This window comes from Streptomyces sp. NPDC017246 (assembly GCF_044331325.1).
Classification (GTDB): Bacteria; Actinomycetota; Actinomycetes; order Streptomycetales; family Streptomycetaceae; genus Streptomyces.
The window spans coordinates 1-55687 of the sequence record NZ_JBIRMW010000005.1 but is presented as its reverse complement, the minus strand read 5'-3'; the positions used below and the strand labels follow the sequence as shown (position 1 = coordinate 55687).

The window sequence follows — 55687 nt, the reverse complement described above, 5'->3', positions numbered from 1 at the left end:
CCGGCGTAGGTCCCGTCGACGCGGGGCACGAGCAGCACCCGCGGCTTGCCCGCGCCGGGCCGCGCTGCGGCCTGGGCGGCCTCGACGGCGGCGCGCACGTCGTTGTCGGACAGGTCGAGCGGCACCACCATTCCGGGCAGCACGACCTCGTCGTCGAGCGGCAGCACAGGCAGAGTGAGCGGCACGGACGGCTTGGAGTCAGAAGCCATGATCTCCCCTTCGGCAGTCAAGTTGAGCTATGCCGACTCAATGCATGTGAGCCCATGAATGTTCCCGGACGCCTGTTCGCTCTGAGCGATCACTCTTCCACATGCCGCTTCCTCTCGCTGTAATACCTCTATGGACATCGCGGCTATTACATCGGCATGGGTGACCGGCTGGACCGCCTCCCGGGGGACCCCGGCCGCCGTCACCGAGCCCTGGGGCTACCGGATCGACGTGGGCCTGCCCGAGCACGTCGTACGCCATGTCCTGCCCGCACCCGACGCGGCCTCGGTCGGCGCGCTCTGCACCCGGCTGACCGCCCCGTACAGCTGGCTCAAGATCATGGCCGGCCCCGAGGACGCGGGCGCGTGGATCACCGAGGGATGGACCGTCCCCGACGACCCGGGCTTCATGATGGTCAAGCGGCTCGACCCCGGCGCCCGGCCCGCGCCGCCCGAGGGATACGCCCGGACCACCGAGGTCCGGGACGGGGTCGTCCTGGTCCGGATCCTCACCCCCGACGGCGCCCTCGCCGCGCGCGGCCAGATCGCCCCGACCGGCTCCACCGCCGTCGCCGACCAGATCGAGACCGACCCGGCCCACCGGCGGCGCGGCCTCGGCGCGAACGTCATGCGCACCCTGGAGGCCGCCGCCGCCCAGGCGGGCGCGGAGACCGGAGTGCTCGCCGCGACCACGGACGGCCTCGCGCTGTACGACTCGCTCGACTGGCGCTACCGGGCCCCGCTCACCGGAATCGTCCGCACGGAAGGCTGAGCAGTCCGGTCGGGGGCCGGGCCGGAGGCACGGCCGCGTGGACGGGAGGCCGGGTGCCTCCCCGCGGAAGGCCGAGCAGTCCGGTAGGAAATCCTGGCCGTCCGGCTGCGCGCGGTGCCCGTCACCCGGCATGCTCGGTCCATGGTGCGAGGCGTACGGCGGACGTGGTGCGGGGCCCTGCTTCTGGCCGGGGTCCTGATCGGCGGCGTGAGCGGCTGCGGGCCCGAAACCCCGCCCGCGCCCGGCGGACCGCCGTCGGGGGTGAGCGGACCGGCCGTGCCGAGCGCCACTCCGACCACCCCGCCCGTGCCGAGCGCCACGACCACCACGACCACCCCGGGCACTCCGACGGCCGACCCGCGGCCGGACGAGGTCCTCGTCGAGGTGGTCGTCAACGGCGGGCTCGCCGGCGTCCGCAACCGGCTCGTCGTTCACTACGACGGCTCCTGGACCAGCCGCTCCGGCACCAAGCCGCCCCGCACCGGGCACCAGACCCCGGCCGAGGCCGGGGAACTCCGTGCCGCCCTGGAGGACCCCGCCTACGCGCGGGTCCCGGAGCGGCCGACGGGCAGCCCGATCGCCGACGGCTTCCAGTACTACGTGACGTACCGCGACCGTCTCGTCGTCGCCGCCGACGGCGAACGCCCGCCCGCCCTCCAGCGGGTCTTCGCCGCCCTGCCGGACGGCGGCCCGCCGACGAACCCCTGAGGGCGGGGCGCCGGCCCTCTCGGCCGAGCCGCGAACCGGACCACGCCACGCGCGCGTGAAGACCTCCGTGAACCGAACGCGGACCCGCGCGCGAGAGGGGGCGTGAGACTCTTGCGCCCCGCAGGGGGAGGCCCGGCCATGGCGTCGGCCCCACCGCCGCCCAGCCGTACATCGACCGGCTCCGCGCCAGGTCCCCGGCCGCCCAGCGCGACTCCCTGGGGCGCTATCTCGCCGCGAAGGGCTGTGATCCGGACAAGGTTCCGGTCCCGTGAGGCCGTCCCGCTCGGATCCGACCCGGCTCTGTCCGCGCTCCCGCGCCCTGCCCGGCGGAGTCGTGGAGGCGCGGCGCACGGCCCGCGCGGCGCCTTCCGTGGGGCCGTGATCAAGCCAGTCCGTCACCTCGGGGTGTACCCGACGGTTTCGCGGGCATCCGGCCGCGAGAGGGAGGCGGGCCGTGCGGGCCGGTCCCGACGGGCCCGACGGGAGGCACCCGGCTCGTTCCGCCGGCCGGTCCGCTTCCGGGACCCGAAAGGTTTCCGCCAAATGAATCGTTTCCGCTGTCCGCACCCCATCTCCCCTCCCCCGTAACCCATTTGTCCTCGTCGCCGCCGCCCCGCGAGGATGGCCGGGACCGACCGCCGAGACGAGAACGGAGCGACCGACCATGTCAGAACCCGTGACCCTCGACCGCCGCGAAGGACCGTACGGAGAGGTCGTGCTGCGCCGCCGGGACGAGCACTTCGAGATCATCGCCAACGGCACCTTCCTGATGGACACCTCCGACGGGCGCTCGGAGCGGCTCCTGATCGACGCGGCGCAGGCGGCGCTGCCCGAGAAGTCCCGGGCCGGCGCCTCCGTGCTCGTCGGCGGTCTCGGGGTCGGTTTCTCCCTCGCCCACGCCGCCGCCGACCCCCGCTGGGGCCGGATCGCGGTCGTCGAGCGGGAGGAGGCGATCATCGACTGGCACCGGCAGGGACCGCTCGCCTCGGTCTCCGGGGCCGCTCTCGCCGATTCCCGGACCGTGATCCTGCACACGGACCTGGTGGACCACCTCCACGCCTCCCCGGACACCTACGACGCCCTCTGTCTGGACATCGACAACGGGCCCGGCTGGACGGTCACCGAGGACAACGAATCCCTTTACACGGCCGAGGGATTGGCGGCCTGCGCGGCCCGCCTGAACCCCGGTGGAGTACTCGCCGTCTGGTCGGCCAGACCCTCCGCCGATTTCGAAGGGTCCTTGCGGAATGCCGGATTCAGCGGGGTACGGACGGAAGAGATCCCCGTTGCCCGGGGCGTCCCCGACGCGGTCCACCTCGGCGTCCGTCCCGAATAACTCCTGGATAGCCGGGACGCCACCGGTACCTCTAGGCTGCTGAGCCGACATCGGCGACGCGAGGCGGGGCAATGGAGCAGACACACACCACTCACCACGGTGCGGCGGCCACTCCGGGGGCCCAGCGTCGGGTGCTCGTGGTCGAGGACGACGCCACGATCGTGGAGGCGATCGCCGCGCGGCTGCGCGCCGAGGGCTTTCTCGTGCAGACCGCGACCGACGGACCCGCGGCCGTGGACGCGGCCGAGGCCTGGCAGCCGGACCTGATGGTCCTGGACGTGATGCTGCCCGGTTTCGACGGCCTGGAGGTGTGCCGCCGGGTCCAGGCCCAGCGCCCCGTCCCGGTCCTCATGCTGACCGCCCGCGACGACGAGACCGACATGCTGGTCGGCCTCGGCGTGGGCGCGGACGACTACATGACCAAGCCGTTCTCGATGCGCGAGCTGGCCGCCCGGGTGCACGTGCTGCTGCGCCGGGTGGAGCGGGCCGCGCTGGCGGCCGTCACCCCCCGCAGCGGCATCCTGCGGCTGGGCGAGCTGGAGATCGACCACGCGCAGCGCCGGGTCCGCGTGCGCTCCGAGGACGTGCACCTGACCCCGACCGAGTTCGACCTGCTGGTCTGCCTGGCGAGCACGCCCCGGGCGGTGCTCTCCCGCGAGCAGCTGCTCGCCGAGGTGTGGGACTGGGCGGACGCCTCGGGCACCCGGACCGTGGACAGCCACATCAAGGCGCTGCGCCGGAAGATCGGGGCCGAGCGGATCCGCACGGTCCACGGCGTCGGTTACGCGCTGGAGACCCCGGCGCTGTGAGCCGGCGGGAGCCCGGAGGGCAGCGGGTGCGGCGAGGGCCGGGAGGCGGGACGCCCAGGCCGCGCCGGATCTCGATCTCGATCAAGACGAAGCTGGGCACGCTGGTCGTCGGGGCGGTCCTGCTGACCTCCGGTCTCGCGCTGATGGCGATCCGCACCTCCACGGAGTTCCGGTACATCACGATCTTCGCGATGATCGCGACCCTGCTGATCACCCAGTTCGTGGCGCAGTCCCTGACGGCGCCGCTGGACGAGATGACGACGGTGGCCGGGACGATCTCGCGCGGCGACTTCACCCGTCGGGTGCGGGGCGCGGACCGGCGGGACGAGCTGGGCGACCTGGCGTCGACGATCAACCGCATGGCGGACGATCTGGAGGCCGTCGACCGGCATCGCAAGGAGCTGGTGGCCAATGTGTCGCACGAGCTGCGCACTCCGATCGCCGCGCTCAGGGCCGTACTGGAGAACGTCGTGGACGGGGTGTCCGAGGCGGATCCGGAGACCATGCGGTCGGCGCTGAAGCAGACCGAGCGGCTCGGCCGGCTCGTGGAGACGCTGCTCGATCTGTCACGTCTTGACAACGGTGTCGTGGCGCTGAGGGCGAGCCGTTTCGAGGTCTGGCCGTATCTGTCGGGAGTTCTGCGGGAAGCGAACCTGGCCGCCTCGCAGCGCGGGCTCTCGTCCACCTCGGGGCTGCACAACCGCACGGACGTGCATCTGCACCTGGACGTGTCGCCGCCCGAGCTGATGGCGCACGCGGACGCGGAGCGGCTGCACCAGGTGATGGCGAACCTGATCGACAACGCGGTGAAGCACTCGCCGCCGCACGGCCGGGTCACGGTCAGGGCCCGGCGCGGCCCCTACCCGGACTCGCTGGAGCTGGAGGTCGAGGACGAGGGTCCCGGCATCCCCGAGTCGGAGCGGCACAAGGTCTTCGAGCGCTTCAACCGGGGCGCGGCGCCGCTCCGGCAGGGCCCGGGGAGCGACGGCGGCACGGGGCTCGGGCTCGCGATCGCGCGCTGGGCCGTGGATCTGCACGGCGGCGGGATCGGGGTGGCCGAATCATCACGTGGCTGCCGGATCAGAGTCACTCTTCCGGGCAGCCCTCGTCCGCGAGATTGACGTAGGGTTCGAACCGGAAGGGCTCGTTCTGCGTGTACATGAGCAGGACGTGATCAGGGGTGCGGTCGAAGCGGGCCGCACTCGCGCTTTTCCGTACCCTCACACCTGCGGAACCCCGGTTGTTTCCCGCCATTCACGGCGCCGAAACACCTCGTCAAGTGTGACTTGCACGACGTTGGCGCTCCCCGCCTGCACCTCTCGGCCGGACAGGCGTAGCCTTTATTTCCGCTGTCCATCACCTTGTGAAGCGGAAGAGGGCGGTTGCCGCCGTGTCGTCTCAGTCCCCCAGTACCCCGAGCTCCCCGACCGACCAGGACGGGCAGGGCAAGAGCCCCGCAGCCGCCTTCGGTGCCAATGAGTGGCTCGTCGACGAGATCTACCAGCAGTACCTCCAGGACCCGAATTCGGTCGATCGTGCCTGGTGGGACTTCTTCGCCGACTACAAGCCCGGAGCGTCGGAGACCCCGACCGCCCCGGCACCCACCACTCCGAGCGTGCCCGCCACGCCGCAGGCGGGCCCCGCACAGGCCGCGCCTGCCGCTCCCGCGGCCGTTCCGGCTCCCGCGCCCGCTCCGGTCGCGGCGCCTGCCCCGGCTCCCGTGAAGCCCGCCGCGGCCCCTGCCGCGCCGGTCGCCGCGAAGCCCGCCGCCGCCGCTCCCGCCCCGGTCAAGGCCGCTCCGGCTGCCGCGGCCCCCGCCGGCCCCGAGCTGATCACGCTGCGCGGCCCCGCCGCCGCGGTCGCGAAGAACATGAACGCCTCCCTGGAGGTGCCGACGGCCACGTCCGTCCGCGCCGTCCCGGTGAAGCTGCTCTTCGACAACCGGATCGTGATCAACAACCACCTGAAGCGCGCCCGGGGCGGGAAGATCTCCTTCACGCACCTCATCGGCTACGCGATGGTGCAGGCGATCAAGGCCATGCCGTCGATGAACTACTCCTTCGCGGAGAAGGACGGCAAGCCGACCCTGGTCAAGCCGGAGCACGTGAACTTCGGTCTCGCGATCGACCTGGTGAAGCCCAACGGCGACCGCCAGCTCGTCGTCGCGGGCATCAAGAAGGCCGAGACGCTCAACTTCTTCGAGTTCTGGCAGGCGTACGAGGACATCGTCAAGCGGGCCCGGGTGGGCAAGCTGACGATGGAGGACTTCACCGGTGTCACGGTCTCCCTGACCAACCCCGGCGGCCTCGGCACCGTCCACTCCGTGCCGCGTCTGATGCCCGGACAGTCGGTCATCATGGGCGTCGGCTCGATGGACTACCCGGCCGAGTTCCAGGGCACCTCCCAGGACACCCTGAACAAGCTGGGCATCTCGAAGGTCATGACCCTGACCTCGACGTACGACCACCGGGTCATCCAGGGTGCCGCCTCCGGCGAGTTCCTGCGCGTCGTCGCCAACTTCCTCCTCGGCGAGCAGGGCTTCTACGACGACATCTTCAAGGCGCTGCGCATCCCCTACGAGCCGGTCCGCTGGCTCAAGGACATCGACGCGTCGCACGACGACGACGTCACCAAGGCCGCGCGCGTCTTCGAGCTCATCCACTCCTACCGGGTCCGCGGCCACGTCATGGCCGACACCGACCCGCTGGAGTACAAGCAGCGCAAGCACCCCGACCTGGACATCACCGAGCACGGCCTCACCCTGTGGGACCTGGAGCGGGAGTTCGCGGTCGGCGGCTTCGCCGGCAAGTCGATGATGAAGCTCCGCGACATCCTCGGCGTGCTGCGCGACTCGTACTGCCGCACCACCGGCGTCGAGTTCATGCACATCCAGGACCCGAAGCAGCGCAAGTGGATCCAGGACCGCGTCGAGCGCCCGCACTCCCGTGTGGAGCGCGAGGAGCAGCTGCGGATCCTGCGCCGGCTCAACGCCGCGGAGGCCTTCGAGACCTTCCTGCAGACGAAGTACGTCGGCCAGAAGCGCTTCTCCCTGGAGGGCGGCGAGTCCGTCATCCCGCTGCTCGACGCGGTCATCGACTCGGCCGCCGAGTCGCGCCTCGACGAGGTCGTCATCGGCATGGCCCACCGCGGCCGGCTGAACGTCCTGGCGAACATCGTCGGCAAGTCGTACGCGCAGATCTTCCGCGAGTTCGAGGGCAACCTCGACCCGAAGTCGATGCACGGCTCCGGCGACGTCAAGTACCACCTGGGCGCCGAGGGCACCTTCACCGGCCTGGACGGCGAGGAGATCAAGGTCTCCCTGGCCGCCAACCCCTCGCACCTGGAGGCGGTCGACCCGGTCCTGGAAGGCATCGTCCGCGCCAAGCAGGACGTCATCAACAAGGGCGGCACGGACTTCACCGTCCTGCCCGTCGCCCTGCACGGTGACGCGGCCTTCGCCGGCCAGGGTGTCGTCGCCGAGACGCTGAACATGTCGCAGCTGCGCGGCTACCGCACCGGCGGCACGGTCCACATCGTCATCAACAACCAGGTCGGCTTCACCGCCGCCCCGGAGTCCTCGCGTTCCTCGATGTACGCGACCGACGTGGCCCGCATGATCGAGGCGCCGATCTTCCACGTGAACGGCGACGACCCGGAGGCCGTGGTCCGCGTCGCGCGCCTCGCCTTCGAGTTCCGCCAGACGTTCAACAAGGACGTCGTGATCGACCTCATCTGCTACCGCCGCCGCGGTCACAACGAGGGCGACAACCCCTCGTTCACCAACCCGCAGATGTACAACCTGATCGACAAGAAGCGTTCGGTGCGCAAGCTGTACACCGAGTCGCTCATCGGTCGCGGCGACATCACCCTCGAAGAGGCGGAGCAGTCGCTCCAGGACTTCCAGGGCCAGCTGGAGAAGGTGTTCGCGGAGGTCCGCGAGGCCACCACCGCCACCACGTCCTCGGTGCACGTCCCGGACGCCCAGGCCGAGTTCCCGGTCGGCGTCACCACCGCGGTCTCCGCGGAGGTCGTGAAGCGGATCGCCGAGTCGCAGGTCACCATCCCGGAGCGGATCACGGTCCACCCGCGTCTGCTGCCGCAGATGCAGCGCCGTGCCGCCTCCATCGACGACGGCACCATCGACTGGGGCTTCGGCGAGACCCTCGCCGTCGGCTCCCTGCTGATGGAGGGCACCCCGGTCCGTCTCTCGGGCCAGGACTCCCGCCGCGGCACCTTCGGTCAGCGTCACGCGGTCCTGGTGGACCAGGAGACCGGCGAGGACTACACCCCGCTGCTCTACCTGACCGAGGAGCAGGCCCACTACAACGTCTACGACTCGCTGCTCAGCGAGTACGCGGCGATGGGCTTCGAGTACGGCTACTCGCTGGAGCGCCCGGACGCCCTGGTCGTCTGGGAGGCCCAGTTCGGTGACTTCGTCAACGGCGCGCAGACCGTCGTCGACGAGTTCATCTCCTCGGCCGAGCAGAAGTGGGGCCAGACCTCCGGCGTCACGCTGCTCCTGCCGCACGGCTACGAGGGCCAGGGCCCGGACCACTCGTCCGCGCGCCCGGAGCGCTTCCTCCAGATGTGCGCCCAGGACAACATGACGGTCGCCATGCCGACGCTGCCGTCGAACTACTTCCACCTGCTGCGCTGGCAGGTCCACAACCCGCACCACAAGCCGCTCATCGTCTTCACCCCGAAGTCGATGCTGCGTCTGAAGGCCGCGGCGTCCAAGGTGGAGGAGTTCACCACCGGCGGCTTCCGCCCGGTGATCGGTGACGCGACGGCGAACCCGGCCGACGTCCGCAAGGTCGTCTTCTGCGCCGGCAAGGTCTACTACGACCTGGAGGCCGAGCGTCAGAAGCGCGGCGACACGGAGACCGCGATCATCCGCCTCGAGCGCCTGTACCCGCTGCCGGGTGCCGAGCTCCAGGCCGAGATCGCCAAGTACCCGAACGCGGCGAAGTACATCTGGGCGCAGGAGGAGCCGGCGAACCAGGGTGCGTGGCCGTTCATCGCGCTCAACCTGATCGACCACCTGGACCTGGCGGTCGGCGCGGACATCCCGGCGGGCGAGCGCCTGCGCCGGATCTCGCGTCCGCACTCCTCGTCCCCGGCGGTCGGCTCGGCCAAGCGCCACCAGGCGGAGCAGCAGCAGCTGGTCAACGAGGTCTTCGACGCCTGATCGTCGTACCGCGTGAGGAGGCCCGGCACCCCCGAGGGGGTGCCGGGCCTCCGGCGTTCCGTCCCGCCGTACGTCAGAGGTTGGCCTCGAAGTCCCAGTACGGCCGGTTGCGCTGGCGGGCCGAGAGGGTGTGCGGGTGCTGGGCGCCGAGCGTCCTGGTGAGGGTGAGCAGGGCGTCCTCCTCCAGCTTCGAGGCCTCCTCGGTCTCGCGCAGCCCGCGCAGGTCGGTGGCGAGCGAGACCTGGCAGGAGAGGGTCAGCGGGTGCTCGTTGCCCATGACGTGGCGGGCCCGGCGCAGGGTGTCCCTGCTGAGTTCCGCGGCGTCGGACACGCGCCCGTTGAAGTTGCGGGCGGCGGTGGCGTTGAGGGCGCAGCCGAGGACCCAGGGGTGGTCGGGTCCGAGGGCGGCGGTGAGCCCGGCGAGCGCCGCCTCCAGCATGGTCATGGCCTCGGTGCGCTCGCCGGCGGACTGCATCACGAGGGCGGTGTTGGCGAGGACGCCGGTGGAGACGGGGTGGGCGGGGCCGAGCAGGGCGCGGTAGCCGGCCTCGGCCTCGTTGATGAGTTCGCGGGCCCGGTCGAGGTCACCGTGTTCGCGCAGGTAGTTGGCGTAGTTGGTGACCGCGGAGAGCGTGAGGTAGTGGCCGCGTCCCTGGGCCTGTTCGAGGTGGTCGAGGACTCCGGCCATGACGGCGCCGATGTCGTCCTTGAAGCCGCCTTCGCGGCGCCGGCAGAGGGCGAGCTGGCTGCGTGCGTAGAGGGTCTGCAGGTGCTGGGCGCCGAGGATCTTCACATGGAGGCGGACGTTGGCCTCCTGGCGGCCGAGCGCCTCGCGGTAGCGGCCGAGCAGCCGGAGGTCCTGGGCGACGGCGTTGTTGGAGTTGAGGGTGGAGGGGTGGTGGGGGCGCAGGATGTTCTCGCAGCGGGAGAGCGTGTCGGCGTCCTGTTCGTGTGCCTCCCGGTAGCGGCCGAGCATCCGCAGGACGACGCCGATGTTGTGGCGGGCGGCGAGGGTGAGCTGCTGGGTCTCGCCGAGGAGGCTCTGGGCCTCGGCGAGGACCTCGCGCTGGAGGCGTTCGGATTCCTTGTACTGGCCGAGGAACCGCAGGTCGCGGGCGATGCAGATCTTGGACTTGAGGTCGCCGAGCTCGTCGGGGTGGTCGGCCGCGGCGAGCAGGGTGCGGCGGGCGAGGTCGAGTTCGTACGCCTCGCGGAAGCCGCCGCTGCGACGCAGGATGTCGCCTTCGACGGTGGTGAGTTCCTGCATGTGCAGGGAGAGCGGGTCCATGAAGCCGCTCCAGCTGCCGCGGATGCGTTCGGCGAGCCGGGTGCCCGCCTTGTGCTCGCCGCTGCGGTCGCAGTACCGCAGGCAGTTGAGGACGGTGGTCTGGATCCGCGGGTCGGTGCTGCGCAGGGCCCCGGAGGGCTCCAGGTGGGGCAGGAGCTCGGAGTAGCGGGGCCAGTTGCGGCTGTCCGTCGGGTTCCCCGGGTCGGCCTCGGCGAGCAGCGTGCGGACGGCCTTGCGGTGGGCGTCACGGTGCTCGCCGTCGGTGAGCCGGGAGACGATGTCGTGCACCAGCCGGTGCATGTGGATCGACTCCTGCTGCGGCGCGGCCTCCTCGCTGGTGACGGGGCCGCGGGTCTCCCGGGTGAGGACCGAGTAGTTGACGAGGGTGTCGAGGGCCCGGGTCCAGGCGGGCAGGTCGGTGGCCATCCACCGCAGGTCCTCGGGGAGGGAGGCCTGCGGGTGGGCGCGGACGATGCCGAGGGGGATGCGGCCCGGGGCGAAGGAGGCGCAGAGGCTGAGGATGTCGATGGCCTGGGGCTGGGCGCGCCGGAGCCGGTTGATCAGTATCGACCAGGAGGTGAGGGAGGTGTTGGGCATGCCGTCGCCGGTGCTCGGCTCGTCGACGGTGGAGAGCCGTCCCTCGCGGACCATGCGCAGGTACTCGGAGGCCTCCATGCCGGACTCGCCGAGCCAGGCGGCGGCCTGGACGAGGGGCAGGGGCACGTCGCCGAACTCGGCGGCGACCTCGTCGGCCTCGGCGGCGGTGATGTGCGGGGCCCGGCGCATGAGGTAGGCGGTGGATTCCGCGCGGTCGAAGTTGCGGACCGGGAGCACGTCGGTGTGTTCGCGCCAGGCGTGGTTGCGGGAGGTGATGAGGACGTGTCCGGGTCCCTGCGGGATCATGACGTCGACGTCCCTGATGTCGTCCCAGCCGTCGAAGACGACGAGCCAGCGGCCGTGCGGGTCGCCGCGGCGGAGGGCTTCGCGGACGGCGCGGATGCGTTCGCCCGGCTCGTTGCCGGTGGGCAGTTCGAGGGCGACGGCGAGTTCGCCGAGGCGGTCGCGCTGGACGTTCCGGTCGTCGGAGCTGACCCACCAGATGACGTCGTAGTCGGAGCTGAAGCGGTGGGCGTACTCGGCGGCGATCTGCGTCTTGCCGATGCCGGACATGCCGAGGAGGGTGTACGCGGCGTTGCCGCGCTCGGCGTCCATGAGCCGTTCCTGGAGCTCGGTGAGGAGGTCGTCGCGGCCGGTGAAGCGGGGGTTGCGGCGGGGCACCTCGCCCCAGATGTCGGGCGGGGTCTCGGGGTAGCGGACGAGGGCGCCCGGCGCGATCCTGCGGGCGGGGGAACGGCGCGGTTCGATGTCGAGCCTGCTGAGGAGCCGGGCCTCCGCCTCCTCCTCGCCGACGCCCCAGAGGCTGACCGGTTCGAGGACGGCCGTGGAGGGGAGGAGGGTGCGGTTGGTCAGGTTGACGGCGGCGAAGCGGTCGGCCTGGCTCGCGACGAAGCCGCGCAGGACGTCGTTCCACTCGCCGGCCGGCCGGGGGCCCAGTTCGAAGAACCAGTCGTCGAGGACGAGGAGGACCCGGCCGCGGGCGAGGAGCAGGTCGCCGAGGGAGTCCTCCAGGGGGACTTCGCGGGGCGGGTCCCAGCGTTGCAGGGTGGCGCGGACACCGTGGGTGTCGAGCCGCTGGTTGATCCAGGCCGCCCACGGCCGGTGGTAGCCGGGGAAGACGACGAGGACGTGCTCGGGAGCAGCTCTGCCACCGTGGTCCGCCGAAGCGCCGCCCGACCGCTGTTCCGCCATGTGTGCATCTCCCGTCCCGCTCACGCGCAACGCAGTGTCATGTGCCGTGGGCACAGTGTTACGCAAGGGCTCGCCGGCCGGAGCTGAGGCTCGCAAGATGCTTCCTCATTTGCCGGGCGAACTCCCTTCCCTCATTGGTCAGTTCATCGGATTCAAGCAGGATCGCAAGAGCTTCGACCACCTGATCGTGGATGTGGTCGAACTGTCGTACGGAGTGGATCCGCCACGGTCCGGGCACCCCGGAGGCGCGGGTGGCCCGGCCGGCCCGGTGCCACAGGTCGGCGAGCGCCAGATGGGCGTAGGCGCCCTGGAGGACACTGGCGACCGGCCGGAGGTCCCTGCGCCAGCCGACCCGGTAGGTGGGGGGTGCCCGGTCCGGCGGGTGCGTCCGGTGGAGCGGGACCAGCTCGTGGAGCGTGGCGAGCTTGCTGTGGTGCAGCTCGTGGACGAGGGTCTCGACCATGTCGGGGGCGCCCGCGGCGGGCGTCATGAGGATGGCTCCGGGAGCGGCACCCAGGGTGGCCCCGATGGAGCGCGTGCCGAGCGGGACGAGCGGCACGACGGCGTCCACCGAGCGGCCCACCTCGAAGGCCCGGGCGCGGTCGGTCGCGCGCAGCAGCCCGCGGGCGGCGGTCCAGCTGCCCGCCCAGCCGGCGTGGTCGGTGTCGGCGCGGTCGGCCGCGGCACGGGCCGGCATGCCCATGCCCGGCGGCAGCCGGTACGGGTCGAGGTCCTCCAGCCGGGTCACGCCGCCGGGCAGGGCACACAGCCCGTGCCAGCCGGGACCGCTGCCCGTCAGGGTCCGCCCGGAGCCGCGCGCGTGGCGGCGGAGCACGGCCCGGGAGCCCGCGCCGTACCCGCCCCCGATCCGTACCGAGCGGCCGCGCGCGTCGATCCGGACCGGCCCCGGGCCGCCGGCCTCGACCCGGCCGAGACCGGGAAGTGGGATCACCCCGCCGGGGGCCTCGACGACCAGGTCCAGGGGCAGGCCGGCGCGCAGGGCGGCGGTGACGGCGAGCAGTTCGAGATGGGCGAGGTGGCCGTCGAGGCCGGCTCCGGGCGGCTCGGTGAGCGCGGTGGCGAGCCAGGTGCCGGTGGTCGGGTAGTCCAGGGTGGCGCGGACCACGTCCGGGCGGGCGCGTTCGGCCTGTTCGAACAGGAGCCAGCCCGCCTCGAAGCCGCGCAGCACCGCGGGCGCCACCGCCTCACGGTGACGCCGGACCCGCACCAGGAGGGTCTTGAGCAGGAGCAGCCGGCGGGCGTGCAGCCCGGTGCGCAGAAAGGACGCCCCGGCCGGTCCGGGACGTGTGGTGGCGAGACCCGCGAGAACCGCCGGGTCCGGCGGAGCGGTGATCACTCCCGGCTCCGGACGCCCGACCGGCAACCGGTCGTCGATACGGCCGAAAACGATCGCCCCGTACGGACGTCGGGCGAGGCGACCCGGCCGTCAGCCGACGAACTCGTCCTCGGTCCAGGACGCGACGAGATCCGAGGGACGGAGCAGCACTCTCTCCACCGCCGCCCCGAGGGCGGCGTCGTCCATGACCCGCAGGGTCCGCAGGTCGACGGTCGCGAGATCGGACAGATGCGATGACCGGACGGCATCCCGCCGGACACCCGTCGCCCACCCCGTGCGCTGGCACACTCCCGGCTCCTCCTCACCGACGCTGTCCCCCACGGTCGTAGCGGTGCGGCGGTTCTTCCCGACCCCAGGAGACCGGAAACCCATACGATTCAACTGCCCCCATGTGCGCCCCCGTTATCCAGCCGTCCAGGACCACCACGGAGGCATGACGAGACGGCGCTCCTCGGACGTGAGCGGTACCCCTTCCCGCGCCCCGGCGCTCTCCACCCCCGCGAGCAGTGCCCGGGTCCGCTCCACGTCGTCCCAGTCGACCTCCACCAGCTCTCCCGTGAGGCGCCGCCACCGCGCGGTCGCCGCGAGCAGCACCGTACGGGCCCGCGCCGGGCGGCCCATCAGGACGAGCACCGCCCCCTGGGCGTGCAGCGCGCGGGCGCCGGTGACCGTGCCCGGGTCCTCGCCGTGGGCGGTGCGGGAGTCCTCCCCGGCGTTGCGGTACGCGGCGAGGGCTTCGCCGATCACCCCGTCCCGCGCGGTTTCGGCCAACTCCAGCCGGACCCGCCCGAGCTGCAGCCACACCTCGGCGCGCTCGCCCGGGTCGTGGGTGCCCCGGAGCGCCTGTTCGAGGACGTGGCGGCTCTCGAAGAGGTCGGGCAGGAACCCGGCGCGGTGGAAGCGGAGCGCGAGGACGCTGCCGATCAGGGTCCGCGCCCTGGCCCGCTCGGGCGCTCCGGCGGGCATCCGGGTGAGGGCCTCGCGCAGGACGCCTTCGGCGCGGTCGACCGGCGCCGTGCCCGTCCCCGCCGCGGCACGGCGCAGCAGCGATCCGCCCCAGGCGAGCAGGAGCGGGCCGCGCTGCTCGCTGTCGGCGGGGGCGAGCAGGGTGGCCTCCTCGTACGCGGCGTCGGCGGCGGCCCCGTCGCCCTCCCTGTCGTACAGCCGGGCGCGGGCGGTGGTGAACCGCAGCCGGAGGGCGCGCGCGTCGCCCAGGAGGGGTTCGGCGCGGTCGAGGACGAGACCGATCCGGCCCGGGGCGGCCTCGGCGAGGTGGAGGGCGTCGGCGAGGTCGAGGAGGGCGGCGGCGCTCTCGTGGAGGGTGAGCGCGGCGGTGAGCTCACCGGCCGCCTCCTCGCCGTCACCCCGGGCCAGGAGCAGCCGGCCACGGCGCAGATGGAGGGTGTGACGCGCGGTTTCCGGCCAGCGGTCGGCGTCCTCGGCGAGGGCGGTGAGGGCCGCGTCGAGGTGCCCGGTCTCGTCGGTGTCCCGCCACAGCGCGTGGTGGACGACGGCGAGTTCGAGCCTGGCCTCGGCCCATGCCTCCTCGCCGGTCCTGGCGAGTTCCCCGGCCCGTACGAGGGTGTCGGCGGCCCGGCCGAGCAGCTCGGGACGGCGGCCGGTGCGCCGGGCGGCGGCGGTGCCCGCCTCGGCGTACAGGGCGCGGGCGAGGACGATCCGGGCCTCGACCGGTTCGGCCGGGAGGGCCGCCTCGGCCCGCTCGCGCGCACCGGCCAGGAGGGCCGGATCGGACTGGCCGCGGCCCTGTGCGAGGAGACGGCGGGCTTCGGTGAGCGGGTCGGGTGTGACGAGGTCGGGGTGGTAGAAGCGGAGTACGCGCGCGGGGATACGGGCGAAGAGCTCGGTCTCGGCACCGTCGGGCCCCAGGGGCTCGTCGGTCGCCTCGGTCTCCTCGGGGAGGTCGGCGGCCCGGCCGTGCTTCCGGCCCGTCGCCCGGCCGCCTCCGGTCCCGCCGCCGGTCCCGCCGCCGGTCCCGCCGCTCGTCTCGGTCTCGGCGTCGGCTCCCGCGAGGCGAGCGGCGGCGAGCGCCGGGAAGTTGCGCATGCCCTGGCCGAAATTGCGCTCCACGTACGCGGAGCAGTGCTTGAGGACGAGGGCGGCGGCGCTGGGGTCGAGGGAGCCGAGGAAGTGCTGCTGGATGCCGGGCGGATAGCTGAAGCAGGGGTACGGGGTGGGGCCGGGCAGCCGTCGGAGCAGCCCGCTCAGCAGAACCTCGGCGAGCTCCATGGGGCCGGTGTCGGGCAGCATGGCGCGCTGGACGAGCTGCATGACGGGCAGCGTCAGCGGGGCCGCCGCGAGATGGACGGCGAGCCGGAGCGCGCCGGGGGACGCTCCGGCCCGGAAGGCGCGCAGGAGGTCGTCGTCGCTCCGGGGGGCGCGGGGGGTCCTCGGGGCGCGCGGCTCCGCCGGTTCGGGGGTGAGCCAGGCGGCCCAGCCGCGGACGGCGTTGCCGCCGTGCCCGGTGTGGAGCCGGGTCCAGGAGGCGAAGGCCTCGGGGGTGGGGGTGAGCACGGGGACGGCCCGGCGGCCGGGGACGAGGGGGCCCCAGGGTTCGTCGTCGGAGCGGAAGGCGGTGTGGCCGCCGGGGGTCGCGGAGCGCTGGAAGACGCCGGGTTCGGCGGGGAGCGCGGTACGGGGCCAGAGGCGCGGCGGCAGGGGCTGGACGAGGGCGAGCGGGGAGTGGCGGGGCCACTGGCGCAGGAAGCGCTGGGCGGCGCCGCGCTGCCAGAGGGGCCCGACGCAGTCGCTGACGACGAGGGTGAGCCGGCGGCCGGTGGGGTCGTGGAGCTGGTCGACGGGGCGCAGCCGGGGGCGGCCGTCGGCGCCGGAGGTGGTGGTGACGAGCGGGGGGCCTTCGCCGGTGTCGTACAGACGGTGCACCTGGACGTCCCGGAAGGCGCCGGACTGCTGGCAGGCCTGGCGGAGTTCCTCGACCATCCTGCTCCAGACGACCATGGCGGGTCCGGTGTCCATGAGGAGCTGGATGTCGGGGCGGCGGCCGGCGGCGGGGCGCATGACGGGGGTGAGGATGCCGGCGGCGGCGCTGCGTTCGGCGGTGGCCTCCTCGTCGAGGGTCCCCTCGCCGGGGCGGTGCGGTGCGAGGGCGTAGGCCCGGAGGGGACGGAGGGCCTTCTGGAGGCCCAGGAGTCCCGGGAGGGCGTTGGCGCCGGGGGCGCGGACGGGCAGGGTCGCGCCCCGCTCCGTACGCCGTGGGCCGTGTGTGGCGCCGGGCCCGGTGACTCCGGCGGTGCCCGTGGCACCGGCGGCCCCGGTGACTCCGGTGGCCATGTGGAGGGAGACGGACTCGCGCGCGCCCGCGTGCCCGGCGGTCGCTCCCCCGCGTAAGGCGCCGGTCTCGCCCCGGTCGGGGTCCCGCCGGTCGCCCGAACCGTCCCCGGCCGTCCCCGGCCGGCGGTCGGCACCCGGCCGCTCCGCCCCCGCGGATCCCGCGCCCTCGGGCTCCTCCCCTTCCGAGGAAGGGCCGGGGAGCCACCGGGACAGCCACAGGGCGTCCGCGATGTCCTCGGCGGTGGGGTCCTGACCGCCGGCCCGCAGTCTGCGGGTGAGCTCCTCCAGATGCATCCGGTGCATCCGTCCGTCACCTCGGCTGATCGAGCGGTTGCATGAGCATGTCGGCGATGCGTTCCCTGGTGACCCGTTCGGCACGGGAGGCGTGCTGGGTCAGATAGAGGGCGTTGAGGAGCTGGTCGGTGGCGATCACCTCGCCGGGCTCCCGGTTGAGGAAGCGCTGCACCAGCCCCTGCTCCCCCTCCCCCGCGGCGGTCTCGGTCCCGAGGTGGGCCTCGATCATGGCGCGGAGCTGCTCCTCGCCGGGCGCTTCGAGCTCCAGCCGGATGCAGCGGCGCAACAGGGCGGCGGGGAAGTCCCGTTCGCCGTTGGAGGTGAGGACGATGAAGGGGAAGGTCGTGCAGCGGACCCGCCCGCCGATCACCGCCACCTTGCGGCCGTCGTCGCTCAGCACCTCCACGACGGGCTCCCGGTCGGCGAGCCGCTCCAGCTCGGGGATGGCGAACTCGCCCTCCTCCAGCGCGTTCAGGAGGTCGTTCGGCAGATCGAGGTCGCTCTTGTCGAGCTCGTCGATGAGCAGCACCCGGGGCTGGTCGGAGGGGAGCAGCGCGGTGCCGAGGGGGCCGAGCCGGATGTACGAGCCGATGCCGGCCGGGGCCGCCGCGGCGGAGCCCGGCGATCCGGCCTGGGCGCGCTCCAGTTGGACGTCCTGGAGACGTCCGATGGCGTCGTACCGGTAGAGACCGTCCTGGAGGGTCGTCCGGCTGACGATCGGCCAGCGGAGCACCCTGCCGAGCCGCAGCTCGTGGGCGACGGCGTGGGCGAGGGTGGACTTGCCGGTGCCGGGGTTGCCGGTGACGAGGAGCGGGCGCCGCAGGTAGAGGGCGGCGTTGACGGCGTCGGTCTCGGCGGGCCGGGGGTGGTGGTTCTGGACGAGTCTGCGCTTGACGCCGAGCCTGCGGTCGGAGCCGGCCAGGGTGTCGTCGGCGCTGCCGGCCGAGAAGTCGCGCCAGGGCGGCGGGGCGGGCAGCCGCTGTATCTCGTCGTGCGGAAGACCGGCACCACGGTAGATCCGCCAATCGTTCACGATGGACTCCTCCTGGCTGTGGTGTCGATGCCGGGCCCGTCGACCGTACCGCCCGGGGGCGGGGCCTGCCGATGGCCTAATCGGACGGATCGCGGGGCCGTCGTCCCGGTGCCCCCTCCGGTCACTGCTCCCCCTCCCCGAGCAGGGGCGGGGCCTCCAGACGGCCACCGTGCGGCGGCCTGTCCGGCGGGTCGAACAGGAGGGCGATGCTCTCGGCCCACGCGTACGCGGCCCGCGCCTCGGGCCCGGCCGCCCGGTCCGTCGCACGGGTGCGCAGGGAACGGACCGGCCCGCGGACGTCCCAGGCGGCGAGGGCCGCGGAGAGCAGCCGGTCGGCCCGCTCGTGGAACTCCACGCAGTCGGTGTGGTCGTGGGCGCCGGTCCGCCAGAGGGCGAACGGATGCCCGGCGGCGAGGGCCGCGTTCATCGCCATCAGCCCGTCGCCGCTGCCCACATGGCCGCAGTAGACCGGGACGGTGCCGCCCTCGGCCTCCCGCAGCCGGTCGTACGCCTCCGCCCAGGTCTCCCTGCGCACCCGCGGGGTGTGGGCGTCCGGGCCCGCGCCGGGCACCTCGGCGCGCAGCGGGGCCGCGCGGAGCGGCCCGCGCTCCGCCGCCTCCCAGCGCTCGCGCCACTCCGGGGCCGGTTCCCGGTCGTGGCGGCGGGCGTCACGGATGACGACGATGCGGCGCTGGCCGAGGGTGGGCGCCCAGGCGTCGTCGGGGCCCTGGGGCGGTTCGAGCCGCCAGGTGTCGAGGGGTTCGTCGAAGAGCTCGCGCGGCAGCACCGCCTCCACGGCGGCCAGGTGCGGTCCGCTGTCGCCGCGCCGCAGGGCGTCCGCGAGCGGTTCGCGCAGGGTCTCCCTGAGGCGGGCCCGCTCGACGCCCCGGTCGTCGCAGTGGAGCGGGCTCACGGTGTGCCCGTCGAGGAGGAGCTTGACCCGCCAGGGGTAACTCCGGCCCCAGCGGGGGGTGTCGATCTCCAGGAGGACGTCGGCACGCGCGCGGGGTTCGCGTACGGAGAGGGGCGCGGGCCTGCCGGGGCTGACGAGCCGGTCGATCTCGCGCCGGAGGTGCCGGTCGGCGTCCCCCGACTCGTCGACGATCCAGCGGGTGAGTCCCACGGTGTCGGCCCGCTCGCCGTACCGTCCGCCGACGTGCCGGACGACATGCGCCGCGTACAGGAGCACGGCGTCCAGGTCGAGGTCGCGGACACCGTCCCTGCGGGGCGCCCGCAGGCCGCGCAGCAGCCCGGCGCCCTCGCTCCAGGTCCGCGGGTCGTCCTCCAGGGCGTCCGGCAGGTCGTCGTCCCTGATCCAGGCCTTGACCTGGTCGATGAGGTCCATGATCTCGCCGGGCGCGGTGGGCGCGGGCAGCTCGGCGAAGTGCCCGTACAGCTGGGTGCGCGGCCCGGGGCCGACGCCCTGCGTGCCGGTCAGCTGCCGCTGGGCGCGGGTCCAGTCGGGCCGGTCGTCCAGCGAGCGGTAGCGGGCGAGGTGGTACCGGTCGTGGGCGCGCAGTGCCTCGCCCATCGCCTCGCCGCCGGGGAGGTCGTGCAGCGCGCGCAGCGCGGTGACGGGGACGACGGCGCCGCCGTCCCGCCCACGCCCTTTGTTGAGGCCGACGACGGCCCCCTGCTGGTGGTCGACGACGGGGCCGCCGGAGCAGCCTTCGACGGGCATGACCCAGTCGGTGACGAGGGCCTTGCCGTCGCTGCCGATCAGGGTGCCGTGGACGTGCCGGATGCCGAGCTCGCCGGTCTCCCGTGACCAGCCGTGGAGTCCGACGGAGGTCGGCGGGACGGGCGGGCGCTCGCTGAGGCGCACGCAGGACGCCTTCTGCGCGCCGGACACCCGGACGAGCGCGAGGTCGGGGAAGGCCCATCGGTCCGGCGGGTCGTCGGGCCGGTCGGGGCGCGGCAGGGCGAGGACGACGGTGCCGGTGGTCTCCCGGGTGGTCTTGCCGTCCTCCCAGGTGATGCCGACGGCCGGCTCGCTCCTCCACACCGCGCTTCCCCCCTCGGCCACGACATGGGCGCAGGTCAGCACCCAGCCGGGGGCGATGAAGAAGCCGGTGCCCCAGTACCGGTCGCCGTGCGGGTCATACCCGTGCCCGGGGGCCGCGATGCGTACGAGTGCGGGGCGCACGAGAGCGTCGAAGGCGCTCATGCGGTGCCATCGGCCGCCGGGTTCTGTTCCCGGCCTTCGCCGGGGGCCGGATCGGGTGCGGTTCCGGACGTCGGCACCGGTGCGGAACCGGGGGCCGGGCCCGACGCGGGCCCCGACGTCGGCGCCGGTGCGGAATCCGCCGCCGGTGCGGAATCCGCCGCCGGGCCCGGTTCGGTCCAGGTCAGGGAGACGTTGACGGAGGCCTTGCCCGAGCCGTCCGCGAGGACGCCGATCACCTTGCCCGACTGGGCCGCGAGCTCGATGCCGAAGCTGACGGCGACCTCCACCGGGCCCTGCGGGTCGAGACCGGCGCGCAGCGAGCCGACGACCCCGCGCACCACGTCCGTGAGCCCGCCGGCCATCGAGACCACCCGGTCCCTGACGCCGGTGTCCTGGAAGCCGCCGCCCCTGCCGAGTTCCTGCACGTCACCGACCCGGGCCCACACGGGCGTGCCGTCGTCCAGCCGAATCCGAGCGATCCCGTGAGTCACAGCGCCCCCGCTCCCCGAAACGATGATGAGGAAGGCTAGTCGGTGGGGCCGACGGGCGACAGGGGACGTCGGGGGTACGGCCTATCCTGATCGCATGTACTTCACCGACCGTGGCATCGAGGAACTGGAGAAGCGGCGAGGCGAGGAGGAGGTCACCTTCGAGTGGCTCGCCGAGCAGCTGCGGACGTTCGTCGATCTCAACCCCGACTTCGAGGTGCCGGTCGAGCGCCTCGCGACCTGGCTGGCCCGTCTGGACGACGAGGACGACGAGGACGAGTAGGTCGCGTGTGAGGGGGTGATCCCGCGCGCGGGGTCACCCCTCCCGCAGCCGGTCGTAGACGAGACCGAGCGCGCCGTGGGCGGCGAGCAGCGCCCCGGCCGCCGCCCAGCCGCCGCTGCGCCGGCCGATGCCCCAGAGCAGCAGCGGCACCCCTGCCGCGAGCTGCGCGCCGCCCAGTGCGCGTGCGCTGGCACCGTGCAGACAGGGGCCGCGCAGGTACGGGCCCAGAGGGCCGCCCTCCACGACCTCGATCTCCGCCCGTACGGCATCGCGCCAGCCGGACCATTCGAGCTGCTCGGCGCCCTGGGCCAGGGCCACGGAGCGGAGCCGGTCGGCGCTCTCGCCGGGGAGGAGCCCGGTCGGCAGGGCGAGTCCGGCGCGGCCGAGGACGGCGACGACGCCGAGGAGCCGGCTGGGGGCGTCGGCGTCCGGATCGGGCTGGGTGAGGGGTTCCAGGGCCTGGACGTCCAGGACGGGGTCGAGCGCCAGCCGGGCGGCGAAGGTGCGCATGGCCTCGTCCTCGCCGACAGGGGTGCCGTCGGCGAGCCAGGTGTAGCCGACCGTGCGGCGGAAGCCGGCGGCGAGGGTGAGTCCGGCCCGGTCCCGGTCCCACCAGAGCGCGACGACGGGCCAGCCGGCGGCCGAGACGGCGAGGGCGGTGGCCCAGCCGGTGACGACCTGTTCGACGGGCTCCCCGCCGTGGAGCCAGGGCTTCCCCTCCGGTACGAGCACGCTCCAGTCGTCGCCCGCGGGGGCGAGGAGCAGCTGCTCCCTGAGCAGCTGGGCGGGTGGCCGGACCGCCGGGGGATCGGCACGGCAGAGGAGCAGCGCCCCGACGGGGTTCGGTCCGGATGTCGCGTTCATGGCCCCTACGCTAGGCCAATTTGTCCGTGTACGAGGGTAATTGCCCCCACCCTGTCAGGGGAGAGTCAGGGTTGACTTCGCTTCACCGCGATATATCGTGTTCTTCGAGAGACGCGATATGTTGCGTTGCCGAAACGGGAGGTCAGCACCATGACAGAGTGGTCCGTCACCGAGCCGACGAAGCTGTCACCGGCCGACCCCGTGACCCGTCTGCGGGTCCGCATCGTCAACGGCACGGTCAACGTGGTGGGGACGGACGAGAGTTCCGCCCGGGTGGAGATCTCCGAGATCGAGGGCCCGCCGCTTCTCGTGTCGCAGGACGGCTCCACCCTGACCGTGGGATACGAGGACCTCCAGTGGAAGAGCGCCCTCAAGTGGCTCGACCGCAAGGAGTACCGGCGCCGGGCCGTCGTCTCCGTCGCCGTCCCCGCGGGGGTCGACGTCGAGGTGGGCGTGGTCGGCGCCGAGGCCGTGGTCACCGGCATCACCGGCCGTACGGAGGTGCGCGGCCTCTCCGGCGACACCACCCTCCTCCGGCTCTCGGGCCCGGTCCGCGCCGAGAGCGTCTCGGGCGACCTGGAGGCCCAGTCGGTCACGGGAGCGCTCCGGATCAACTCCGTGACCGGCGACGTGACGGTGATCGAGGGCGCGGGCGCCTCCGTCCGGGCCGAGACCGTCAGCGGCGACATGGTCATCGACCTCGACCCCGCCGAGCTCGACGGACCGCCCGCCGACATCCGGCTCGCCAGCCTCTCCGGCGAGGTCGCCATCCGGCTCCCGCACCCGGCCGACGCCCGGGTCGAGGCGAGCACCACGAGCGGCTCCGTGTCGAACGCCTTCGAGGACCTGCGCGTGGCGGGCCAGTGGGGCACCAAGTCCGTCACCGGCACCCTCGGCGCGGGCCGGGGCACGCTCAAGGCGACCACCGTCTCCGGCTCCATCGCACTGCTCCGCCGCCCCGACCCGGCCGAGGACGGCGACTCCACCCCCTCCCCCACCCCCTCCGCGACCGGAAAGGTGCTCTGACATGCCGCCCGTCTTCGCGCACGGCCGCCTCCGCCTCTACCTGCTCAAGCTGCTCGACGAGGCCCCGCGCCACGGCTACGAGGTGATCCGCCTCCTGGAGGAGCGCTTCCAGGGGCTCTACGCCCCCTCGGCCGGCACGGTGTACCCGCGGCTGGCCAAGCTGGAGGCCGAGGGCCTCGTCACCCACGCCAGCGAGGGCGGCCGGAAGGTCTACTCGATCACCGACGCGGGCCGCGCGGAACTGGCCGGACGCGGCGCCGAACTGGACGATCTGGAGCGGGAGATCCGCGAGTCGGTGTCGGAGCTGGCGGCGGAGATCCGCGACGACGTGCGCGGCGCGGCCGGCCGGGTGCGCAACGAGATGCGTGCGGCGGCGGGCCGGACCCGCACGGCGGAGTCCTCCTCGTTCGCCGACGCCAAGGAGGAGCTGCGCCGGGTCGGGCAGGAGTGGAAGGAGCAGGCCCGCCAGGCCCGCGCCGAGGCGAAGTCCGCCCGCAGCCAGGCGAAGGAGTTCCAGCGGATCGCGCAGCAGGTCCAGGAAGAGGTCCAGGACCGGTTCTCGCGGGGCGACTGGCCGAAGGGGGTCTGGGAGGGCCTCTCGGACATCACGGCCCAGCTCGGCGGACTGGTGGCGGGCACGACCCACCCCAAGGCCGCCGGCCAGGACTCACCGTTCACGACGGCCCCGGCGGGCGAGGTGCCGGAGTGGGCGCGGGACACCGAGGGCTCGGGCGACCCGGCCCGCGACCTCGACCGGCTCCTCGACCGTTTCCGCGACGAGATCCGGGACGCGGCCCGTGACCACGGCGTGAGCCGGGAGCAGCTGGCCGAGACCCGCGAGCAGCTGTCGAAGGCGGCCGTCCGGATCACGGGCCTGCTGCGGTCACGGCCCGGAGCATGACCGCGGCCGCCCTGCCGGGGCTCACCCCCGGGTGACGGTCACCGTCACCCGGGCGCCCGGGACGGCGAGGACCCGGGCCCGGCCGGGGGACGTGCGGAAGACCAGCGCCCCTCCCCGGGCGGTCACCCGCCAGTCGCCGGGCGGCAGGGCGAGTTCGGTGACCCGGGAGCCCCGGCGCCCGGCGGAGTCGTACGAGAGGCGGTAGACCCCGGCCGCCGGGTCGTAGGCCGCGGAGCGCACGGTGCCCGCGACCGCCTCCGCGTACGGCTCGGCGGTGAGCTCCTTGTTCGTACGGAACGCTCCGGTGCCGTCCACGGCGCAGTAGCCGCCGCCGTAGCACCACTCCCAGCCGGCGAAGCCGGAGCCGTAGCGGCCGAGCGAGGCCATGGCCTCGCGGTAGAAGCGGTTCATGTTCGGCCGGGAGTTGTCGAGCGGTCCCCATTCGCCCACCACCACGGGGACCTTGTACTCCTTCGGGTACAGGGTGACGGCCTTCTCGTAGTTCTCGATCCAGCCGGCCGTCGGGTCGTAGTCCCCGCCGGCCTCCATCGCTGCGTTGTAGAAGTGCGGGGCGTAGACGATCTTCGGATCGTCGATCCGGCCGAGCCCCGTGGGCACGCCCTCGCCCACGATGGGAGTCGGCTCGACGAAGATCCAGCTGTCCTCGTCGACGGAACGGACCGCGTCCGCGACGCGGTTGTACATCGGGGTGATCTGGTCCCGTTCGATGCGCCGGGCGCCGGTCGCCAGGTCCTCGCCCTCGCGCAGTTCGCCCATCGGCTCGTTGATCAGGTCGTAGCCGAGCACGGCCGGGTGGTCCTCGAAGCGGTCGGCGAGCACCCGCCACATGCGGGCCTGCGCCCGCCGCAGGTCCTCGTCCTCGTACAGATGGGTGAAGGCGCGCTGCACGGCGGGCTCGAAGTACTCGGAGAACCAGTCGTCGGGGTGCGGCGTGAAGGGCAGTCCGTCGGTCCTGGTCGCCCAGGCGGGCACGCCTCGGTGACCGAAGGCCGGCCCGAAGACGTCCTGGTGGGCGTCGAGGACGACCTTGACGTCGTGGCGCTCGGCCCAGTCCAGGACCCGTTCGACCTTCCGCAGGTACGTCTGGCTGTAGCGGCCGGGGCTGGGCTCCAGGTCATCCCAGAAGACGAGCAGTCGGGCGAAGCCGAAGCCCTTGGCCCGCATGTCGCGGAAGTGCTTCTCGGTGACGCCGGAGAGTGCGGCGTCACCGCTGTGCGCCTTGTCCCCGACGTTCCAGCCGCGCAGGGTGAGGGTGCGGCCCCGGGAGTCGGTGAGGGCGGGTATCGCGTCCGCGCCGGTCTCCGTGCGGGCGGCGGTCTCCGCGCCGGTCTCCTCGCGGGCCGCGGCGGTCGGGGCGGTGGGGGCGAGCAGCGAGGCGGCGAGTGCGCCCGCGACAAGGGCGGTTCGCCAGGCATGAGTGGTTCGCGACAAGGTGGACCTCCGGCACGACGAGGTGAGCATTGTTCACGTTTCCCGTGCCGGAGATCCCATCAGTACTACTGACGAGTCATCAAGAGGTCGTCACGAGGTCTTCAGGACGATCTTTCCGAAGAGTTCGCCGGAGGCCATCCGCTCGAAGCCCTCCCGTGCCCGGTCCAGCGGCAGGACCTCGTCGACCACCGGCCGGACACCCGTCGCCGCGCAGAAGGACAGCAGGTCCTCCAGCTCGTCCTTGGAGCCCATGGTCGAGCCGACGACCTTCAGCTCCAGGAAGAAGATCCGGGTCAGCTCGGCGTGCGCGGGACGGTCGCCGCTCGTGGCGCCCGAGATGACGAGCGTGCCGCCCGGTCGCAGCGACTTGACCGAGTGGGACCAGGTGGCGGCGCCGACGGTCTCGATGACCGCGTCCACCCGCCGCGGAAGCCGGGCGCCCGGCTCGAAGGCCTCGACGGCGCCGAGCTCGACGGCCCGCTTGCGCTTCTCCTCGTCACGGCTGGTGGCGAAGACCCGCAGGCCGGCCGCCTTGCCGAGGGCGATCGCCGCGGTGGCGACACCGCCGCCCGCGCCCTGCACGAGCACCGAGTCCCCGGGACGTACGCCGGCGTTGGTGAAGAGCATGCGGTACGCGGTCAGCCAGGCGGTGGGCAGACAGGCGGCCTCCTCGAAGGAGAGCTCCTTCGGTTTGGGCAGCACGTTCCAGCGGGGCACGGTCACCCGCTCGGCGAAGGTGCCCTGATAGTGCTCGGTGAGGATGGACCGGGGCTCGTCGGGTCCGACGCCGTGACCCGTCTGGCCGATCACGGAGTGCAGGACGACCTCGTTGCCGTCCTCGTCGATGCCCGCGGCGTCGCAGCCGAGGATCATCGGCAGCTTCTCCTCGGGCAGCCCGACCCCGCGCAGCGACCACAGGTCGTGGTGGTTGAGCGAGGCGGCCTTGACGGTGACGGTCGTCCAGCCCGGCCGCGCCTCGGGTTCCGGGCGTTCGCCCAATTCGAGGCCGTTCAAGGGCTGGTCGCGGTCGATTCGGGCAGCGTAGGCAGCGAACATGGCCCCGACCCTAGGGCGCGGCGGACGGGCAGCGGAACCACACCACGGTGTGACCCATGTCGCCGACCGTACGAACCGGGCACGCGGAAGGACCCGTACCCCGGTACGCGAAAGGGCCTCGTCCACCGGGTACGCGAAAGGGGCCCCGTCCCGGTGCGGAACGAGGCCCCCCGGCGTACTCACCACGCGTCAGCGGCGGGCGACGCCCTCCGCGCGGGCGGCGGCGGCGACCGCGGCCGCGACGGCCGGGGCGACCCGCTCGTCGAACGGCGACGGGATCACGCAGTCGGCGGCGAGCTGGTCGCCGACGACGTCCGCGATGGCGTTGGCCGCGGCGATCTTCATGCCCTCGGTGATCCGGGAGGCCCGGACCTGGAGCGCGCCGGCGAAGATGCCGGGGAACGCGAGGACGTTGTTGATCTGGTTCGGGTAGTCCGAACGGCCGGTCGCCACGACGGCCGCGTACTTGTGCGCGACGTCGGGGTGGACCTCCGGGTTCGGGTTGGCCATGGCGAACACGAAGGCGTTCTCGGCCATGGACGCGACGGCAGCCTCGGGGACCGTGCCGCCGGAGACGCCGATGAAGACGTCGGCGCCGGCGAGGGCGGTCTCCAGGGAGCCGCTGAGGCCCGCCTTGTTGGTGAGGTCGGCGAGCTCGCGCTTGACCGGGTTGAGGTCGTCCCGGTCGCGGCTGACGATGCCCTTGCGGTCGGCGACGGCCACGTCGCCGAGGCCGGCCTCCAGGAGGAACTTGGCGATGGCGACGCCGGCCGCACCGGCGCCGGAGATGACCGCGCGCAGGTCGCCGAGGGTCCGGCCGGTCAGCTTCGCCGCGTTACGGAGGGCGGCGAGGGTGACGATGGCGGTGCCGTGCTGGTCGTCGTGGAAGACGGGGATGTCGAGGCGCTCCTGGAGCTTGCGCTCGATCTCGAAGCACCGCGGCGCCGAGATGTCCTCCAGGTTGACGCCGCCGAAGGACGGGGCCAGCCGGACGACGGTCTCGACGATCTCGTCGGTGTCGGTGGTGGCGAGCGCGATCGGGACCGCGTCCACGCCGCCGAACTGCTTGAAGAGGATGGCCTTCCCCTCCATGACCGGGAGGGAGGCCTCCGGGCCGATGTCACCGAGGCCGAGCACCGCCGTACCGTCGGTCACGACGGCGACGACCTGGGACTTCCAGGTGTAGTCGTTGACCAGGTCGGGCTGCTCGGCGATCGCGGTGCACACCTTGGCGACGCCGGGCGTGTACGCGAGGGACAGGTCGTCCTTGTTCCGGACGGGGACGGTGGCCTGAATGGCCATCTTGCCGCCGCGGTGGAGGGCGAAGACAGCGTCGAAGGGCTCCTCCGGAGCCCCTTCCGTACCACTGTCATTGCGAGGATTGACGATCTCCGCTGCCATTGGGTTGACCCCTTAAGTCTGCTTCATTTGAGGGTTGGCCGCTCCTGGTGTGGAGCGGTGGGCGGGTCCCGCGGCCGCCGTGTCTGGTAGCCGCGCGGGCGCGCCGCACAACGCGCCCTGAGCCCCGGATGAGGGGTGTAAGGATCCTTCTTACCGGACGGACGGCACCGCAGACGAGTCCATATCCGCTCGGTGACGCGACTCATACCGAGCGCATCCGGACACGGACGGAGGGCGACACGTCACCCCATGTCCATATAGGTGCTTCAAGCACCCGATTGGCGGCCTTCGTGTCGTCCGAATGGCGAGATTTACAGGAAATTCTTCGGCGGCGTGGAAGGGATCCAGCAGAAGATCCGGCCCTGATGTACCGGCCTGTTGGCATTCGGGGGTCACCCGTTATCCGATTTTGACATCCATGGCCGTCGGTTTGAGGCGGTCCGAATGGCAAGATGCCGTAATCACACGAGGTCACGACACTCGAAGAGACGTACGTGACCACCTGGCAACTCCCTCACACGCCGGAGGAACCCGATCATGACCGCACGCTCCACGCGCCGCACGACCGCCAAGACCCGCACCACCCGTCTTGCCGCGGTCGCCGCCATCGCGGTCGTCGGCTCCGTGCTGCTGACCGCCTGTGGCGACCAGACCGAGGGCGGCTCCGCCACCCCGACGAAGAGCGGCGACTCCGCGTCCGGCAACGCCAACGCCGCCCCGCTCTTCTCCAAGCTCCCCGCCGACATCCAGAAGGCCGGTGTCATCAAGGTCGGCACGGATGCCTCGTACGCTCCGATGGAGTTCACCGAGGGCGGCAAGATCGTCGGTGTCGACCCCGACATCGCCGCGGCCCTGGGCAAGCAGCTCGGCGTCGACTTCCAGTTCACCTCGGGCACCTTCGACGGTCTGATCACCTCGGTCTACACCGGTCGGCAGGACCTGATCATGTCCTCGATGACGGACAACAAGAAGCGCCAGGAGGGCCTGGACGACAACGGGAAGAAGATCGGCAAGGGCATCGACTTCGTCGACTACTTCAGCTCCGGCGTCTCCCTCCTGGTCAAGAAGGGCAACCCGCAGGGCATCAACTCCCTCGACGACCTCTGCGGCAAGACCGTGGCCGTCCAGCGCGGCACGATCTACGAGGACACCTTCAAGGCCCAGGCCACGAAGTGCGGCGCCAACAAGCCGACGATCCAGGCCTTCGACACCGACGCCGAGGCCCAGACCCGCGTGAAGGCCGGCGGCGCCGTGGCCGACCTCAACGACTACCCGGTCGCCGCGTACATCGCGAAGACCTCGGGCGGCGGCAACGACTTCGAGGTCGTCGGCAGCCAGAGCGACGTCGGCCTCTTCGGCATCGGCGTGTCGAAGGAGAACACCCAGCTGCGCGACGCCGTCAAGGACGCGCTCGACGCGATCATCAAGGACGGCACCTACGCCGATGCCCTGAAGAAGTGGGATGTCGAGGACAGCGCCGTCAAGTCGGCCACCGTCAACGCCGGCAAGTGACCTCCCCGCTCCACTGAAGGGCAGTCGTCATGACTGACAAGATCAACAAGGACCCGGCCGCCGCTCCGGCCGGGCCCGGCGCCTCGGGCTCCCCGTACGAGGCGATCAAGGCCATCCCCGTGCGGCACTACGGGCGCTGGGTCAGCGCCGTCGTGGTCGTCGCGCTGCTCGGCTGGCTCGTCTACGCCTTCTCCCAGGGCAACATCATCTGGGACACGGTGTGGGACAAGGTGTTCGACCCGTCCGTCCTCGACGGCCTGGTGAACACCGTGATCATCAGCGTCAGCTCGATGGCACTCGGCCTCGTCCTCGGCATCGTCTTCGCCGTGATGCGGCTCTCCAAGAACCCGGTGACGGGCGCGGTCGCCTGGCTCTACATCTGGTTCTTCCGCGGCACCCCGGTCTACGTCCAGCTGCTGGTCTGGTTCAACCTGTCGCTGATCTTCCAGTACATCAACCTCGGGCCGATCTACAAGAACGAGACCGTCGACGTCATGACGCCGTTCATGGTCGCGCTGCTCGGTCTCGGCCTCAACGAGGGCGCCTACATGGCGGAGATCGTCCGGGCGGGCATCCAGTCGGTCGACGAGGGACAGACCGAGGCCGCTCACGCCCTCGGCATGTCGCAGACGAAGACCATGGGACGGGTCGTCCTTCCGCAGGCCATGCGGGTCATCGTGCCGCCGACGGGCAACGAGTTCATCAACATGCTGAAGACCTCGTCACTGGTCTCGGCCGTGCAGTACACCGAGCTCCTGCGGGCCTCCTCGAACATCGGCAGCACAGCCGGTGCGGTGATGGAGATGCTCTTCGTCGCCTCCATCTGGTACCTCGCCCTCACCTCGGTGTTCAGCGTCGGCCAGTACTACCTGGAGCGTCGTTTCGCCCGCGGTTCGCTGCGGAGCCTGCCGCCCACCCCGTGGCAGCGGGTCAAGACAAACCTGATCACGTTCAAGCGTTCTCCGGAGGGGTCGCGATGACCGGCCAGCCCATGGTCAAGGCCGAAGGCGTCCACAAGTCCTACGGCGCGGCCCACATCCTCCGGGGCATCGACCTGGAGGTCCGCAACGGTGAGGTCTTCTGCCTGGTCGGCCCGTCCGGCTCCGGCAAGTCGACCTTCCTGCGCTGCATCAACCACCTGGAGCGCGTCGACGGCGGCCGCCTGTCGGTCGACGGCCAGCTGGTCGGCTACCGGGAGAAGAACGGCAAGCTCTACGAGCTGAAGGACAGCGAGGTCGCCGTCCAGCGCCGCGACATCGGCATGGTCTTCCAGCGCTTCAACCTGTTCCCCCACATGACGGCCCTGGGCAATGTCATGGAGGCCCCGATCCAGGTCAAGGGCGAGTCCAAGGCGGTGGCGCGCGAGCGCGCCGAGCGCCTCCTCGACCGGGTCGGCCTGGGCGACAAGATGGGCAACTACCCGTCGCAGCTCTCCGGCGGCCAGCAGCAGCGCGTCGCCATCGCCCGCGCGCTGGCGATGGAACCGAAGCTGATGCTCTTCGACGAGCCCACCTCGGCGCTCGACCCGGAGCTGGTCGGTGACGTCCTCGACGTCATGCGGGACCTCGCCGAGTCGGGCATGACGATGATCGTCGTCACCCACGAGATGGGCTTCGCCCGTGAGGTCGGCGACTCGCTGGTCTTCATGGACGGCGGCGTCGTCGTCGAGTCGGGCAATCCGCGCGACGTCCTCGGCAACCCCCAGCACGACCGGACGAAGGCCTTCCTCTCGAAGGTCCTCTAGCCCGGACGGGAACGGGAGAAGGGGCGGTACGGGATCCCCGTACCGCCCCTTCCTCCGTACCCGGACAGCCCCTTCCTCCGTACCCGGACGACCCCTCCCCCGTACCCGGGGCCGCCCTCCGGCTACTTCACGGCGAGGAGCAGCGTGTCGGAGGGCGACGCCCAGACGGCCCTGGCCTCGCCGAAGCCGGCGGCGCGGAGGGTGTCGGCGTGCCAGCGCGGGGAGGGGGTGTCGCCGTCGGCGTGCTCGCCGTAGATCTCGAAGCGGCGGGCGGTGGGCCCGGCGAGGACGGGGTCCTTGCCTGCGAGGGCCCACCACTCGGCCCAGTCCAGGACGCCGCCGGTCCTGGCGCGGTCCATGACGGCGTGGCGCTGTGCCCGCTCGGCGGCGTTGATCCGGGGGGTGGCCTCGTCGATCATGTGGTCGGCGTTCATGAAGACGCCGCCGTCGCGGACGAGACCGGCGACCTGCCCGTAGAGGGCGGTCAGGGGCTCGCTGTGGAGCCAGTGGAGCGCGGTGGCGGTCAGGACGGCGTCGTACGAGTCGTGGGGCAGCCCGGCGGCCCACGCGGGGTCCTTGAGGTCGGCGGTCACGAAGGTGACGCGCTCGTCGCCGGCGAAGTACCCCTCGGCGATGGCGAGCAGGGCCGGGTCGAGGTCGACACCGGTGGCGGTCGCCTCCGGGAACCTCTTGAGGAGCCGATCCGTGATACTTCCCGTACCGCACGCGAGGTCGAGGACGCGGGGCTTCGGTCCCACCAAGGCCTCGACCATGTCGAGCATCACCCGGAACCGCTCCTCACGGTCCGGCATGTACCACTCCTGCTGACGGTCCCAGCTCTGCTGCCAGCCCGCCCAGTCGGTTCCGGTCATCGCCGCTCCTCCCCCTCTTCGTAATACCCTCGAAGGGGAAACAGCCGTTACCCCTTCCGACCGAGACACTAGCCCGCCGGAGTAAGGACTACAAGTGGAACTGGCCTATTACTCGGATTACGCCGTGCGTCTGGTCAACACCGAGGAGCCGGCCCGCAACAAGGACGCCCTGACCTCCGTCGAGGTCATCCGCGAACTCTTCGGCCCCGCCACCCAGATGGCCCGCCGGGCCACCGACTCCGACGTGACCCGGTTCCGCGGGGTACGCACCCGGCTGCGGGCGGTCTTCACCGCGGCCGACGAGGGCGACCACACGGGCGCCGTCGACCTGCTGAACTCCCTGCTCCTGGAGTTCCCGGTCAGCCCCCAGATCTCCGGGCACGACATCCTCGACGAGGACGGCCGGCCCCGGTGGCACATGCACCTCGCCGACCACCCCTCGAACGCGACCGCGGGGTACGCCGCGATCGCCGCGATGGGGCTGGCCTTCCATCTGACGGAGTTCGGCGCCGATCGGCTCGGCCTCTGCCAGGCGCCGCCCTGCCGCAACGCCTACCTGGACACCTCCACCAACCGCTCCCGCCGCTACTGCTCGGACCGCTGCGCGACGCGCGCCAACGTGGCCGCCTACCGGGCCCGCAAGCGCCTGGAGGCCGACCGGCCGGACCCGACGGGCCTGAGCGCCGAGAACAGCCAGGAGAGCGTCACCCCCGGCGACCGCTGACGCCCCGGCGTCACCGGCCGGTACCGCGCCCGCACCCGCCCGAGAACCAGCTCGGGCGGCACCGCACCGAAGACCCGGCTGTCGCCCTCGGCGTCCGGGTTGTCCCCCAGCACCCACCAGCCGCCGTCACGTCGCTCGATCAGCCGCTTCACGATGAGCAGATCCTGTTGGAGCGGATGCCTCAGTACGGCCACACAGCCCGGCCGCAGCCGGCCGCCGTAGTGCACGAGCAGCTGGTCGCCGTGGAGCAGCGTGGGCACCATCGACACCCCCGTCACCTCGGCGATCCCGAACGGAGGCCCGGCCTCCGCCACCCGCTCCCGCCCCGATTCCCTCATCCGGCACCTCCCGGTCCGCTCGCGCGTGCACTCGTCCACTCGTACACGAGTCCCATGGTGACCCTGGACTTTTGACCTAAGCCCCAGGGGGCGCCCGCGAAAACGCCCTTCTCACCGAGTAATGTCCCACCTGAGAAGACGATCACGAGGAAGGACGGCTCAATGCTCTCCCGCCTGTTTGCCCCCAAGGTGAAGGTCAGCGCCCACTGCGACCTCCCGTGCGGCGTGTACGACCCGGCCCAGGCCCGCATCGAGGCCGAGTCGGTCAAGGCTGTCCAGGAGAAGTACCAGGCGAACGAGGACGCGCACTTCCGCGCCCGCGCCACGGTCATCAAGGAGCAGCGCGCGGAGCTCGCCAAGCACCACGTGTCGGTGCTCTGGAGCGACTACTTCAAGGCCCCGCACTTCGAGAAGTACCCCGAGCTCAACCAGCTGGTCAACGACACCCTGAAGGCCCTCTCGGCCGCCAAGGCGTCGACGGACCCGAAGACGGGCGAGAAGGCGCTGGAGCTCATCGCCGAGATCGACCGCATCTTCTGGGAGACGAAGAAGGCCTGACCTTCTCTTTTCCCGCCCGAAGGGGTACGGCCGCCATCCGGCGGTCGTACCCCTTCGGGCTTTCCCGGCGCAATTCGGATGTAACGGCAGAAGGGTGACGCCCCATGCGCGTCAAGGCTTTCGACCACCTGGTGCTCAACGTGACCGACATAGAGGCGGCGCTGGCGTTCTACACCGGCCCCCTGGGCCTCGCGCCGGAGCGCGTCGAGGAGTGGCGGGCCGGAAAGGTGTCCTTCCCGTCGGTACGCATCGACGGGAGCACCGTCATCGACCTGTTCGCCCGTCCGCGGGGCGAGTCCAACGTGGATCACATCTGTCTGGTCGTGGACCCCCTCGACTGGCAGGAGGTCCTCGACTCCGGGGTGTTCGACGTCGTCGAGGGTCCCGTTCCGCGCTGGGGCGCCCGTGGTTCGGCCCAGTCCGTCTACGTCAGGGACCCGGACGGGAACACGGTCGAGCTGCGCTGGTACCCGCAGGACGCCGAGGCGTAGGGAGACTCCGCCGCGCCGCCACCGCGCACGGCCGCCCCAGGGCGCCGCTCAGGCCGTCGGGAGGCTGTAGCGGCGCTTCTCCTTCGACGTGGCGCCCAGACGGTCGTAGAAGCGGATCGCGTCCTCGTTCCACTCCGGGGTCTGCCACTGGATCTCCGCCAGGCCGAGGCGGCTCGCCTCCGCGCGGACGGCCGCCATCAGGAGCGGCCCCAGGCCGTGGCCCCGGGAGGTCCCGGTGAGGTAGAGGCAGTCCATGTGGAGGTACTCCGCGCCGTCCCAGGTGGAGAGCTCCGGCGCGCAGCTCGCGTAGCCCGCGAGGGTGCCGTCGGGGAGGACGGCGACCAGACAGCGGAGGCGGGGCGGTTCGGGACCGAAGAGGAGGCGGGCCAGACGGTCGGCGAGGCCGGGCGCCGGAGGCTCCGCCTTCTCGTACACCGCGTGCTCGACGATGAGTTCCACGACCCGCGGCAGGTCCTCCGGGCGTGCGTGTCGGACCTCTGCCCGTACCGGGTGTTCGCTCATGCCGTCATCATGCACGGTCCCACCGACAGCTCCGCCGTCGTCCCCTGCCGGCGGAGCCACTCGCGGTACGGCGCCGCCCGCAGGGCCACCTCCCGGTAGGCCGCGGCGAGTTCCGCGTACAGCGTGTCCAGGGGCGCCCCGGGGCGCGCGTACAGCAGCAGCCGGACCGCCAGGGGGTCGCCGTGCAGGGGGCGGATCGCCATGTCCTCGCGCGGGCCCGAGGTCGGCTGACAGGGGGCGACGGCCTCACCGAGGGCGATGAGCGCGGCCGCCGTGTGGTAGTCGCCGTGCAGCAGCGGCGGGTCGATGCCGGCGGCGCCCAGGACCCGCCGGAGCCCGTCCCATTCGCCGTCCACGGTCGGGTCGACCATCCAGTGGTCGGCGGCCAGGTCGGCGAGGTCCACCACGGGCAGTGCGGCGGCCGGATGGTCGCGGGCCATGGAGATGAACTGCGGCTCGCGGGCGACCAGGACCCGCCCCTTGAGCCCCTCGGGAACCCGCAGCGGGCAGCCCTCCACCTCGTGCACGAAGGCCACGTCGAGCCGGCCGGCGGCGACGGAGCGGAGCAGTGCGTTCGCGGAGACGTCCATCCGGAGGCCGATGTCGGTGCCGGGCAGTCGCTGGCGGAGCCGGCGCAGCCAGCCGGGGAGGGCCCGGCTGGCCGTGGAGCCGACGCGGAGCCCGAGTCCGTCGGTGCGGGCGGCCGCCGCCCGGGTCTCGGTGACGAGCGCCGCCATGTCGGCGACGAGGGGGCGGGCCCGGCTGAGCAGGGAGCGGCCGAGCGGGGTGGGGCGGCAGCCGGTGCGCCCGCGGGAGAAGAGCTCGGCGCCCAGCGAGTTCTCGATGCGGCGCAGCTGCGTGGTCAACGAAGGCTGGCTCATGCCAAGTTGGCGGGCCGCCTTGTGCAGACTGCCCGTGTCCGCGATGGCGCAGAGCGCGCGCAGGTGTCTCACCTCCAGATCCATGCCCCGAGGGTAGGGCGACGCCCTGAGTCGCACCAGACACCCGGAACCCCTCAATCACCTTTCATTGCAAGGCAGTTGGCGACCCCCGGGCAGGGTGATGCGGTGGGGCTATCGGTGGTTGACATCATCCGCACACGCCCCTGCTCCCCCGAGACTCTCCCCAGTCCCCTACAGGAGGAGCCCCCCATGCGTCACCCCAAGGTCCTCACCTCCGTTCTGACCGCCACCCTCGGTCTCGGCCTCGCCGCCTCCCTCGGCACGGCCCCGGCGGCCGCCGTGAACACCGCCCCCCAGGGCAACGCCGCGGTCGCGTACGCCGGTTCGGCCGAAGACGCCAAGGCCAACAAGGCCTTCTTCGACGCCGTCGTGAAGTCCGTGGCGAAGAAGCGGGCCGCCAACCCCGGCGCGGCCGCCGTCACCGTCGTCTACAGCGCCTCCAACGCGCCGAGCTTCCGCACCCAGATAGCCCGCTCCACCCAGATCTGGAACAGCTCGGTGGCGAACGTCCGACTCGTCGAGGGCAGCAACCCCGACTTCGCCTACTACGAGGGCAACGACTCCCGTGGCTCGTACGCGAGCACCGACGGCCACGGAAGCGGTTACATCTTCCTCGACTACCGGCAGAACCAGCAGTACAACTCCACCCGGGTGACCGCCCACGAGACCGGGCACGTCCTCGGGCTTCCGGACCACTACAGCGGTCCGTGCAGCGAGCTGATGTCGGGCGGCGGCCCCGGCACGTCCTGCCAGAACGCTCAGCCGAACTCCCAGGAGCGCTCCCGCGTCGACCAGTTGTGGCGCAACGGGCTCGCCTCCGCCTTCAAGAGCTGAGTGCGCGACGGAGAAACAGTGCGGCGGCGCCCCCTCCCCGGGGCGCCGCCGTCCTCGTTCTCGGGCCGCTCGGAGCGGCCCTCCTGCCCGGGCCGCCCGAAGCGGCCCTCGCTCAGGCCGCCTGAAGCAGTCGGCGGCCGAAATCGGCGCCGGGCGGAAGCTGGCGCCGGACCCGTTCCAGGGCCCCGTCGAAGTCACCTCCGGCGACACACGATTCGAATGCGGCTCCGCCGCAGTGCAGCGTCAGGCTCAGGTCCGCGCGCTCACCGAGCGTCAGCAGACAGCTCAGCGTGGCCGGCTGGGTGGCGCCGTCCATGACGACGGGGAGCGGCAGGTCCCACTCCAGGACGCAGCCGGTGAGGGCCTGTCCGCCCTCGTCGGCCGCGCTGAGCGCGGCGAAGCTCTCGCCCGTGTACTCGATCCCCCTGATCCGGGTGGCCACATGCCGCCCGTCGGCCGTGATGACGATCGCTTCCGCGCCGCTGCGGTCCCGGTACCAGCCGGTCCAGACTTCTGTCGACTCCGATGACATGCGCGGACTGTAGCGGTATGACCGGCTCCGGCGCGCGTCCGGTCACCCGGGGGCCGGACTTCTCCCGATCTCGCCGTTCTTGCCGGTCACGTGCGGGCTCGTCGCTTCCGCACCCACGTCGGCGATCGCTTCAGGACTCTCGTGGAGCGGGCAGCCGGGATTGCGGCAGGGCTGCACCTCCCACTCCGGCACCCAGGCGCCGAGGACCTTGTGCCGGGTGGCCACCGTGGTGCGGAGACCGCCGCAGGCCGGACAGCTGTGCTCGGCCCGGGGGTCCCGCGTCGTGCGAGGCGCCTCGTCACCCATATGTCCAGGGTAGGACGGCTCGCACGGGACCGCTTGCCGCCGTCACCGCTTCCTGGTGTACGTACGGACGAAGGCACCGTTGCCGAAGACGCGCAGGTCGTTCAGCTCGAAGTCGCGCGGCTCGAAGCCGGCGCCGAACATCGGCATTCCGGAGCCGTAGACCTGCGGATAGGTCTTGATGACCAGCTCGTCGATCTCGTCGATGAGCTCGCCGGCGATCGTCGAGCCACCGCAGAGCCAGATGCCCAGGGGGCCGTCCTCGGCCTTGAGCTCGCGGACGCGGCCGACGAGGTCGTCGGCGATCAGCTCCACGTTCGCGTGGGGCGACTCGGCCAGCGAGCGGGCGGCGACGAACTCCCGCAGGTGGCCGTACGGGCTGGTGACGCCCACGTCCAGGGCGAGCCGGTACGAGCCCACCCCCTGGACGACGGTGTCGAACCGCTTGTTCTCGGCGTCGACCCCGAGCATCTCCCGGCTCTGGGTCGGGATGGTCTCCGGGAATTCGCCGGCCAGGAACTCCAGGAACTCGGCGTCCACGAACGCGTACATGGACGTGGCATCACCCTTGGGGTCACCGATGAAGCCGTCGATGGTGCAGGCGATGAAATACGTGAGCTTGCGCAAACCGGTCCTCTTCCCCTTCGGATCGTGGCCGCGACCGCAACCACGACAGCTATAGTGCTTCACCTGTAGTGGTTACACAAGCCCTATGTTCGAAGAAGGAGGAACACGACATGGCGAGAAACCCCGAACGACGTACGGCGCTGCTCGACGCCGCCATCCAGGTCCTGGCGGACGAAGGTGCCCGCGGGCTGACCTTCCGCGCGGTCGATGCCTGCGCCGGGGTCCCCACGGGCACCTCGTCCAACTACTTCCGCGACCGGGACCAGATGCTCTCCGAGGTCGCCGACCGGATCTTCGAACGGCTGGCCCCCGAGCCCGGCGTCATGGAGGACGCCATGCTGCCGGCGCCGACCCGCGCCCTGGTCTTCGAGCTCATGCGCCAGGTCGCCCAGCGGCTCGCCGCCGAGCGCACCTGCTACCTCGGGCTCTTCGAGCTCCGCCTCGAAGCGGTGCGCCGCCCCGAGCTGAGGACCCAGCTCACCAAGGTGCTCCGGGGCGACCTGGACACCAACATCCAGGGGCACCTGGAGGCCGGGATGCCCGGGGACGCGGACACCGTCCGACTGCTCTACTTCGCCCTCACCGGGCTGCTGCTCGACCACTTCACGGTCCCGGAGATGCACAGCGACCGGGACCTGGACGACCTGATCGAAACGGTGGTCACCCGCATCGTCCCCGAGGCGTGACGCGGCCCCCGGGCCTCAGCGCGTGCGCCGGGTGACGAACTCGGCGAGCGCCAGCATGTCCCCCGCCGCCGCGAGGTCCGGGACCGCCTGCGCCAGATACTCGACCGCGCGGCCCATCCGCTCGGCCGCCTGACCCTGCGCCCAGTCACGCCCACCGGCCCGCTCGACCGCGTCCGCCGCCGCGCGCACCGCCGCCCCGTCGAGGACCGGACGGGCGTAGAGCTCCGCCAGCTCGTCCCCCGCCGCAGTCCCCGAGGCGAGCGCCGCCACCACCGGAAGCGACTTCTTGTGCGCGACCAGATCGGCCCCGGCCGGCTTGCCCGTACGGTCCGGGTCGCCCCAGATCCCGATGAGGTCGTCGATCAGCTGGAAGGCGAGGCCCGCCTCCCGGCCGAAGGCGTCCATCGCCGCGACCTCCTCGTCCCCCGCGCCCGCGTAGAGCGCGCCGATCGCACAGGAGGCGCCGAGCAGCGCACCGGTCTTGGCGGTGGCCATGGCCAGACACTCGTCGAGGGAGACCTCACGCGGCGCCCGGCGTTCGAAGGCGCAGTCCGCCTGCTGCCCCGCGCAGAGTTCGATGATGCACGCGGCCAGCCGCGCGGAGGCGGCCGCCGAGGCGGGATGCGGGTCCTCCGCCAGCATCCGCAGGGCGAGCGCGCTCATCGCGTCACCGGCGATCAGCGCGTCCGGGACGCCGAAGACGGTCCAGGCGGTGGGCCGGTGCCGTCGCGTCACGTCCTCGTCGACGATGTCGTCGTGGAGCAGGGTGAAGTTGTGCGCGAGTTCCACCGCCGCCGCGGCCTTCACGGCCCCGGCCTCCTCGGCGCCGAGCGCGCGGGCGGCCGCGAGGACGAGAGCGGGCCGGATGGCCTTGCCCGGCTGCTCCGCGGCCGGGGTGCCGTCGGCGTGCTCCCAGCCGAAGTGGTACATCGCGACCCGCCGCATCGACCCCGGCAGGGTCTCGACGGTCGAGCGCAGTTGGGGATTGACAGCGGTCCGCGTCCGGTCCAGGAGCCGCACGGCCCCCTGACCGTCGGCGACGGCATCCGCGCCGGCAATGGTCACGGTCACTTCCTTCGTATCCTCCGTGGCGATGCTGCGCGGCGACGAGCCGGGAACGCCCGGGGGCGGGAGGGTTCGGTCCCCGCCCCCCGGCGTCGTCGGCTCAGCGCCAGCGGCTGACCTCGACGTTCTCCAGGACTCCGAGCGCGTCCGGGACGAGGATCGCCGCCGAGTAGTAGGCCGTGACCAGGTAGGAGATGATCGCCTGCTCGTCGATGCCCATGAAGCGGACGGAGAGGCTGGGCTCGATCTCGTCGGGCAGGCCGGTCTGGTGAAGACCGATCACGCCCTGGTCGGACTCACCGGTACGCATGCAGATGATCGAGGTGGTCCGGGCGTCCGAGACCGGGATCTTGTTGCACGGGTAGATCGGCACGCCGCGCCAGGTCGGGATGCGGTTGCCGTTGATGTCGATCGTCTCGGGCACCAGACCGCGCTTGTTGAGCTCGCGGCCGAAGGCGGCGATGGCGCGCGGGTGGGCCAGGAACAGCTTGGAGCCCCGGCGCCGGGAGAGCAGCTCGTCCATGTCGTCGGGGCTGGGGGCGCCGTCGTGGGGCTGGAGCCGCTGCCCGTAGTCGCAGTTGGCGAGGAGGCCGAACTCCTTGTTGTTGACCAGCTCGTACTCCTGGCGCTCGCGGAGCGCCTCGACCGTGAGCCGCAACTGCTGCTCGGTCTGGTTCATCGGCTGGTTGTAGAGGTCGGCGACGCGGCTGTGCACCTTCAGCACGGTCTGGGCGACGCTCAGCTCGTACTCGCGGGGCGAGGCGTCGTAGTCGACGTAGGTGTGCGGGACGACGGCCTCGCCGACATGGCCGGCGGAGAGGTCGATCTCGGCCTCGCCGTACTTGTTGGTCCGCTGGCTGGGCAGCGCCGCCACGCTCGCGAGGTGGGAGGCGAGCGAGCCGGCCCGCTCCGCGAGGTTCCGTACGTCGTCCCGGGTGAGCTCCAGGACCGTACAGGCGGTGGCGGCGCGGGCGGACCACTCCCAGGCGGCGTCCGGGTCGACCAGGGCGGCCTCGCCGAAGTACGCGCCGTCGGCGAGGACCCCGAGGACGGCCTCGTCGCCGTACGGCCCCTCGCCGATCTGCTCGATCCTGCCGTGCGCCAGGAGGTGGACCCGGTCGGTCGGCTCGCCCGCGACGGCGATCACCTCGCCGGCCGCGTACTCCCGCTGGCGGCAGCGGGACGCGAGCTCGGTCAGGGCCTCCTCGTCCTCGTAGCCGCGCAGGGCGGGGAGTTCGCCGAGTTCGGCGGGGATGACCGCGACGCGCTCCCCGGTCTGGACGAAGGTGACCCTGCCGTCCCCCACGGAGTAGCTGAGCCTCCGGTTCACCCGGTACGTACCGCCCTGCACCTGGACCCAGGGCAGCGCCCGCAGCAGCCACCGTGAGGTGATCTCCTGCATCTGCGGCGCCGACTTGGTGGTCGTGGCGAGGTTCCGCGCGGCGGCGGTGCCGAGACTCTGCTGCGGGGCCTGATCCGCGCGGACCTCGTCGCCAACCGAACCAACGGACATGGAACTCCCTCTCGTATGACTGACTTGCGAGACGAAGCCTTTCAGTACGGAGCGTGCCGACGCCATTACACATTCGAGTGGGACTGTTCGACGATCTTCGGGGCATGTCACGTGATTTCCATCCGAACAGCGGAGCCCCGCCCGCCCCACGGCCCCCTGTCCGGATCGGCTCGCACACCGTCCGAACGGATGGCAGAGGAGTGGCGGAATCCGGTACTCCGGACGTTCCGGTACTCCGGAAGCTGCCGGTCCTCCGGGAGCTCATCCCGTCCTCCGAAGGGAGTCGGTCATGTCCCACCCCATGTCCGCGGGCAGATTCCTCGCCGCACTGCGCGAGGAGGGCCTCGCGGTCGTCCAGGTCGGCGACTGGTCCACCCACAACCGCAACCACAAGGGGCCCTGGGGCCCGGTGCACGGCGTGATGATCCACCACACCGTGACCCGCGGCACCGCGAACACCGTCCGGATCTGCCGGAACGGCTACGAGAACCTGCCGGGGCCGCTCTGTCACGGCGTGATCGCCAAGGACGGCACGGTCCACCTCGTCGGCTACGGACGCGCCAACCACGCGGGGCTCGGCGACGACGAGGTGCTCAGGGCGGTCATCGCCGAGCGGGGGCTGCCGCCGGACGACGAGGCCACCACGGACGGCAACCGGCACTTCTACGGCTTCGAGTGCGAGAACCTCGGCGACGGCGAGGACCCGTGGCCGAAGGTCCAGCTGGAGGCCATCGCGAAGGCGGCGGCCGCCCTGTGCCGGGTGCACGGCTGGACGCACCGCTCGGTCATCGGACACCGGGAGTGGCAGCCGGGGAAGGTGGACCCGCGGGGCTTCACCATGGCCTCGATGCGGGAGCGGATCGCCGACCGCCTGCGCTGAGCGCGCGACGGGTGCCCACCGCGCGCGGAAGGCGCCGGACGCGCACGGAGGGGCGACCGGAAGGCCTCCCGCGCCGGCGCGCGGAAGGCACGGACAATGGCCGGGTGAACGCGTTCGACCTCTCCCGTCTGCGACCCCGGCTCCCGTCCCCCCTGGAGCCGGTGGAGGACGAGCGCTTCGCCCGCCGCGGGCTCACCCTGCTCCTCAAGCGCGAGGACCTCATCCACCCCGACCTGCCCGGCAACAAGTGGCGCAAGCTCGCGCTCAACCTGGAGGCGGCGGGCGGGCGTCCCGTGCTCACCTTCGGCGGCGCGTACTCCAACCATCTGCGGGCGACGGCCGCCGCCGGCCGGCTGCTGGGCTTCCCCACCGTCGGGATCGTGCGCGGCGACGAGCTGGCCGGGCGCCCGCTCAACCCCTCCCTCGCGCGGTGCGCGGCGGACGGGATGCGGCTGGAGTTCGTGGACCGGGCCACGTACCGCGCGAAGAACGACCCCGCCACGCTCGCGGCGCTCCTGGAGCGGGCCCCCGCGGGCGCGTACGTGGTCCCTGAGGGCGGCAGCAACGTCCTCGCCGTCCGGGGGTGCGAGGAGCTGGGGCGCGAGCTCGCCGGGGCGGCGGACGCGGTCGCCGTCGCCTGCGGCACCGGCGGCACCCTCGCGGGCCTCGCGGCCGGCCTCCCGCCCGGGCGGCGGGTGGTGGGCTTCCCGGTCCTCAGGGGCGGCTTCCTGGGCGCCGAGGTCCGCGCCCTCCAGGAGGCGGCGTTCGGCGGGCCGCGCGGCGACTGGACGCTGGACGAGCGTTTCCACGGCGGTGGGTACGCGCGCGTGTCCCCGGATCTGGAGGAGTTCGCACGCGATTTCGAGGCGCGGCACGGACTCGCCATCGAGCGGCTGTATGTGGCCAAAATGCTCCACGGTCTGACGACCCTGGCGCAGGAGGGCGCGTTCCCGGCGGGTACCCGGCTCGTGGCGGTGGTGACGGGCGCCCCTGACGGGTCTCAGCCGGCGGTCTCCTCGCGGTAGGCGGCGGCCTCCTCCAGGTCGAGCCGGCGGAGCAGGGTCCGCATCATCTCGTCGTCGATCCGCCGTGCGTCCCGCAGCCGCACGAAGACCTCGCGCTCGGCGTCGATCATCTCGCGCGAGAGCCGCCGGTAGGTGTCGTCCGCGGTCTCCCCGGTGACCTCGTTGACGGCGCCGAGCCGCTCCCAGACGGCGTTGCGGCGCCGTTCGAGGACTGTGCGCAGACGGTCGGCGAGGGGCTGCGGGAGGGCGTTGCGCTCATCGGCGAGGAGTGCGTCGAGGCGTTCCTCCGCGGCCCGTGAGGCCTCGCTCTGGGCCTGCGCCTCGGCCAGGGTCTCGGCGTACCTGTCCCGCCCCGGGAGCTTCAGGAGACGGATGAGGGGCGGCAGGGTGAGGCCCTGCACGACCAGGGTGCCGATGACGGTGGTGAAGGTGAGGAAGAGGACGAGGTTGCGGGCCGGGAACTCGACCCCGTCGGTCACGACGGGGATGGAGAAGGCGATGGCGAGCGAGACCACCCCGCGCATACCGGCCCAGCCGACGACGAGGGGCGCCTTCCAGTCCACCCCCTGCTCCCGGCCGCGGACGCGGGCGGAGAGCCGTGGCAGGAAGGTCGCCGGGTAGACCCAGACGAACCGGACCACGACCACGGCGACGAAGACCCCGACCGCGTACGCGATCGCCTCCCCTATGCCGTACTGCCCGAGGCCCTGGACGACGTACGGCAGCTGGAGTCCGATCAGGGCGAAGACGGCGGACTCCAGGACGAAGGCGACCATCTTCCAGACGGCCTCCTCCTGGAGCCGGGTCGCGAAGTCGACCTGCCAGGCGCGGTGCCCCAGGAAGAGACCGACCACGACGACGGCGAGGACTCCGGAGGCGCCGACCTCCTCGGCCGCCGCGTAGGCGACGAAGGGGATGAGGAGGGAGAGCGTGTTCTGGAGGAGGGAGTCGCCGAGGCCCCGGCGCAGCCAGTGGATCGGCACCATGAGGACCAGGCCGACTCCGATGCCGCCGAGGGAGGCGAGCGCGAACTCCCCCAGGCCGCCCGCCCAGCTGATGCCCTCGCCGACGGCCGCCGCGAGGGCGACCTTGTACGCGGTGATGGCGGTGGCGTCGTTCACCAGGGACTCGCCCTGGAGGATCGTGGTGATCCGGTTCGGCAGGCCGAGCTTGCGGGCGATGGCGGTGGCGGCGACCGCGTCCGGTGGGGCGACCACCGCGCCGAGCACCAGCGCGGCGGTGAGCGGCAGATCGGGGACGAGGACGTAGGCGAGCCAGCCCACGGCCACGGTGGCGAAGAGGACGTATCCGACGGAGAGCAGGGCGACGGGCCGGATGTTGGCCCTCAGGTCGAGGTACGAGGAGTCGACGGCGGCCGTGTAGAGGAGCGGGGGCAGGATCAGCGGCAGCACGATGTGCGGGTCGAGGGTGTAGTCCGGAACCCCCGGGACGTACGAGGCGGCGAGGCCCACGGCGACCAGGAGCAGCGGAGCGGGCACCGGTGTCCTGCGGGCGAAGCCCGCGATCGCGGCGCTCGCCGCCACCAGTGCCACCAGCTGCAGTGCGTCCATGCCCGTCCCCGTCCAGTGCCGCAACGTAACCTGGCCATCATGAGCGAGTGCCCGCACGTTGCCGAAATGCCGCGCCCCGAACCGGCGCCGCTGGCCGACACCTGCCCGGAGTGCCTGGCGGACGGCACGCACCCGGTCCAGTTGCGGCTCTGTCTGAGCTGCGGGCACGTGGGCTGCTGCGACTCCTCGGCGGGGCAGCACGCGACGGGGCACTTCTCCACGACGGGGCATCCGGTGATGCGGACGTTCGAACCGGGCGAGGCCTGGCGCTGGTGCTTCGTGGACGGCTCGATCGTCTGAGTCACGGGGCCGGGGCCGTCGGACCGGTCCACGGTCCCGGCCGGACCGTTTCACGGACCCGGTCCGTCGGCCTGTCGGGTCGTCCGACGGTACGACCGTCCGGGGATTCGGCCGTCCGACGATTCGCCCGCCCCTCGGTTGGGTACGTCACCCCTCCGCCGGTCGCTCGCTTTCGGCCCCGCAGACCCCTGCACACCGTCCGCACCCATGGGCCTACCATGGGTGACGACCGGCGACCGGGGGGCCGGTGGGGGCGGAGGCTCACGGCGACACGGCGGGACGGATCGCGATAGCGTCACGGCGGACTGCGCAGCCCCCTGCGTACCGCCCGGTTCGGGGGCCTCTCCCTCCGAGCCCCGAATGAGCTTGTGCCACCTTGGAGGTGAGGGTGTCCCAGATCGCAGGCGAGCCCGGGACCCAGGACTTCGTGGAAGTCCGGCTGCCCGCTGCGGGTGCCTATCTGTCCGTGCTGCGTACGGCCACGGCCGGCCTCGCGGCGCGCTTGGACTTCACCCTCGACGAGATCGAGGACTTGCGGATCGCGGTCGACGAGGCCTGCGCCATCCTGCTCCAGCAGGCCGTGCCGGGGTCCGTCCTCAGCTGTGTCTTCCGGCTGGTCGACGACTCCCTCGACGTGACCGTCTCCGCCCCGACCACGGACGGCCGGGCGCCCGAGCGGGACACCTTCGCCTGGACGGTGCTGTCCGCGCTGGCCGGGAAGGTCGAATCGTCGGTGGCCGACGACCGTACGGTCTCGATCAGCCTGTACAAACAGCGCGGCGCGGGGCCAGGCCCCGCGTGAGGCGCGGGGACGCGACGGCCGGCATCCCTGAGCAGCAGGCACGGCCGTATGAGGTCGCTACGGAGCAGGCGGACCAGATGAGCGAGCACGAGCAGCACCACGAGGTTCCCGAGACGCCGGGTGTCTCCGAGGCCCCCGGGGGCCCCGCGAGTGCGGAGGGCTCCTCCGCCACGGCTTCCTCCGGGATCCCCGGGGTCGGGGATCCCGTGGTCTCCGGGGCGGACGCACCGGCGGACGCCGGGGCGGACGGGACGGACGGAACCGCCGCGGAGGCGGGGAAACCGGGGGACGACGAGGCCGACGAGGCCCCGGACGCCGCCCGCACCACCCCGGATCCGCACGACCGGAGCGCCGCCCGAGCCCTCTTCGTCACGCTGCGTGAGCTCCCCGACGGCTCCCCGGAGAAGGCGGAGCTGCGCAACCGGCTGGTGCGGATGCACCTGCCGCTGGTCGAGCACCTGGCCCGCCGCTTCCGCAACCGCGGCGAGCCGCTGGACGACCTGACACAGGTGGCGACGATCGGCCTGATCAAGTCGGTGGACCGGTTCGACCCGGAGCGCGGCGTCGAGTTCTCGACGTACGCGACCCCCACGGTCGTCGGTGAGATCAAGCGCCACTTCCGCGACAAGGGGTGGGCGGTCCGCGTGCCGCGCCGGCTCCAGGAGCTGCGGCTCTCGCTGACCACGGCGACGGCCGAGCTCTCCCAGCAGCACGGCCGCTCGCCGACGGTGCACGAGCTGGCCGAGCGGCTCGGGATCTCGGAGGAGGAGGTCCTGGAGGGTCTGGAGTCGGCGAACGCCTACTCGACGCTCTCCCTGGACGTCCCCGACACGGACGACGAGTCGCCGGCGGTGGCGGACACGCTCGGCGCGGAGGACGAGGCCCTCGAGGGGGTCGAGTACCGCGAGTCGCTCAAGCCGCTCCTGGAGGACCTGCCGCCCCGCGAGAAGCGGATCCTGCTGCTGCGCTTCTTCGGGAACATGACCCAGTCGCAGATCGCGCAGGAGGTGGGCATCTCGCAGATGCACGTCTCCCGGCTGCTCGCCCGGACCCTCGCCCAGCTGCGGGAGAAGCTCCTGGTGGAGGAGTAGGCGCGCTAGGGGGTGTCCTGGCCGGGGCGCCGGATGCCGAGCGCCTCGGTCGTGGCCGGGTTCACCAGGAGGACGAGCCCGGCGACGGCCAGGGCGCCGAGGACGACACCGGCCGGGATCATCACGCTGTTCGCCTGGAGCAGCTGCCAGGCGACCGGCAGGGCGAGGATCTGGGTGATCACGGCGGGGCCGCGGCTCCAGGAGCGGCGCAGCCACAGACCGCGGGCGGCGGCGAGCGGGATCATCCCGAGTGCGACGAGCGTCACGGCGCCGGTGACGGCTCCGGTGAGGTCGCCGGACGTCCCGGTCAGGGAACTCACCAGCATGTACACACCCCCGGCGACGAGTCCGAGGGCCTCGATACCGGCCACCGCCGCCGCGGCGGCGAGACGGGCGGGACGGGGGGTCTGCTCCGTACTGCTCATAGAGGGCAGGGTAACGGGGGTGCGGCGGGGCGGCCGAAGCCGGGCGACCCCGTCCAGGGATCGGGCTGGACTGGGCCCGGTACCGCCGGGTAGGTACCCTGGCGCTCATGCGCGCACTTCTCGTGGTCAACCCGGCAGCCACCACCACCAGTGCCCGCACCCGTGACGTGCTCATCCACGCGCTCGCGAGCGAGATGAAGCTGGAGGCGGTCACCACCGAGTACCGCGGGCACGCGCGGGACCTGGGGCGGCGCGCCGCGGACTCCGGGAACATCGACCTCGTCGTGGCCCTCGGCGGCGACGGCACGGTGAACGAGGTCGTCAACGGACTACTGCACGACGGGCCCGATCCGGACCGGCTTCCGGGCCTCGCGGTCGTCCCCGGCGGTTCGACGAACGTCTTCGCCCGTGCCCTCGGACTGCCGAACGACGCCGTGGAGGCGACCGGCGCCCTGCTCGACGCGTTGCGTGAGCGGCGGGCACGCACAGTGAGCCTCGGTCTCGCCTCCGGGACGCCGGGCACGGACGACGAGTCGGTGCCGTCGCGCTGGTTCACCTTCTGCGCCGGTCTCGGTTTCGACGCGAGCGTCATCGGCCGGGTCGAACAGCAGCGGGAGCGCGGGAAGAGATCCACACACGCTCTTTATCTGCGCCAGGTGGTGCGCCAGTTCCTGGAGGAACCGCACCGCCGGCACGGCACGATCACCCTGGAGCGCCCCGGCGCCGAGCCGGTCGAGGACCTGGTCCTCTCCATAATCTGCAACACCTCCCCCTGGACCTACCTGGGCAATCGTCCGGTGTACGCGTCTCCGGAGGCTTCCTTCGAAACAGCGCTCGACGTACTCGGACTGCGTCGTCTCTCCACTCCGGCGGTGGCCCGGTACGCCACTCAGCTGCTCACTTCGACCCCGGAACGGGGCCCTCGCGGCAAGCACGCGGTAACTCTGCACGACCTGACCGACTTCACCTTGCATTCGAAGGTCCCCCTCCCCCTTCAGATGGACGGAGACCACCTCGGACTGCGTACAAGCGTGACGTTCACAGGCGTACGCCGTGCACTGCGTGTGATTGTGTGAGTGGAAGGGCCCAAAGTCCTTTCACTCGAACGTTTAGACGCGCATCCACCCCTTAGAAGTACGGCTGTGACCTAGCCGACACCGAGGAATCAAAAAAAACTTTCCGGAAGGGGTTGTATCCGTTGCTGGGGTTTGGGAGTCTCTTCTTGGCGATCGGGACGGCCCGCAACACCGGCCTCCACTGAGAGCCAGAACCCCTCCTCAGTCTTAGGACCACACCAGTTCATCTGGCAGTCGGCCCTTCCCTTGCGGGGGGATTCGTGAAAGCGTTCACATTCACAAGCAACCAGCTTGTAACACCCTAGAGAGGTAGCAGCCATGGACTGGCGTCACAACGCCGTTTGTCGTGAGGAAGACCCCGAGCTGTTCTTCCCCATCGGCAACACCGGTCCTGCGCTGCTGCAGATCGAGGAAGCCAAGGCCGTCTGCCGCCGCTGCCCCGTCATGGAGCAGTGCCTGCAGTGGGCGCTCGAGTCCGGCCAGGACTCCGGCGTCTGGGGTGGCCTCAGCGAGGACGAGCGCCGCGCAATGAAGCGCCGTGCCGCTCGCAACCGGGCGCGTAACGCCAGCGCCTGACGCCCACCGACAGCCTGAGGCCGGCGGCGCATACATCGCGTATGCAATCACCGCCCTTGAGCCGCAGCGCGCAGCAGTAACCCACAGCATTCGAGCCCCGGACCGATCTCCTTTCGGTCCGGGGCTCGCTGCCGTCCGCTCCCCCTCACGAAGGAGCGCGCGCAGGAGGCTACTTCAGCGGCTGCACGGGAATGTCGAGGACCACCTTCGTGCCGCGCCCGGCGCCCGGCAGCATGTCGAAGGATCCGCCCAACTCCCCTTCCACCAGGGTCCGTACGATCTGGAGACCGAGGTTGCCGGCCCGCTGCGGGTCGAATCCCTCGGGCAGTCCGCAGCCGTCGTCCTGGACCGTGATCAGAAGGCGGGCGTCGGCCCTGGGCTCGCCGCGCACGGCGGTGACCTCGACGGTGCCCTCGTCGCCCGGGGCGAACGCGTGCTCCAGGGCGTTCTGCAGGACCTCGGTGAGGACCATGGAGAGCGGGGTCGCGACCTCGGCGTCGAGAATGCCGAAGCGGCCGTTGCGCCGGCAGGTGACCCGGCCCGGGGAGATCTCGGCGACCATCGCGATCACCCGGTCGGCGATCTCGTCGAACTCCACCCGCTCGTCCAGATTCTGGGACAGCGTCTCATGGACGATGGCGATCGAACCGACGCGCCGCACCGCCTCGTTGAGGGCCTCGCGGCCCCGGTCGGAGTCCATCCGGCGGGCCTGGAGGCGCAACAGGGCGGCCACGGTCTGGAGGTTGTTCTTCACCCGGTGGTGGATCTCCCGGATGGTGGCGTCCTTGGTGATCAACTCGCGCTCGCGGCGACGCAGTTCGGTGACGTCCCGGAGCAGGACGAGCGAGCCGATGCGGGTGCCCTTGGGCTTGAGCGGGATCGCCCGCAGCTGGATCACCCCGCCGTTGCCCTCGACCTCGAACTCGCGCGGCGCGTAGCCGGAGGCCAGCGTGACCAGGGCCTCGTCCACCGGGCCCCGGGAGGGGGCGAGTTCGGCGGTGATCTGGCCGAGGTGCTGGCCGACGAGGTCGGCGGCGAGACCGAGCCGGTGGTACGCGGAGAGGGCGTTGGGCGAGGCGTACTGGACGATGCCCTCGGCGTCCAGGCGGACGAGTCCGTCGCCGGCGCGGGGCGAGGAGTCCATGTCGACCTGCTCGCCGGGGAAGGGGAAGGTCCCGGCCGCGATCATCTGGGCGAGGTCGGAGGCCGACTGGAGGTAGGTGAGCTCCAGCCGGGAGGGGGTGCGGACGGTCAGCAGGTTGGTGTTGCGGGCGATGACGCCCAGGACCCGGCCCTCACGCCGTACGGGGATGGACTCGACCCGTACCGGGACCTCCTCGCGCCATTCCGGGTCGCCCTCGCGGACGATCCTTCCCTCGTCGAGCGCGGCGTCGAGCAGCGGGCGGCGGCCTCGCGGCACCAGGTGACCGATCATGTCGTCCTGGTAGGAGGTGGGGCCGGTGTTCGGCCGCATCTGGGCGACGGAGACGTACCGCGTGCCGTCGAGGGTCGGGACCCAGAGCACGAGGTCGGCGAAGGAGAGGTCGGAGAGCAGCTGCCACTCCGACACCAGCAGGTGGAGCCACTCGAGGTCGGAGTCGCTCAGGGCGGTGTGCTGGCGGACGAGGTCGTTCATGGAGGGCACGATGCGAGCGTACCCGCGGAATAAAGGGGCGGTGAACCTGGATCTCCGGCGCTCCGTGCTGGAGGATGGGCCAGGAAGGACCGCGCTCCTGTGGATGGACAGACAAGAATGGTCTAGTCCACAATGAACGCAACAGAGCCTCCATCCTCCCCGCACAGGAGGATGGAACGAGGTACCCGACGCTCTCTGCCCTGACTGCGTCGAGACCTCCCACACGGCCGAGGGACCGCACACCCCCGGCCGGAGCAAACTCCGGGCTGCGGTGCCGGGCGGGCTGAGGGTCCCGCCAGGCGCCGCGGCCCGCGGGTGTTTCCGGGGTCATTCTCTCCGGCGGGGCCTCATCGCGGGCCCACCGGAACCTCATCGCGCGACCACCCGGGGTCCCGTCACGAGCACTCCGGGGGCCAGGCCCGCATCGCCGTCGCGGCCACAGCCGCCGGCTCCTCCGCCGTCGCCCCGTCACGGGCCCGCCGGGACATGCCCTGGAGCACGGCACCGCCGAAGCGGGCGAGGGCCCCGGGGGTTCGAGTGGCTGGGGGGACAGGGGCGGCCGACGATGGAGACGACGGGGGCGTCCGGGGGGCGGAACGGCATGAGGAGAAGGCGCCTCCTCTGCTAGATTTGGCTTTGATTGGTCTATACCACATGGCTTTTCACCAGCCCCTCACCAGATCGGCAGGCACAGCGTGGAAGTTGTCATCGTCAAGGACGCCAAGGCGGGCGGCGAGCTCATCGCGGACGGCATCGCCGACCTCCTGCGCCGCAAGCCCGACGCGCTGCTCGGCGTGGCCACGGGCTCGACTCCGCTGCCCATCTACGACGCCCTGCTCGCCCAGGTCTCGGCCGGCTCCGTGGACGCCTCCCGGGCCCGGATCGCCCAGCTGGACGAGTACGTCGGACTGCCCGCGGGCCACCCCGAGTCCTACCGCTCCACCGTGCTCCGTCAGGTCGTCGAGCCGCTCGGGCTCTCCCAGGAGGCCTTCCTCGGCCCCGACGGCTCCGCAGAGGACGTCCTGGCGGCCTGTGAGGCGTACGACAAGGCGCTGACCGAGGCCGGTGGCGTGGACCTGCAGATCCTCGGCATCGGTACCGACGGGCACATCGGCTTCAACGAGCCGTGCTCCTCGCTCGCCTCCCGCACCCGGATCAAGACGCTCACCGAGCAGACCCGCGTGGACAACGCCCGCTTCTTCGACAACGACATCGAGCAGGTGCCGCACCACGTCATCACCCAGGGCATCGGCACCATCCTGGAGGCCCGTCACCTGGTGCTGCTCGCCACCGGCGAGGGCAAGGCCGAGGCCGTCGCGCAGACCGTCGAGGGCCCGGTCGCGGCGCTGGTGCCGGCCTCCGCGCTCCAGCTGCACCCGCACGCCACGGTCGTGGTGGACGAGGCCGCCGCCTCCAAGCTGAAGCTCGCGGACTACTTCCGTCACACCTTCGCGAACAAGCCCGCCTGGCAGGGCATCTGACCGCCCTGTTCTCCGCAGGACAGCGAAGGGGCCCGGCACCTGTTCAGGTGCCGGGCCCCTTCGTCTACGGCCTTCGCTACGGCCTTCGCGTACGGCCTTCGTTCAAGGCCTTCGTTCAGGCCTTCGCGTACGGGTGCCGGAGGCGGCGGTCAGGCGCCGGTTCCGGCGACGGCCTCGGCGGCCGCACGGCCGCAGACCCGGGCAGCGCCGTGCGTGGCGATGTGCAGGGCCCCACGGGGCTCCGCCTCGTTGAGGCCCATCTCGACCACGACCGTGTCCGGGCGGGCGGCGATCAGGGCGTCCAGGGCCTCGATCATCCACGGGTGCCGGTGGACGTCGCGGACGACCGCCACGACCCGCCGCTCCCCCGCCGCCGCGAGGACGGCGTCCACGGACGAGTCGGCGTACGAGCCGGTCTCCGTGCCGGGCAGCAGCCGCTCCAGCTCGGCGGCGATGCCCCAGGGGGTCTCGTCGCCGACCGCGAAGTTCGCGACGGGGGTGAAGGAGGCCACGTAGGGAGCGCTGGTCATCGGGGTGTACGGCCGCTCCCCCCGGGTCACCTTCAGGGCCCGTCGGGCGGCCACGAGTCCGATCTCGGCGCCGGGCGCGGTCCCCTCCTGCACTGCCGCGCCCGGCACCGATCCAGCCCCCCTGGCCCGGTGCGCCTGAGTCCAGGACGCCAGGGCGCGCACGCGCGCCGCGGCGTCGGCCAGCCGCTCCTCGGGCAGTTCACCGGTCCGTACCGCGTTCACCAGCGCGTCGCGCAGCTGCAGCACGGTGTCCTCGTCGCACAGCCCCCCGCCGACGCAGATGGCGTCGGCGCCCGCGGCGATGGCGAGGACGGATCCGCGCTCGATGCCGTACGTCGCCGCGACGGCCTGCATCTCCATGCCGTCGGTGACGATCAGCCCCTCGAAGCCCAGTTCCTGACGGAGCAGACCGGTGAGGATCTGCGGGCTCAGGGTGGCCGGGCGGTGCGGGTCGAGCGCGGAGAGCAGGATATGCGCGCTCATGACGGCTTTGGTACCCGCGGCGACGGCGGCGCGGAAAGGTACCAGCTCACGGGCGTGCAGTGTGGCGAGGTCCACATCGATCCGGGGCAGCGCGTCGTGGGAGTCCACGTTGGTGTCGCCGTGTCCGGGGAAGTGCTTGGTGCAGGCCGCGACCCCGACGCCCTGGAGGCCGTCGACGTACGCCACGGTGTGCCGGGCGACCAGGTCCGGGTCCGGCCCGAAGGAACGGACGCCGATGACCGGGTTCTCGGCGTTGGAGTTGACGTCGGCGGAGGGCGCCCAGTTGAGGTCGACTCCGCAGGCGGCGAGCCGGCGGCCGAGCTCGCGGGCCACGGCCCGGGTGAGCTCGACGTCGTCGACGCTGCCCAGCGCGTAGTTGCCGGGGAAGGACGACCCCTGCTTGACCTCGAGGCGGGTGACGTCGCCGCCCTCCTCGTCGATGGCGACGAGGACGTCGTCCCGCTCGGCCCTCAGCTGCGCGGTGAGCGCGGCGAGCTGCTCGGGGCTGACGATGTTCCGGCCGAACAGACCGACCGAGGACAGTCCCTCGCCGATGCGGCGGAGCAGCCAGTCGGGTGCGGTGGTGCCGACGAAGCCCGGCTGGAGCACCGTGAGCGCGTCACGGGTCAGGGTGTCCGTGGCGTGTACGAGTGTGGTCATGAGGAGCCCTTATCCCTTCACCGCGCCGGCGGTCATGCCGCCGACGGCCTTGCGCTGGAGGAAGAGGAAAACGATGAGCACGGGGAGTGCGAAGAGCGTGGAGGCGGCCATGGTGGCGCCCCAGTCGCTGCCGAACGCCGTCTGGAACTGGGTGAGCCAGAGCGTCAGGGTCTGCGACTCCTTGTCCTTGTTCAGCATGAGGATCATGGCGAACTCGTTCCAGGCGGTGATGAAGCCGAAGAGCGAGGTCGACATCAGGCCGGGGGCGAGCAGCGGGAAGATCACCTTGCGGAAGGCCTGGCCCCGGGTGCAGCCGTCGATCTGCGCGGCTTCCTCCAGCTCGACCGGGACGGCGGCGATGAAGCCGCGCAGGGTCCAGATCGTGAAGGGGAGGACCATGACGAAGTAGACGAGCGTGAGCATCGGGATGCTGTTCAGCATGTCGTTCTCACGGGAGATCATGTACATCGCGATGACCATGACCTCCCAGGGGGCCATCTGCGCCATCATCACGATGAGGACGATGCCCTTGCGCCCCTTGAACCTCATGCGGGCGATCGCGAAGCTCGCGGCCAGTGCGACGAGGAGGGCGAGCACCACGGCACCGATGGTGACCATGAGGCTGTTGGTGACGTACGTCCAGAACAGGTCGACGCCGGTGGCGGTCGTGTAGTTCTCGAACGTCGGGGTGAAGAAGAAGACGGGGTCCTTCGTCATGATCTCGTGCTGCGGCTTCAGCGAGGACGAGAACATCCAGTACACGGGGAAGACGAACACGACCGCGAGGACGAGCGCGGTGAGGTTCTTCGCGACCACGCCGACCGTGAGTGGCTTCCTGGTGCGCAGCTTCTGCGGAGTCTGGGTGGTGGTGCTCACAGCTCCTCCTCCTGCTTCAGGATCAGGCGGAAGTAGAAGGACATGACCGCGATGAGCATCACGATCGTCAGGATGGAGATGGCCGCGGCGACACCGTAGTGGAACTGGCCGACGCCCTCGATGTAGGCGAAGACCGGAAGCGTCTCGGAGCCGCGGTCGGGGCCGCCCAGGTTCATGGCGTAGACCTGGGCGAACGCCTTGAAGATCCAGATGATCTCCAGGAACGTCGTGATCATGAAGAAGGACTTGAGGTTCGGGAAGACCACGGCCCAGAAGGTGCGCCAGCCGCTGGCGCCGTCCATCTTCGCGGCCTCGTACAGCTCGGTCCCGACGGTCGTCAGGGCGGCGTACATGTTGAGGGCGACGAAGGGGATGGAGCCCCAGACGAGCAGGATCAGGATGATGACGAGGGTGGAGAAGCCGGTCTCGAACCAGTTGTGCTGCTCGTAGCCGGCGAAGCCCAGCGAGCGCATCAGCCAGTTCACGACGCCGAACTGCTCGTCGAAGAGCCAGCGGAAGACCGTGACGGAGGCGACGATCGGCATGGCCCAGGCGAACATCAGGGCCAGCGAGAGGACCAGTCGCATCTTCTTGCCGAGGCGGTTGAGCAGCAGGCCGATGCCCGTGCCGATCGCCATGATGATGAAGACGTTGACCGCTGTGAAGACGATGCTTCGGACGACGACGGTCCAGAAATCCGGGTCACCGAGGAGCTCGGTGTAGTTGTCGAAGCCGGTCCAGACGGTCTCGCGGGTGATGAACTCTTTCCGGTTGAGCTGCTGGAAGGAGAGGATCACATTGCGGATCAGCGGGTAGAGCAGCAGCACCGCCATGGACAGCAGGGCCGGGGCGACGAGCAGGTACGGCAGCAGCCCGCTGGGCAGGGAGCGCCTGCCGCGCGAAGGCTGAAGGACTTCCTTCGGGCCGGAAAGGGGTGGCGGAGTCAGAGACTTCCCTGCCGCCCTTCCGGGCGCGTCCTGAGGAGCGGCGCTCGCCGTCCCCTGGGAGTCCACGGTCATGGTCTTATTCCTCGCGGTTCTGGGGCTCCCGCGCCCACCGGGGCACGGCCCGGGGGAGCGGGCCGCTGATCACTGCATCACTGCAAAGCGCCGGTGGTGGGGGGGGGGGGGGGGCGGCCCCCCCCCCGGGGGGCGGCGTTCTTGTGGGGGTTTGGGGGGTGGTTGTGCATGTGTGGCGGCGGGGGGGCGGCCGGGGGGTGCGGGACCAAGGCGGCCTTGGGGATGT

At 71.9% G+C, this 55687-nt stretch carries 52 protein-coding genes (1 of these 52 cut by a window edge); 25 read left to right on the top strand and 27 right to left on the bottom strand.

All coding sequences use genetic code 11. From position 1 onward, the window contains the following. Positions 1 to 209: the 5' end (the start) of an endopeptidase La gene (gene lon, locus ACH4MY_RS13280; RefSeq protein ID WP_398001815.1), read on the bottom strand. Its footprint begins 2203 nt before the window's first position; 209 of the gene's 2412 nt are visible here — the first part of the coding sequence; the start codon lies at positions 207 to 209; its stop codon lies off the left edge, out of view. A gap of 130 nt (positions 210 to 339) precedes the next feature. Between lon and ACH4MY_RS13275 the strand changes: the two genes are divergently transcribed. From ACH4MY_RS13275 to ACH4MY_RS13250, 6 genes are all read left to right on the top strand, one after another. Next, positions 340 to 978, top strand: a complete 639-nt coding sequence (locus tag ACH4MY_RS13275) for a GNAT family N-acetyltransferase (protein ID WP_398001813.1) — start codon at positions 340 to 342, stop codon at positions 976 to 978. Positions 979 to 1119: 141 nt separating this feature from the next. Then, complete coding sequence (locus ACH4MY_RS13270; protein ID WP_398001810.1) at positions 1120 to 1686, top strand: hypothetical protein; 567 nt, start codon at positions 1120 to 1122, stop codon at positions 1684 to 1686. Positions 1687 to 2350: 664 nt separating this feature from the next. After that, entirely contained in the window at positions 2351 to 3022 is a 672-nt protein-coding gene (locus ACH4MY_RS13265) for a spermidine synthase (protein ID WP_398001807.1), read from the top strand. 71 nt (positions 3023 to 3093) lie between these two features. After that, entirely contained in the window at positions 3094 to 3831 is a 738-nt protein-coding gene (locus ACH4MY_RS13260; protein WP_073912321.1) for a response regulator transcription factor, read from the top strand. Between the two features lie 26 nt (positions 3832 to 3857). After that, positions 3858 to 4952, top strand: a complete 1095-nt coding sequence (locus ACH4MY_RS13255; protein ID WP_398001804.1) for an ATP-binding protein — start codon at positions 3858 to 3860, stop codon at positions 4950 to 4952. 269 nt (positions 4953 to 5221) lie between these two features. Continuing rightward, positions 5222 to 9019, top strand: a complete 3798-nt coding sequence (locus ACH4MY_RS13250; protein ID WP_398001802.1) for a multifunctional oxoglutarate decarboxylase/oxoglutarate dehydrogenase thiamine pyrophosphate-binding subunit/dihydrolipoyllysine-residue succinyltransferase subunit — start codon at positions 5222 to 5224, stop codon at positions 9017 to 9019. 73 nt (positions 9020 to 9092) lie between these two features. Here ACH4MY_RS13250 and fxsT read toward each other — a convergent pair whose 3' ends face one another. The 7 genes from fxsT to ACH4MY_RS13215 all read right to left on the bottom strand — a co-directional run bounded on the left by fxsT (position 9093) and on the right by ACH4MY_RS13215 (position 20767). Further along, on the bottom strand, positions 9093 to 12116 hold the full coding sequence (fxsT, locus tag ACH4MY_RS13245) for an FxSxx-COOH system tetratricopeptide repeat protein (protein WP_398001800.1): 3024 nt from the start codon (positions 12114 to 12116) through the stop codon (positions 9093 to 9095). 58 nt (positions 12117 to 12174) lie between these two features. Next, positions 12175 to 13473, bottom strand: a complete 1299-nt coding sequence (locus ACH4MY_RS13240; RefSeq protein ID WP_398001797.1) for an aKG-HExxH-type peptide beta-hydroxylase — start codon at positions 13471 to 13473, stop codon at positions 12175 to 12177. A gap of 90 nt (positions 13474 to 13563) precedes the next feature. Continuing rightward, positions 13564 to 13761, bottom strand: coding sequence for a hypothetical protein (locus ACH4MY_RS13235; protein ID WP_398001795.1), 198 nt, complete (start codon positions 13759 to 13761; stop codon positions 13564 to 13566). Between the two features lie 114 nt (positions 13762 to 13875). Continuing rightward, entirely contained in the window at positions 13876 to 17085 is a 3210-nt protein-coding gene (locus tag ACH4MY_RS13230) for an SAV_2336 N-terminal domain-related protein (RefSeq protein ID WP_398001792.1), read from the bottom strand. Positions 17086 to 17092: 7 nt separating this feature from the next. Next, on the bottom strand, positions 17093 to 18109 hold the full coding sequence (locus tag ACH4MY_RS13225) for an AAA family ATPase (protein ID WP_398001790.1): 1017 nt from the start codon (positions 18107 to 18109) through the stop codon (positions 17093 to 17095). Between the two features lie 121 nt (positions 18110 to 18230). After that, positions 18231 to 20276: a trypsin-like peptidase domain-containing protein gene (locus ACH4MY_RS13220; RefSeq protein WP_398001787.1), complete on the bottom strand. Its 2046-nt coding sequence runs from the start codon at positions 20274 to 20276 to the stop codon at positions 18231 to 18233. Beyond that, positions 20273 to 20767: a CU044_2847 family protein gene (locus ACH4MY_RS13215; RefSeq protein ID WP_398001784.1), complete on the bottom strand. Its 495-nt coding sequence runs from the start codon at positions 20765 to 20767 to the stop codon at positions 20273 to 20275. Before ACH4MY_RS13215 ends, ACH4MY_RS13220 begins: the two co-directional genes overlap by 4 nt. A gap of 94 nt (positions 20768 to 20861) precedes the next feature. Here ACH4MY_RS13215 and ACH4MY_RS13210 point away from each other — a divergent pair, with 94 nt between their 5' ends. Continuing rightward, positions 20862 to 21047 (top strand): DUF6104 family protein, encoded by a 186-nt coding sequence (locus tag ACH4MY_RS13210; RefSeq protein ID WP_010061466.1) that lies wholly within the window; start codon positions 20862 to 20864, stop codon positions 21045 to 21047. Between the two features lie 33 nt (positions 21048 to 21080). Here ACH4MY_RS13210 and ACH4MY_RS13205 read toward each other — a convergent pair whose 3' ends face one another. Continuing rightward, positions 21081 to 21911, bottom strand: coding sequence for a hypothetical protein (locus ACH4MY_RS13205; protein ID WP_398001781.1), 831 nt, complete (start codon positions 21909 to 21911; stop codon positions 21081 to 21083). A 150-nt stretch (positions 21912 to 22061) separates the two neighbouring features. On the opposite strand from ACH4MY_RS13205, the gene ACH4MY_RS13200 reads away from it, so the two are divergent. Together ACH4MY_RS13200 and ACH4MY_RS13195 are read left to right on the top strand one after the other, a co-directional pair. Beyond that, positions 22062 to 22937 (top strand): DUF4097 family beta strand repeat-containing protein, encoded by an 876-nt coding sequence (locus ACH4MY_RS13200; RefSeq protein WP_398001778.1) that lies wholly within the window; start codon positions 22062 to 22064, stop codon positions 22935 to 22937. 1 nt (position 22938) lies between these two features. Continuing rightward, positions 22939 to 23838 carry a helix-turn-helix transcriptional regulator gene (locus tag ACH4MY_RS13195; protein WP_398001775.1) on the top strand — a complete coding sequence of 300 codons (900 nt, stop codon included), beginning with the start codon at positions 22939 to 22941 and terminating at the stop codon, positions 23836 to 23838. A gap of 21 nt (positions 23839 to 23859) precedes the next feature. On the opposite strand, the gene ACH4MY_RS13190 is transcribed toward ACH4MY_RS13195, so the two are convergent. The 3 genes from ACH4MY_RS13190 to ACH4MY_RS13180 form a co-directional block, all read right to left on the bottom strand. Then, positions 23860 to 25290 carry a cellulase family glycosylhydrolase gene (locus tag ACH4MY_RS13190; protein ID WP_398001773.1) on the bottom strand — a complete coding sequence of 477 codons (1431 nt, stop codon included), beginning with the start codon at positions 25288 to 25290 and terminating at the stop codon, positions 23860 to 23862. A 90-nt stretch (positions 25291 to 25380) separates the two neighbouring features. Next, positions 25381 to 26346: a zinc-binding dehydrogenase gene (locus ACH4MY_RS13185; RefSeq protein ID WP_398001770.1), complete on the bottom strand. Its 966-nt coding sequence runs from the start codon at positions 26344 to 26346 to the stop codon at positions 25381 to 25383. A gap of 189 nt (positions 26347 to 26535) precedes the next feature. Continuing rightward, positions 26536 to 27747 carry an NADP-dependent malic enzyme gene (locus ACH4MY_RS13180; RefSeq protein WP_398001767.1) on the bottom strand — a complete coding sequence of 404 codons (1212 nt, stop codon included), beginning with the start codon at positions 27745 to 27747 and terminating at the stop codon, positions 26536 to 26538. Positions 27748 to 28284: 537 nt separating this feature from the next. On the opposite strand from ACH4MY_RS13180, the gene ACH4MY_RS13175 reads away from it, so the two are divergent. The 3 genes from ACH4MY_RS13175 to ACH4MY_RS13165 are packed head-to-tail and all read left to right on the top strand — an operon-like array spanning position 28285 to position 31003. Further along, a complete protein-coding gene (locus ACH4MY_RS13175; RefSeq protein ID WP_398001764.1) occupies positions 28285 to 29259 on the top strand; it encodes an ABC transporter substrate-binding protein in 975 nt (324 codons plus the stop codon). A 29-nt stretch (positions 29260 to 29288) separates the two neighbouring features. After that, the gene (locus tag ACH4MY_RS13170; RefSeq protein WP_398001761.1) at positions 29289 to 30239 is read left to right on the top strand and encodes an amino acid ABC transporter permease; all 951 of its coding nucleotides are present in this window, start codon (positions 29289 to 29291) and stop codon (positions 30237 to 30239) included. Further along, positions 30236 to 31003, top strand: coding sequence for an amino acid ABC transporter ATP-binding protein (locus ACH4MY_RS13165; RefSeq protein WP_398001758.1), 768 nt, complete (start codon positions 30236 to 30238; stop codon positions 31001 to 31003). Before ACH4MY_RS13170 ends, ACH4MY_RS13165 begins: the two co-directional genes overlap by 4 nt. A gap of 122 nt (positions 31004 to 31125) precedes the next feature. Here ACH4MY_RS13165 and ACH4MY_RS13160 read toward each other — a convergent pair whose 3' ends face one another. Then, on the bottom strand, positions 31126 to 31875 hold the full coding sequence (locus ACH4MY_RS13160; RefSeq protein WP_398001755.1) for a class I SAM-dependent methyltransferase: 750 nt from the start codon (positions 31873 to 31875) through the stop codon (positions 31126 to 31128). Between the two features lie 94 nt (positions 31876 to 31969). On the opposite strand from ACH4MY_RS13160, the gene ACH4MY_RS13155 reads away from it, so the two are divergent. Continuing rightward, positions 31970 to 32599 carry a CGNR zinc finger domain-containing protein gene (locus ACH4MY_RS13155; protein ID WP_398001752.1) on the top strand — a complete coding sequence of 210 codons (630 nt, stop codon included), beginning with the start codon at positions 31970 to 31972 and terminating at the stop codon, positions 32597 to 32599. Here ACH4MY_RS13155 and sodX read toward each other — a convergent pair. Next, on the bottom strand, positions 32503 to 32937 hold the full coding sequence (gene sodX, locus ACH4MY_RS13150) for a nickel-type superoxide dismutase maturation protease (RefSeq protein ID WP_398001749.1): 435 nt from the start codon (positions 32935 to 32937) through the stop codon (positions 32503 to 32505). The two genes, ACH4MY_RS13155 and sodX, sit on opposite strands and share 97 nt — an antisense overlap. A 162-nt stretch (positions 32938 to 33099) precedes the next feature. Between sodX and sodN the strand changes: the two genes are divergently transcribed. Together sodN and ACH4MY_RS13140 are read left to right on the top strand one after the other, a co-directional pair. Beyond that, positions 33100 to 33495, top strand: coding sequence for a superoxide dismutase, Ni (sodN, locus tag ACH4MY_RS13145; protein ID WP_030320908.1), 396 nt, complete (start codon positions 33100 to 33102; stop codon positions 33493 to 33495). A gap of 104 nt (positions 33496 to 33599) precedes the next feature. Then, positions 33600 to 33986: a VOC family protein gene (locus tag ACH4MY_RS13140; RefSeq protein WP_398001747.1), complete on the top strand. Its 387-nt coding sequence runs from the start codon at positions 33600 to 33602 to the stop codon at positions 33984 to 33986. A 48-nt stretch (positions 33987 to 34034) separates the two neighbouring features. On the opposite strand, the gene ACH4MY_RS13135 is transcribed toward ACH4MY_RS13140, so the two are convergent. Continuing rightward, positions 34035 to 34508 (bottom strand): GNAT family N-acetyltransferase, encoded by a 474-nt coding sequence (locus ACH4MY_RS13135; protein WP_398001744.1) that lies wholly within the window; start codon positions 34506 to 34508, stop codon positions 34035 to 34037. Continuing rightward, positions 34505 to 35473, bottom strand: a complete 969-nt coding sequence (locus ACH4MY_RS13130; protein ID WP_398001742.1) for a LysR family transcriptional regulator — start codon at positions 35471 to 35473, stop codon at positions 34505 to 34507. The genes ACH4MY_RS13135 and ACH4MY_RS13130 overlap by 4 nt, the downstream gene beginning before the upstream one ends. A gap of 186 nt (positions 35474 to 35659) precedes the next feature. Between ACH4MY_RS13130 and snpA the strand changes: the two genes are divergently transcribed. Next, complete coding sequence (snpA, locus tag ACH4MY_RS13125) at positions 35660 to 36304, top strand: snapalysin (RefSeq protein ID WP_398001740.1); 645 nt, start codon at positions 35660 to 35662, stop codon at positions 36302 to 36304. A gap of 112 nt (positions 36305 to 36416) precedes the next feature. On the opposite strand, the gene ACH4MY_RS13120 is transcribed toward snpA, so the two are convergent. From ACH4MY_RS13120 to ACH4MY_RS13110, 3 genes are read right to left on the bottom strand one after another with little or no spacing between them, the layout of a single operon-like run. Next, complete coding sequence (locus ACH4MY_RS13120) at positions 36417 to 36836, bottom strand: DUF6304 family protein (protein WP_398001737.1); 420 nt, start codon at positions 36834 to 36836, stop codon at positions 36417 to 36419. Between the two features lie 42 nt (positions 36837 to 36878). Then, positions 36879 to 37142, bottom strand: a complete 264-nt coding sequence (locus ACH4MY_RS13115; protein ID WP_398001734.1) for a hypothetical protein — start codon at positions 37140 to 37142, stop codon at positions 36879 to 36881. Positions 37143 to 37184: 42 nt separating this feature from the next. Continuing rightward, positions 37185 to 37766 (bottom strand): dihydrofolate reductase family protein, encoded by a 582-nt coding sequence (locus ACH4MY_RS13110; RefSeq protein ID WP_398001731.1) that lies wholly within the window; start codon positions 37764 to 37766, stop codon positions 37185 to 37187. 110 nt (positions 37767 to 37876) lie between these two features. Between ACH4MY_RS13110 and ACH4MY_RS13105 the strand changes: the two genes are divergently transcribed. Then, positions 37877 to 38452 carry a TetR/AcrR family transcriptional regulator gene (locus ACH4MY_RS13105; RefSeq protein WP_398001728.1) on the top strand — a complete coding sequence of 192 codons (576 nt, stop codon included), beginning with the start codon at positions 37877 to 37879 and terminating at the stop codon, positions 38450 to 38452. Between the two features lie 15 nt (positions 38453 to 38467). Here the strand turns inward: ACH4MY_RS13105 and ACH4MY_RS13100 are convergent, their stop codons facing one another. Both ACH4MY_RS13100 and ACH4MY_RS13095 read right to left on the bottom strand, forming a co-directional pair. Then, complete coding sequence (locus tag ACH4MY_RS13100; RefSeq protein ID WP_398001725.1) at positions 38468 to 39517, bottom strand: family 2 encapsulin nanocompartment cargo protein polyprenyl transferase; 1050 nt, start codon at positions 39515 to 39517, stop codon at positions 38468 to 38470. Between the two features lie 100 nt (positions 39518 to 39617). Beyond that, positions 39618 to 41030, bottom strand: a complete 1413-nt coding sequence (locus ACH4MY_RS13095; protein WP_398001723.1) for a family 2B encapsulin nanocompartment shell protein — start codon at positions 41028 to 41030, stop codon at positions 39618 to 39620. Positions 41031 to 41319: 289 nt separating this feature from the next. On the opposite strand from ACH4MY_RS13095, the gene ACH4MY_RS13090 reads away from it, so the two are divergent. Continuing rightward, on the top strand, positions 41320 to 41910 hold the full coding sequence (locus tag ACH4MY_RS13090; protein ID WP_398001720.1) for an N-acetylmuramoyl-L-alanine amidase: 591 nt from the start codon (positions 41320 to 41322) through the stop codon (positions 41908 to 41910). Between the two features lie 104 nt (positions 41911 to 42014). After that, complete coding sequence (locus ACH4MY_RS13085; RefSeq protein ID WP_398001718.1) at positions 42015 to 42935, top strand: 1-aminocyclopropane-1-carboxylate deaminase/D-cysteine desulfhydrase; 921 nt, start codon at positions 42015 to 42017, stop codon at positions 42933 to 42935. Here the strand turns inward: ACH4MY_RS13085 and ACH4MY_RS13080 are convergent. Next, positions 42911 to 44506: a Na+/H+ antiporter gene (locus ACH4MY_RS13080; protein WP_398001716.1), complete on the bottom strand. Its 1596-nt coding sequence runs from the start codon at positions 44504 to 44506 to the stop codon at positions 42911 to 42913. The two genes, ACH4MY_RS13085 and ACH4MY_RS13080, sit on opposite strands and share 25 nt — an antisense overlap. A 39-nt stretch (positions 44507 to 44545) precedes the next feature. Between ACH4MY_RS13080 and ACH4MY_RS13075 the strand changes: the two genes are divergently transcribed. From ACH4MY_RS13075 to ACH4MY_RS13065, 3 genes are all read left to right on the top strand, one after another. Beyond that, positions 44546 to 44806, top strand: a complete 261-nt coding sequence (locus ACH4MY_RS13075; RefSeq protein ID WP_327164144.1) for a UBP-type zinc finger domain-containing protein — start codon at positions 44546 to 44548, stop codon at positions 44804 to 44806. A 388-nt stretch (positions 44807 to 45194) separates the two neighbouring features. Next, positions 45195 to 45608, top strand: coding sequence for an anti-sigma regulatory factor (locus ACH4MY_RS13070; RefSeq protein WP_019889334.1), 414 nt, complete (start codon positions 45195 to 45197; stop codon positions 45606 to 45608). Next, positions 45605 to 46699 carry an RNA polymerase sigma factor SigF gene (locus ACH4MY_RS13065; RefSeq protein WP_398001712.1) on the top strand — a complete coding sequence of 365 codons (1095 nt, stop codon included), beginning with the start codon at positions 45605 to 45607 and terminating at the stop codon, positions 46697 to 46699. The genes ACH4MY_RS13070 and ACH4MY_RS13065 overlap by 4 nt, the downstream gene beginning before the upstream one ends. 5 nt (positions 46700 to 46704) lie before the next feature. Here ACH4MY_RS13065 and ACH4MY_RS13060 read toward each other — a convergent pair whose 3' ends face one another. Next, the gene (locus ACH4MY_RS13060) at positions 46705 to 47124 is read right to left on the bottom strand and encodes a hypothetical protein (protein ID WP_398001709.1); all 420 of its coding nucleotides are present in this window, start codon (positions 47122 to 47124) and stop codon (positions 46705 to 46707) included. A gap of 107 nt (positions 47125 to 47231) precedes the next feature. Here ACH4MY_RS13060 and ACH4MY_RS13055 point away from each other — a divergent pair, with 107 nt between their 5' ends. Next, positions 47232 to 48200: a diacylglycerol/lipid kinase family protein gene (locus ACH4MY_RS13055; protein WP_398001707.1), complete on the top strand. Its 969-nt coding sequence runs from the start codon at positions 47232 to 47234 to the stop codon at positions 48198 to 48200. 318 nt (positions 48201 to 48518) lie between these two features. Beyond that, entirely contained in the window at positions 48519 to 48776 is a 258-nt protein-coding gene (locus ACH4MY_RS13050) for a WhiB family transcriptional regulator (RefSeq protein WP_003953983.1), read from the top strand. A 169-nt stretch (positions 48777 to 48945) separates the two neighbouring features. On the opposite strand, the gene ACH4MY_RS13045 is transcribed toward ACH4MY_RS13050, so the two are convergent. Continuing rightward, positions 48946 to 50412: a sensor histidine kinase gene (locus ACH4MY_RS13045; RefSeq protein ID WP_398002699.1), complete on the bottom strand. Its 1467-nt coding sequence runs from the start codon at positions 50410 to 50412 to the stop codon at positions 48946 to 48948. A 695-nt stretch (positions 50413 to 51107) separates the two neighbouring features. On the opposite strand from ACH4MY_RS13045, the gene nagB reads away from it, so the two are divergent. Beyond that, positions 51108 to 51893, top strand: a complete 786-nt coding sequence (gene nagB / locus ACH4MY_RS13040) for a glucosamine-6-phosphate deaminase (protein WP_398001706.1) — start codon at positions 51108 to 51110, stop codon at positions 51891 to 51893. 149 nt (positions 51894 to 52042) lie between these two features. On the opposite strand, the gene ACH4MY_RS13035 is transcribed toward nagB, so the two are convergent. From ACH4MY_RS13035 to ACH4MY_RS13025, 3 genes are read right to left on the bottom strand one after another with little or no spacing between them, the layout of a single operon-like run. After that, a complete protein-coding gene (locus ACH4MY_RS13035; RefSeq protein ID WP_398001703.1) occupies positions 52043 to 53566 on the bottom strand; it encodes a glycoside hydrolase family 3 protein in 1524 nt (507 codons plus the stop codon). A gap of 9 nt (positions 53567 to 53575) precedes the next feature. Beyond that, positions 53576 to 54412, bottom strand: coding sequence for a carbohydrate ABC transporter permease (locus ACH4MY_RS13030; RefSeq protein WP_398002696.1), 837 nt, complete (start codon positions 54410 to 54412; stop codon positions 53576 to 53578). 26 nt (positions 54413 to 54438) lie between these two features. After that, positions 54439 to 55461, bottom strand: coding sequence for a carbohydrate ABC transporter permease (locus ACH4MY_RS13025; protein ID WP_398001701.1), 1023 nt, complete (start codon positions 55459 to 55461; stop codon positions 54439 to 54441). Positions 55462 to 55687 lie beyond the last annotated feature (226 nt).

Excerpts from the sequence above, each read along its gene's own strand:
- sodN (WP_030320908.1), top strand. The coding sequence starts at position 33,100 with ATGCTCTCCCGCCTGTTTGCCCCCAAGGTGAAGGTCAGCGCCCACTGC.
- ACH4MY_RS13135 (WP_398001744.1), bottom strand. The coding sequence starts at position 34,508 with ATGAGCGAACACCCGGTACGGGCAGAGGTCCGACACGCACGCCCGGAG.
- fxsT (WP_398001800.1), bottom strand. The coding sequence starts at position 12,116 with ATGGCGGAACAGCGGTCGGGCGGCGCTTCGGCGGACCACGGTGGCAGA.
- ACH4MY_RS13105 (WP_398001728.1), top strand. The coding sequence starts at position 37,877 with ATGGCGAGAAACCCCGAACGACGTACGGCGCTGCTCGACGCCGCCATC.
- ACH4MY_RS13270 (WP_398001810.1), top strand. The coding sequence starts at position 1,120 with ATGGTGCGAGGCGTACGGCGGACGTGGTGCGGGGCCCTGCTTCTGGCC.
- ACH4MY_RS13095 (WP_398001723.1), bottom strand. The coding sequence starts at position 41,030 with ATGTCCGTTGGTTCGGTTGGCGACGAGGTCCGCGCGGATCAGGCCCCG.
- ACH4MY_RS13200 (WP_398001778.1), top strand. The coding sequence starts at position 22,062 with ATGACAGAGTGGTCCGTCACCGAGCCGACGAAGCTGTCACCGGCCGAC.
- ACH4MY_RS13165 (WP_398001758.1), top strand. The coding sequence starts at position 30,236 with ATGACCGGCCAGCCCATGGTCAAGGCCGAAGGCGTCCACAAGTCCTAC.
- ACH4MY_RS13170 (WP_398001761.1), top strand. The coding sequence starts at position 29,289 with ATGACTGACAAGATCAACAAGGACCCGGCCGCCGCTCCGGCCGGGCCC.
- ACH4MY_RS13075 (WP_327164144.1), top strand. The coding sequence starts at position 44,546 with ATGAGCGAGTGCCCGCACGTTGCCGAAATGCCGCGCCCCGAACCGGCG.
- ACH4MY_RS13090 (WP_398001720.1), top strand. The coding sequence starts at position 41,320 with ATGTCCCACCCCATGTCCGCGGGCAGATTCCTCGCCGCACTGCGCGAG.
- ACH4MY_RS13060 (WP_398001709.1), bottom strand. The coding sequence starts at position 47,124 with ATGAGCAGTACGGAGCAGACCCCCCGTCCCGCCCGTCTCGCCGCCGCG.
- ACH4MY_RS13195 (WP_398001775.1), top strand. The coding sequence starts at position 22,939 with ATGCCGCCCGTCTTCGCGCACGGCCGCCTCCGCCTCTACCTGCTCAAG.
- ACH4MY_RS13035 (WP_398001703.1), bottom strand. The coding sequence starts at position 53,566 with ATGACCACACTCGTACACGCCACGGACACCCTGACCCGTGACGCGCTC.
- ACH4MY_RS13185 (WP_398001770.1), bottom strand. The coding sequence starts at position 26,346 with ATGTTCGCTGCCTACGCTGCCCGAATCGACCGCGACCAGCCCTTGAAC.
- ACH4MY_RS13260 (WP_073912321.1), top strand. The coding sequence starts at position 3,094 with ATGGAGCAGACACACACCACTCACCACGGTGCGGCGGCCACTCCGGGG.
- ACH4MY_RS13160 (WP_398001755.1), bottom strand. The coding sequence starts at position 31,875 with ATGACCGGAACCGACTGGGCGGGCTGGCAGCAGAGCTGGGACCGTCAG.
- ACH4MY_RS13115 (WP_398001734.1), bottom strand. The coding sequence starts at position 37,142 with ATGGGTGACGAGGCGCCTCGCACGACGCGGGACCCCCGGGCCGAGCAC.
- ACH4MY_RS13045 (WP_398002699.1), bottom strand. The coding sequence starts at position 50,412 with ATGAACGACCTCGTCCGCCAGCACACCGCCCTGAGCGACTCCGACCTC.
- ACH4MY_RS13050 (WP_003953983.1), top strand. The coding sequence starts at position 48,519 with ATGGACTGGCGTCACAACGCCGTTTGTCGTGAGGAAGACCCCGAGCTG.
- ACH4MY_RS13130 (WP_398001742.1), bottom strand. The coding sequence starts at position 35,473 with ATGGATCTGGAGGTGAGACACCTGCGCGCGCTCTGCGCCATCGCGGAC.
- ACH4MY_RS13220 (WP_398001787.1), bottom strand. The coding sequence starts at position 20,276 with ATGAGCGCCTTCGACGCTCTCGTGCGCCCCGCACTCGTACGCATCGCG.
- ACH4MY_RS13025 (WP_398001701.1), bottom strand. The coding sequence starts at position 55,461 with ATGACCGTGGACTCCCAGGGGACGGCGAGCGCCGCTCCTCAGGACGCG.
- ACH4MY_RS13175 (WP_398001764.1), top strand. The coding sequence starts at position 28,285 with ATGACCGCACGCTCCACGCGCCGCACGACCGCCAAGACCCGCACCACC.
- ACH4MY_RS13180 (WP_398001767.1), bottom strand. The coding sequence starts at position 27,747 with ATGGCAGCGGAGATCGTCAATCCTCGCAATGACAGTGGTACGGAAGGG.
- ACH4MY_RS13120 (WP_398001737.1), bottom strand. The coding sequence starts at position 36,836 with ATGTCATCGGAGTCGACAGAAGTCTGGACCGGCTGGTACCGGGACCGC.
- ACH4MY_RS13140 (WP_398001747.1), top strand. The coding sequence starts at position 33,600 with ATGCGCGTCAAGGCTTTCGACCACCTGGTGCTCAACGTGACCGACATA.
- ACH4MY_RS13080 (WP_398001716.1), bottom strand. The coding sequence starts at position 44,506 with ATGGACGCACTGCAGCTGGTGGCACTGGTGGCGGCGAGCGCCGCGATC.
- ACH4MY_RS13275 (WP_398001813.1), top strand. The coding sequence starts at position 340 with ATGGACATCGCGGCTATTACATCGGCATGGGTGACCGGCTGGACCGCC.
- ACH4MY_RS13230 (WP_398001792.1), bottom strand. The coding sequence starts at position 17,085 with ATGCACCGGATGCATCTGGAGGAGCTCACCCGCAGACTGCGGGCCGGC.
- ACH4MY_RS13055 (WP_398001707.1), top strand. The coding sequence starts at position 47,232 with ATGCGCGCACTTCTCGTGGTCAACCCGGCAGCCACCACCACCAGTGCC.
- snpA (WP_398001740.1), top strand. The coding sequence starts at position 35,660 with ATGCGTCACCCCAAGGTCCTCACCTCCGTTCTGACCGCCACCCTCGGT.
- ACH4MY_RS13265 (WP_398001807.1), top strand. The coding sequence starts at position 2,351 with ATGTCAGAACCCGTGACCCTCGACCGCCGCGAAGGACCGTACGGAGAG.
- ACH4MY_RS13205 (WP_398001781.1), bottom strand. The coding sequence starts at position 21,911 with ATGAACGCGACATCCGGACCGAACCCCGTCGGGGCGCTGCTCCTCTGC.
- sodX (WP_398001749.1), bottom strand. The coding sequence starts at position 32,937 with ATGAGGGAATCGGGGCGGGAGCGGGTGGCGGAGGCCGGGCCTCCGTTC.
- ACH4MY_RS13210 (WP_010061466.1), top strand. The coding sequence starts at position 20,862 with ATGTACTTCACCGACCGTGGCATCGAGGAACTGGAGAAGCGGCGAGGC.